Consider the following 57,671-nt stretch of genomic DNA (forward strand, 5'->3'; position numbering starts at 1 on the left):
AAACTCCAGCAGACGCTCATCACGCTCTGCCTCGTGCTCTTCGCCGCCGACCTGCTGGCCGGTCTCGCGGGCGGACACTTCCTGAAGCAATACCTCGAAACGCAGTCACCGTCGGTCAGCTTCGCACCCGGCAGCGGACTCTTCATGCTGCTTCCAGAACCGGTGCTTTTCTGGCTCGCCTCGCTCGGCGTGAAGAAGGACGAAAAAATCGCCACCGCGTACAAGAGGCTCTGACGATGCGCATCGTTTTTTCAACCGGCGACATTCACGGCATCGGCCCTGAAATTATCCTGAAAAGCGTGCTTTCGCGGCCTTCGGGAGAGGATACCTACGTGGCTGCCGGATCGTTTAAAGCCCTCGAATTCTACCGTGACCTGCTCGGTCTGCCGGTGGAGCTGCGCCGGATTGACGGGCCGGACGCCATCGCGAAAATCACGCCTGAGCCAGGTGTGCTGCACGTGCTGAGCGTCGCCGAGCCGGAAACGATCCAGCCCGGCACACTGTCGAGAACCGCCGGAGAGATCGCCATGCGCTCGCTCGAAACCGCCGCCGCGCTCTGCCGCGACGGCCTCTGCGATGCGCTCGTCACCGCGCCGCTGCACAAGGAGGCGATTGCGCTTGCCGGGTACCGCAACACCGGCCACACCGATTTTCTGGCCGATTTCTTCGGTGTCTCGTCGCAGATCATGCTTTTCGTCGATCCCGTCTCCGGCCTCAAAGTCGCGCTCGCCACGATCCACGAGCCGCTCTCGAAGGTTCCGGCGCTGGTGCGCGCGATGGATCTCGACGCATTTTTCACCACGCTCGCCGGATCGATGCGGCGCGATTTCCGCCTCGACGAGCCGAAGATCGCCGTGCTCGGCCTGAACCCGCACGCCTCGGACGGCGGCGTCATGGGCAGCGAGGAGGCGACCGTCATCCGCCCGGCAATCGAGCGCCTCTCGGGCGCAATGCAGATCGACGGACCGTTTCCGGCGGATGGCTTTTTCGGCGCGAAGCGCTACCGGAACTACGACCTCATCGTCGCCATGTACCACGACCAGGGCCTCCTGCCCTTCAAGGTGCTCGCTTTCGACACGGGCATCAACGTCACGCTCGGCCTGCCCATCGTCCGCACCTCGCCCGACCACGGCACCGGCTTCGACAAGGCGGGCAAAGGCACAGCCTCCGAACGCAGTTTTCTCGAAGCCACCAAGCTCGGCGCAACCATCGCAAGGAACAGAACGCAAACCACAGAGTAAGCCATGATCGCCTTCGTCAACGCGGATATCGACATCAGAAAAAAGCCCATTTTCAGGAACCTGAACTTCACCATCCAGCCCGGTGAACTGGTCTACATCGTCGGACGGAGCGGCAGCGGCAAGACAACGCTGCTCAAGTCGCTCTACATGGAGATCAAACCGGTGAAAGGAGAGGTGATCGTCAACGGCTTCAGCTCCCGGAAGATCAGAAAGGGTAAAATCGCCATGCTCCGGCGCAAGCTCGGCATCGTTTTCCAGGATTTCCGGCTGCTCGAAGACCGGAACGTCTACGACAACCTCGCCTTCGTGCTCAAGGTGACCGGTACGAAACAAAAGCTCATCAAGGAGAAGGTGATGACCGCCCTGAAGGAGGTAGGGCTCGAACAGGCCGCGAAGGAGATGCCGCAGAACCTCTCCGGTGGTGAGCAACAGCGCGTGGTGATCGCGCGAGCGCTGGTCGGCGACCCGGTGGCCATCATCGCCGACGAACCGACGGGCAACCTCGATCCCGAGACCTCGATCGAGATTCTCGAATACCTCAAGAAGATCAACGCCAAAGGCATCAGCGTCATCATCGGCACCCACGACTACGAGCTGGTGCGCCACCACCCCTCGCGCACGCTGATGATCAAGGATATGAACCTCGTCGAATGCACCATCGAACCCGCCCCTACAGGCTCCGGCTGGCGCCCCGTGCCGAAGGAGACGGCGATGGCGTCATGAGGTTTACGGCACGGTGCTGAACCGATACTATCTGTAGGGGCAGACCTGAGTGTCTGCCCTTCGCACTCACTCCCCGCTGTACGTAATCCCAAGGTTCCCCAGCCAGTCGATGGCAATAGCCCGCAATGCCTCGTTGCGAAAAGCCGTCCACCCATCGACAACCCCGAACGCATCCACCGTGCTCCGGATGCGCATGGAGGCTCCCCGCCCCTGAAGACTCCTCAGCAACCCGCGCCGTAGTTCGTCATTTTCAACCGTCTGGCAGAACCGCCGCAAGATCGAACAGTCATCGATATCGAACTGATCCGGCAGTTCGCGATAGTCGCCGGAAAGCAGCGCCTCGCCGGCTTCCCGCACCATCGCCTCCTCTCCCGCCCGGACAGCGCTACCCAACTCCACCGCATCCAGCGCATCGCGGCTAAACGTCACAATCCGTCCCGTCCTGATATTCAGAAACGCCCGCCGCTCTTCATCGGTCCGGCCTATCGCATCGACCACATCTTTCAGTCGGATAACAACGCTCATGCTCGTTGAATTCATAAAATGATTGCTGTCTTTAACCAAATACTCGAAGCGTTCTCACCCATTCCCGGCGACCTCTTCATCCCACAGGTCGGGGCGTTTGGCGATGAAGGTGTCCATCATCCATCAGGCTGCGGCATCCGGCGTCATCCAGAAGCGTAACTTCCACGCCGTGCTCGCGCAGAAATCCGGCGTTGCCCTTGAAGTTCCGATCCTCCCCCACGACAACCCGACCGATTCCGAACTGGACGATGGTGCCAGCGCACATCATGCAGGGCGAAAGCATCGTGTAGAGCGTCACGTCGTTTCGGGAAATAGGTGCGATCCTTGAGATTCTGATCGGTGAGACCGCCTTTCGCGGTGGCGTAGTAGCTGCCGTCGGGCATCATGAACCAAACCGTGGCATTGGTCGGCAGATCCTGACTGAAGCGGTCAAGCAACGGCTTGACTTCGTCCCATTTGGCCGACTTCGCCTCTTTTGAAATGGCAATCGTTTTTTCAATGCGCAGAATGCCTGCGAGATGATCCTCAACCAGCCCCATGTAAGCGCCAAGGGCAGCTTCCGGCTCAAGCTTCACCGACGCCACTTTTCCCTCCGCGCGCACCGCCAGCAAACACAGCGTCAGCATGGCGGACATCAGAATTGAAATGAACCTGGATATGCGAGACCTCCTTTCAAGTTATTTGAGAAACACCATGAACTACAAGAGCCCAACACTTCAACAGAACAGGAAGGTGCAGCCTTGCCAGACAAGCCGGACAGCCGATCCATATAGTCTATTCAAAGTTCAGAATATCCGGGGTGAGAAGCAAGAAATGGGAATAAAAAGTAGGACTGCAAGCGCAAAACAATTCGACTCTACTGTGGAGCGATGTTTATTTGACAACTAATTGGATAATTTTATCAAATTGATAAGGCCAAATGAAAGAGAAAGAAGGGTGATTATGAATACGAAGCAATGTCCTTCGTGTGGTCACAGCGGTATGATCAACAAGGCTTTGGAGGAAACGCTCACCTATGAAGGCAAATCGATGACGTTGCATGACATGCGCGGCCAGTTCTGCCCGGAGTGCGGGGAAGGAACTTGGGATGAAGAGAGTTACCGGCGCTACACGGAAGCTCAGGAGAGCTTGGTACGAGCGATCAAAGGCGACCCGGCGGCAGACATCCGGCGCATCCGTAGAAAACTGAAACTGACCCAGGCGCAACTCGCCACATCGTTCGGCGTCGGCAAGGTCGCGTTTTCACGATACGAGCGCGGAGAAACCAGGCCGCCCGCGCCACTGCTCAAATTGCTGAAACTCATCGACCGGCATCCCGATTTGCTTGAGGAGGTTGAAAAGATGGGTTCTTCGCAGAATATCGTGGGTAAGGGCTTCTGCTGTTCCGTCATGATTCGATAGCCCTGTTGAGTTTGCCGCAGTAAAACAAAATCCGGTTGCGATAACTCTCGAAACGGTGGAACCCTCTTGCTGACGCCTTGATGTTCGCGCAGTGCAAGAGCAGCTCGATCGCAAAGCTTTCGAACTGCAGCGTGAAACGGCAATGCCTTACCGCCCACGGTGCCTGAACGGTTTTGAGCCCATCTTCCATGATGCACCGCATACCGGACACGCGACCTGCTTGCCGGTACAGACCAGTCTGATCTCGACCCGCTTGCCGCTCATCGACACATGAACGCTCTCGACCTTCCAGTTTGAGGAAGGAGCTAAAAGTTGGTGGTAATGGCTCGTCAAGCTCTGGGAGTATCAAGGTGTGGTTGGGTAACGCTCAAAATTACTTTATGTTACTTCATACACACCCTTCTTCCCACGATATTCTGCGAAAAGCCAAAAAAAGTAACACTGCCGTCCTGATCCCGAAAACTCAGTTTCAGGACGGCAAAACAATCAAATCATCTCACGAACAACCCGTCGTCATTCCGCAGTCTTCGCACACTTTGCATGTGCCGTTCTGCTTCACTCTAACCGATCCGCAATTTTCGCACTGCTCGCCGGTGTAGCCTTGCACTTTAGCCTGGGCGGCCTGGCTTTTCAGGATACCGTGGTCGTCGGCGTGGTGCTTTGGGGCGTGGACGGCGAGTTCCGGCTCCGAGGCTTTTGCCTTCGCTGCGTGGCCGTTGCCGTTGCCATTGGCCGGTACTTCCGGCACCTCATCGACAGCCTTCACGTGCACGAAATCCTTGCGACCAAGGTAGTCGTAGCCGATGGAGCGGAAAACGTAGTCGAGAATCGAGGTCGAGTTCTTGATGGCGTTGTGGCCCTGCACCGCGCCAGCAGGCTCGAAGCGGGTGAAGGTGAAGCTGTCCACCAGCTCTTCGAGCGGCATTCCGTACTGGAGCGCCTTGGAGGCAAGCACGGCGAAGCAGTTGAGCAGGCCCTTGAACGACGCGCCCTCCTTGTACATGTCGATGAAGATTTCGCCCAGCGAGCCGTCTTCATACTCTCCGGTTCTGAGGAACACCTTGTGGCCGCCGACATACGCCTCGCGGATGTACCCCTTACGGCGCTTCGGCAGCATACGGCGCTCGGAGCGGTGATAGACCCGCTCGACGATGTGCTCCTGCACCTCCTTCGGCCCCTTGGTTTCGTCCAGATCCTCCTCGGTGCCGAGCATGATCACCTCGTCGAGCGGCGAAATGCTGGAAATGTTGAGCGGCTGCGAAAGCTTGGAGCCGTCGCGGTAAATCGTGATCGCCTTGACCATCGACTGCCATGCGGCTTCGTAAACCTCGCCGATTTCAGCGGTGGTGGCGCTGGCGGGCATATTGACCGTCTTGGAGATCGCGCCGGAGATGAAGGGCTGCACGGCGGACATCATGTGCACATGGGCCATGTGGTTGATGTAACGCTTGCCCTTGCGTCCGCAGGTGCTGGCGCAGTCGAAGACCGGCAGGTGCTCCGGCTTGAGGTGCGGCGCGCCCTCGATCATCATAGTGCCGCAGACGTAGTCATTAGCCGCCTCGATGTCCGCCTCACTCGCGCCAAGCTCGCTCAGCATGTCGAACGAGGGTTCGTTGAGCTGCTCTTCGGTGAAGCCGAGGGAGTGGCAGAACTCCTCGCCGATGATCCATTTGTTGAAGGCGAAGCGGATGTCGAAGACGCTTTCGAGCTGCTTTTCGACCGCATCGATCTTTTCGTCGGTAAAGCCGCGGCTCTTGAGCCACTGCTGGTTGATGCCGGGGCATCCGCGCAGGGTACCGTGGCCCTTGCAGTACTTCTCGATCTCCTCGATCTGCTTGTCGGAGTAGCCGAGGCGGGAAAGCGCCTTGTGCACCGACTGGTTGACGATCTTGAAGTAGCCGCCGCCCGCAAGTTTCTTGAACTTGACAATAGCGAACTCCGGCTCGATGCCGGTGGTGTCGCAATCCATAACAAGGCCGATGGTGCCGGTCGGCGCGATGACGCTCACCTGCGCGTTGCGGAAGCCGTGCTTCTTGCCGCGCTTGAGCGCCTCGTCCCACACCTTTCCGGCAGCCTCGAACAGCTCCTTCGGGCAATATTCCGAATCGATTCCGCGAGGTTTGATCACCAGCCCTTCGTAATCGTCCTCCGAGCTGTTGATCGCCGCGCGGCGGTGGTTGCGGATGACGCGCAGCATGTCGTCGCTGTTCTCGCGATAGCGGGCGAACGGGCCGAGGTCTTTGGCCATGTCGGCAGAGGTAACGTAGGCCTGACCGGTCATGAGCGCCGCGATGCCACCCGCAATGGCAAGGCCGCGCGGCGAGTCGTAGGGAATACCGAGCACCATCAGGACGCGCCCGAGGTTGGCGAAACCGAGGCCCAGCGTGCGGAACTCGTAGCTCAGGCGGGCGATCTCCGCCGACGGGAAGTGCGCCATCAGCACCGAGATTTCAAGCACCACCGTCCAGAGCGCCGAAGCGTGCTGAAGTTCGGTGATCTTGACCTTGCCGCTCTCCTCGTCGAGAAAGTGCGCGAGGTTGAGGCTGGCGAGGTTGCAGGCCGTATCGTCGAGGAACATGTACTCCGAGCACGGGTTGCTGGCATTGATGCGGCCGCTCTTCGGGCAGGTGTGCCATTCGTTGATGGTCGAGTCGAACTGCAAGCCCGGATCGGCGCACTTCCAGGCACTCATCACGATCTTCTCCCAGAGGTCCTTGGCACGCACAGCGCGGGCATCCTTGCCGGTGGTGCGCTCGCGGAGCACCCACATTTCGTCGTTCTGCACGGCCTTCATGAACTCGTTGGTCACGCGGACGCTGTTGTTGGAGTTCTGGCCGCCGACGGTCTGGTACGCCTCGGACTCGTAGTGCGTGTCGTACTCCTCGAAATTGAGCGAGGTGTAGCCCTGCTCGACCAGCGCCAGCACACGCAGGATATAGCTCATCGGCACACCGCGATGCAGGGCGTTACGAATGAGCGTGTCGAGCATCTCGTTCTCCTGCCGGTCGGTGCCGCCCTTGAGCGCCTCATCGACAATCGCTTTCAGGAAGCGCGAGCAGATCTTGGAACCAGCAACCATCGCGGCCACCTTGTCCTCCTCTTTCGCCTTCCACTCGATGAACTTTTCAATGTCCGGATGATCGATATCGACGATGACCATCTTGGCCGCGCGGCGCGTGGTGCCGCCGGATTTGATCGCGCCAGCCGCAGAGTCGAAGATTTTCAGGAAGCTCATCAGGCCCGACGAGCTGCCGCCGCCGCTGAGCTTTTCGCCCGATCCACGCAGGTTCGAATAGTTGGTGCCCGAGCCACTGCCAAACTTGAAGACGCGCGCCTCGCGGATGGCGAGGTCGAAAATGCCGCCGTCGTTGACCAGATCGTCCTTGACCGACTGGATGAAACAGGCGTGCGCCTGCGGGCGGGAGTAGGCGTCCTCGGACTCTTTCGTCTCGCCGGTCACCGGATCGACGTAGAAGTGCCCCTGCGCCGGGCCGTTGATGCCGTAGGCGAACTGGAGACCGGTGTTGAACCACTGCGGCGAGTTCGGCGCCGCCATCTGCGCGAGCAGCATGTACACCACCTCGTCATAAAACGCCTGCGCATCCTCCTCGGTGTCGAAGTAATTGTGCTTGCGGCCCCAATCCTGCCAGCAGCCCACCATGCGGTGCGCCACCTGCTTGATGGAGTTCTCGCTGCCGGTCACCGGCTGGCCGTCCGCGCCGATCATGAGGTTCCCCTCAGCGTCGCGCTGCGGCACGCCGGTCTTGCGGAAATATTTCTGCGCGAGAATGTCGGCGGCAACCTGCGACCACGAAACCGGCACTTCGACATCGTTCATCTCAAAGACCTTCGAGCCATCGGGATTGCGAAGCACGGAGGTTCTGAGCGTGTAGTCGAAACGGTCATAGACGTTTTCACCAGGGGAAGTGAACAGGCGGGCGATTTTCATGTGAAGTCTCCAGAATCGATAATTGGTTGTTGATAGGTAAATCCATTTTATTCCAAGACTTACCTTACGTCAGCACACACAGTGAAGCATGGTTGCATCATGACGGGAGATTGCTTTACGCAATATAAACCACCCTGTCAAACTCAGAAAACAGCTTTGGCGAACTGACGAAAAAAGATCGAGGAACAATCAGGTTTCGATCGTTGAACGGGACGCCAAGCTCTGTTCCCGGAGCCACGCGGCGCCAACCATTACGGCAGGTTTCCTGACTTCGATGGCCGCGAAATTACTTCGACGTTTTCCTTCGGGCGACCTTCCCCCGCATTCCCCGTGGTTATCAGAGGTGGGCAGAGTGGATACACCCGAACCGCGGCGGCCATGAGGACAGAGCTGTCAACATCGCCGGGCGGCACACCATCTTACAGTTGCGGGCACAGTGTGCGATTCACACGCAACTTCCCTTTTACCCGAATGTTTTCATCCGGCACCGTAATGCTCAAAGAACTTTCAATGGTAATGATTTTTTGGAAGGCAGACAACGCCGGAAGGTGATTTTCCGGGCGACATGCGACGGACTTAACGGTGCTGAAAACAGGGAAGGCTCACGGTAAAAGCATTTCCGGTCGAAGCCCTGAAAACAACTTTTTTTCCGGCAAGACCGGAGCATTATTTCACCTTCCACTGCGACGGATCGACCGTCAGCAGCCAGTCGAGCGTACGCCGGATACCCTCATCCTGCGGCACGAGGCTTTGCCAGCCAAGCGTCTTGCGGGCTTTCGACACATCAACCTCCGCACGTGAGGTGAGCACATCGACCGCCTGCCGGGTCAGGAGTGGGCGCTTTTCGCTTCCGGCAATCCGCCAGACAAACTCCATCACCCCGGCGACGGCCCGAACCATGCCGAACGGGAGGTGAAGCGACGGCACCGGCGAACCTATCGCCACGGCAACGCGCCGGCACACCTCCTCGAAAGTGATCGCTTCACCGTCGCAAGCCATGAACGCCTCGCCAACGGCTTCCGGACGGGTAGCGGCCAACATCGTCAGATCGGTGAGATTGTCGATATAGATCATGCTGATCGGCGCGTTGCGCGCCCAGAAGAATGCCTGACGCTTGCGGATCGCATCGGCCAGAATCGGAAACAGCGTCCGGTCGCCGGGGCCATAGACCCACACTGGATAGAGAATGCTCGCTGAAAGCCCCCGTTTCATAGCTGCCCAGACCTCGTTTGTGCCACCGATTTTCGTATCGGGATAGGATTGCCTGCGCGTCATGCAGGGCGTCTGTTCATCGATACGGCCAAGCAGGTGGTGCTCGAAGCACTCGAACGAGCTGACATGCACCAGCCGCCCAACGCCGTGCCGAAGCGATGCTTCGCACACGTTGCGCGTACCTCCGACGTTGATGTCGATAAAATCCTGCATCGGCCCCCAGTCGGAAGTCAGCGCGGCGGCATGGATCACCAGATCGCACCCGTGCACCGCAACATCGACCGAATCTGCATCACGCACATCCCCCTCGACCACCTCGACCCCGGAGGCGCGCAGCGACGGAATGCACGCATTCCCCTTCCGCACCAGCGCCTTCACGCGATACCCGTCCCGCAAACATCGCCTCACCAGATGCGACCCGATAAACCCTGAAGCTCCGGTAATAAGGACTGTCTTGGTCATAAGTAAGTTTTGATTTATCCGGAAGCCCCTCGCTCAAACGCTCAAGCGCTGCAATCACTGGAGACCCGGTCGAGGATGGTCAGATACCAGCGGCTGTCAATTTTCGTCATGTAAAACACCAGGTCGTTTCCAGCCGCGTCAACCAGCACGACCCGGATGCTTTTCGCCTCAAGTGCGCGGAACCGGGCAATCATTTCCGGCGAAATCTCCCTCAGCCCGTTCTTTTTCAGGTTGATTGCCGTGGTGCTCAACAAGGCATCCCGGTATTTGGGGTCACAGAACAAACCGGTTTTCGACCAAGCCTCACGCCCGCAATCATACACCGGCAACGCCGCGTACCTGAGAGGTGCTCCGCCCCTGATTTTTGGATAGGGAAAGTATTCGGGAACAGGCTTTTTGAAATCGATCCCCGAAACAGCTCTGAATACATTGAAGACGCCTTCGCGGTAGATGACAATCACCCCTTGTTTCGGATGGACAAAGCGGTTCAGCCGGGCAGCGTCTCCTGACTCGAAGGCACTGACCACACCGGCCACCGCGCCGTCAAGAGGTTGCAAGCGGGACATGGCATTTCCGCAATCCGCAAACAGCAGGATGATCGAGCAGATGAAAAAAACACTCGCGCGGCGTATCGGAACAACTGTCAATCTGCGCATACTGCACCATAGTTTAAAGACAACGAAACCATAACATGCTGCCGTCAGCAAGGCCGCTCTTCATTTCTTCACGCCCGATTCTCAACTCTTCCCTTCCCTCTTTTTCAGAATATCCACCAGTTCGGCGGTGAGGGTGGCCTGGCGCTCGAAGGCTTCAGCGAGGCGCTCCATGTCGCTCCGGCGGCTGCGCTCGGTCTCGGCGTCGAACAGAATCGGTTTCTGGAAGCCTTCGGAGAGACCGAAGAGGCGCAGGCAGATGCGGATAAGGATGATATAGACAACCGGCAGCAGGTATTCGCCAAAAAGGACCGGCATCTGCTGGTAGTGCCGGATGACCGCATCCCAGTCGCCAATGGCGAGGGCGCTCCACTGGACGAAAAAGTAGATGTAGATCAGCGGATGAAAAATGATGAAAATGCGCAGAATTTTGGACTGGCGCTTGCCCAAAGGATCGCTTTCATATTTGGAGAGCAGCCAGGGAAAATGGCCGACCAGCATAGCCGCGCGGCGATCGTTGAGATAGCGCGCACCTTGCAGCGCCGAGTCGATGAACGAGGCCACCTGGCTCAGGAGCGCCGCTGAGAGAATGGTGGCCAGAAAAGCGTAGCTGAAGTCATCGAACTTGAACGATCCGGCCAGGTATGGCAGGGTGATGGTTTTGGGCTTGATGACGATGAAAAGCAAGGCGATCCCGGCGAGAATCACCGAAAAGGTGTGCAGCTTGCGCGCCTGGCGCAGGCTTTCGACAACCGCCTCGGCGTTGGCACCCTGCATGGAGTTACCGGGCGGATCGAGGCGCATCAGGGCCGCAGAGTCGGTCGATGGCGAGTAGAAGCCGTTGACGCCGATCTGGCATCCGGTCACGCCGTCGTAGCGCGTGGAGAGATCGATCGTGCTGCGGCTGAGGTTGACGCCATCGAGCCGCGCACCCGTCAGATCGGCACCGCGAAGGTCGGCTCCACGCAAATCAGCTCCCGAGAGCCTGGTTTTTACCAGAACGGTTCCGGTCAGATCAGCTTCCGAGAGATTTACCCCGTTGAGGTCGATCCCGCCAAGATCGGCCTGGCTGAGATCGGGCCGGACGGCTGGCTGAGCCTGACGCCAGTGGTTCCAGACGGCGACTCCGGTCCTGAGCCTTTCGAGATGGGTTTTGTCAGCCATAAATCAAAAATCATTCCGTTACAGACACGGCCTTGACGGCTGGCGCGGCATACGCCGGCTGCCGTTCGACCCATGAGAGAATGGCGTTGAACAGCGAAGCACTCCGGGCCACCTGGTTGTAGGCTTCATCGACGGTCATGTTGCGATGTTCCCGCCTCATCTTCTGACCGAGCTTGCGGGCCGATTCGGCGACAGCGGCGATCTCCCTTGCCAGGTCATCTTCGTTCCGGATGTAGGGCGCTGTCATGATGCGCTGGATATAGGCGATGTTGTTACGTGCGCTGTTCTCGATGATGCCGTCATTGATGCTGTGGCGCTGCTTGTTGAAGTCGTCGTAGGGGGTATTGTGCAGCGGCATCGAGAGGTCGCCGCAGTAGTGGGCGCAGTAGACCAGCGGATACTTCGCATATTTGCCGCTCTTTTTCATGGCGAAGTAATCCCTGACCGAACCGATGATCGCTCCGTACAGATGCCCTTCGTCGTCATTGGGCTGGTTGTAGCGTTCAACCTGCGCCATGACCATTTCAGGCGTGACCCGCCGGTTGGCGTTGTTGTTGTAGTAGTGATTCGGACTTTCAATCGGCCCGAACATCTCCTTCGACTTGGCCACGTCGGGCGCGGCCGAGCTGTACCAGAGATCGAAACCGGCAGCTTCGGCGACGGCGAGATGGGTTTTGTCGTGCCAGGCGTTGGCTTCGGGCTGGAATGGCTGAGTGCAGAAAAACGCCGTAACCGCAGCGATGCGAAGGATAGCTGAGCGCATGAGAGGCCTCCTGAAAGGGTTGGAAAGCGAAACTGCTCTTATGGGAACAAGATACGCAGAAACGGAGAAGAGCGGCAACAGTTGGATGGAGTGGAGATTTTACTGGGCCGCGACTCTCGTCGAACGAAGTGGCGGCCCGGCGGCACCTCAGGCAGACATTTCGAGCATTCTCCTGATCGACTTCAGCGCGCCTTCGCGCAGGCTCTCATCGACGGTGATCTCGGGCGCGCGGTTCACCATGCAGAGGTAGAGCTTGTCGAGCGTGTTCTGCTTCATCTGCTTGCAGACGCTGCGCGGATTGGCCGGGTCTTTTGGTGCCGAAATGAAGGTCTTGCCCGGCGAGCGCTTCTCCATTTCGTAGAGAATACCCGGCTCAGTCGCTACGATGAAGCTTTTGCACGGACTCTTTTCGGTGTACTCGAGCAGCGCCGAAGTCGAGCCGACGAACGAGGCGTGACGAAGCACCTCCTCGCGGCACTCGGGATGAGCGATCAGCTCCGCATCGGGGTACATCGCCTTGGCCTGAATCATGTAGACTTCAGAGTAAGCCTCGTGCACGTAGCAGAAGCCCTGCCAGAGCAGCATGTCACGGCCCGTGCGCTTCATCACCCACGCGCCGAGGTTGCGGTCGGGGCCGAAGATGATCTTCTTCTCCGGCGGAATCTGGCGAACGATGTGCTCGGCGTTCGACGAAGTGCAGATGATATCCGAAAGCTTCTTGATCGCCGCCGACGAATTGACGTAGGTGATGGCGATGGCGTCGGGGTGCGCCTCGCGGAAGGCGCGGAACTCATCCTCGGGGCAACTGTCGGCCAAGGGACAGCCCGCGCCCGGGTCGGGCATGAGCACCATCTTGCCGGGATTGAGAATCTTGGCGGTCTCGGCCATGAAGTACACCCCGGCAAAGACAATCACGTCAGCCGAAGTCTTTTCCGCCGCACGCGCGAGCGCGAGGCTGTCGCCCACGATGTCCGCCGCCTGCTGGATTTCCGGCAGGGTATAGTAGTGGGCAAGGACGATGGCGTTCATCTCCTTCTTGAGAGCCTGCACCCTCCGGATCAGCTCTTCGGTCGAAAGGCCCGCCGCCTCTTTCTGCATATCGGTTGCTGTGGTCATATCGATCTGTCGAAATAATGAAATAAAAAAACTCCTCGACGGTTGAAGAGGAGCGTAGTCCGGAGTGAAAGCCGAAAACAAATCCGGCTCCCTCCGGCGATTCAACTCAGATAGTCTTCCAGGTCATCGTCTTCCCTGATCAGCAAAAGAATGGCTGAATTGGGCACGATCAGATAGCGCTCCTCTTCGTACTCGATCTCCCAGGCGCTGTTCTGGACGAAGATGGCCAGATCGCCGGTTTTGGCCTGAAGCGGAATGTACTGGGGACTTTCAGCCCGCTCTTTCCAGGGTTCGTCGGTATCATTTGGCGGGCCGACCGGATAGCCCGGCCCTGTTTTGAGAACGTAACCGCTCTGGATTTTAGCTTTTTCCTGAACGCCCGGAGGGAGGTAGATGCCGGATTTGGTTGTCTCGTCAAGGGATTTCGGCTTGATGAGTACCCGGTCTCCGACAACGATGAATTTATCCGTAGCGTTTCTGCGTTTGTCAAATAACATGCGCTATTGCAATATCTTGGCAAGAGTTCCCGTATGCCGGGCTGATGCGCCGGAGAGGAAGAAACTCGCCGCCATCTGGCGTCAACGCTTCCGCGACCGGCGGTCGAGAAGTTCAAAATCGTCATTTCAGCCCAAAAAGCAAAAAAAACGGTTATCCATCCCGCTGGCTCGAAACAAGTGAGTGCCGGAAAAATTCATCGAAGAAAAGATTGCATATCTGTTATATTTTCTATTCGCAACCTCTGCTTTCCGGCCCATGCCCCGGATCGAGGCTATCGAATCGAGACTATAGCAAACAAGATCGCCCTGACAGCTCCTGTTTCCGGGCTCCCACCGGAAAAACAGGCGGCAGGGGGTGCGCCAATGTGTTAACCAGGAAGACAACGGACGTGTCGAGCTTTTTCCGTTTTATCGCCAAGCATACCGCATATCTCTATTTTCTGCTGTATTGCGCTCTCTCCATCATGCTCATGCAGCTTCAGCGCAAAGAGACGCTTGATGCAATCCGCGAGCGCGGGCTGGTCATTAACGCAGCCATTGAAAAACAGTTCACCGAAGCCACGGCCATTTTTACACAGGAACGTGACAACCAGCACCTGTTCCTGCAAAATGCGCGGCTGTTTGCCCAGCTTCTGCGCCAGCAGGCGGCGCTCCGGGACGCCGGCGAACTGCACGCCATAGAGGCAAATGCACCGCAATGGGCCGGCCAGTTCAAGGTCGCGCGGGTGGTTGACCGCCGGTTCAGTGCTACCGACAATATGCTCATTCTCGATGCCGGTTCCCGCCAGGGCATCGCCCCCGACATGGCCGTGCTGACGCCTGACGGGCTTGTGGGACGAGTGATCGACGTCTCCGCCAACTACTCGAAGGTGATGCCGGTCATCAACCGAAACTTTATGGTGAGCGTGGTTTCCGACAGCACCCGCACCAACGGCCTGCTCTCCTGGCGGAACGGCAACGAACACCTAGCCATGCTGGATCACGTGCCAGTCAGCAGCAAGCTGCTCGTAGGCGAAGGGGTTGCGACCTCCGGTTACAGTACCTTTGCCAGCCGAGGCATTCCGGTCGGCCAGATCATCCGCATATCGAAAGACAAGCTCTTCTACAACGTCGATGTGCGCCTTGCAGTCGATTTTTCATCACTCTCCTGGGTGCTCGTCTCCCTGGCAAAGCCGTCGATGGAGAAAATCGAGCTGATGCAGTCACCGGACAGCCCGGGAAAAGGAGAGTGAACAAGGCATCGATAACATGGCAATCACCGGTTACAAACGACAATCCACCCTGATTTGAACAAGTATCTTCTTTATACCATCGCCGTGATCATTCTGGCTTTCGTGCAGCGCTTTCTCGTTTCAAAGCTGCTCATTCTACACGTATCCCCCGACATTCTGGCCATCTTCATCGCGTTCATCTCCATGTCCACCGGCCAGAGAACCGGCACGAACTTCGGCTTCGGAGCCGGCCTCGTCGCCGGGGTTCTCTCGGGCGACTTAGGCTTGTCGGCCCTTCTGGGCACTGCTCAGGGATTTGTGGCAGGCTTCTTCCATGTACCCCAGGAGAGCCATGCGACCTCGGTCAAGAAAAAGCGTATGTTCTATGCTGCGTCCGCAACCGCGCTGATAGCCGGGAACCTGCTTCAGTCGCTTCTTTCTGACCCGCTCTCGCTCCCCCTCTATGTCAGAATACCGGAGACAGTCATCCTCGGCACCCTCATGAGCATGATGCTGACCGTGCTGCTCTATCACTTCGCCCTGAAGAAACTGCTGAAGGATTGAGCCATGGACGATTTTCTGCGCGGAATCAAGCTGACCATACTCCTCATCGCAGCCGTCTTCCTGTTTTTCACAGCTCGTCTCGCCTGGCTCCAGATTGTCCAGCATGACGACATCGGTTCGAGATCGGGAAGCATCCGGAGAATACGGGAACAGGCTCCGAGAGGCCATTTCATCGACCGGAACGGCGAAACCGTTCTCGAAAACCAGGCACTCTACACCCTCAAGATCATCCCCAACGAGCTGCGGGCATCGAGCATTCCGTACCTGGCCTACCTGCTTGAAATTCCGGTAGATGAGCTGAACGAGAAGGTCGCCGAAGCGAAAGATTACAGTCCGTTTGCTGTTTCGACCGTCTACCGCGACCTGAACGAGTTCGTCGTGGCACGCATCAGCGAGAACCTCTGGCGATTGCCCGGCGTGATCATCGAGATCGAGGACAAGCGAAAATACAGCGATCTGTTCCGGGGAACCCACATGTTCGGTTATCTCCGCAGCGTAAACAAGACACAGCTCGACACGCTGGCCGAAAAGGGGTACACGCCGGATGACAAGATCGGTTTTTCCGGTCTCGAACGCTTCTACGAAGAGGAGTTGCGGGGCGAAAAGGGCACTCGTTACGAACTGGTCAATCCGCTCGGGATGCTCGTGGGAAAATACAATGAGGGCCAAAGCGACATCCCGTCCGTCAAGGGTAACGATCTCTATCTCACCATCGACGCTCACCTGCAGCAGCTTGCCGAAAATCTGCTCCGGGCGACAGGCAGACAGGGAGCAATCGTGGCTATCGATCCCTCGACCGGCGGCGTGCTGGCGCTGTGCAGCGAACCTGATTTCGACCTCGACATCCTCAATGGCAAAACCAGAAAAAAAGAGTGGGCCGAAATCGCCCTTTCACCTGAAAAGCCGCTTTTCAACCGCGCCATCCAGGCCGTCTATCCACCCGGTTCAACCTACAAAATGGTGCTCGCGATAGCCGGACTCGAAGAGGGGGTCATCAAACCGGAAAATACCATTCTCTGCACCGGAAGCTGGAACTTTGGCGGACGCGTTTTCCACTGCCACGGCGGCCATGCTCACGGCATCGTTAACCTTAAAAAAGCGATCATCGAGTCCTGCAACATCTACTTCTACCAGCTCATGCTCAAGGTTGGACTCGACACGTGGGATAAATACGGTAAAATGTTCGGATTCGGCCAGCAGGAAGGCATCGACCTCCCCGGTGAACGCAAGGGTTTCTTGCCTACAACCGATTACTACAACAAGCGTTACGGTGAGGGACGCTGGACCAGAGGCTACCTGGTCAGCCTCGGCATCGGCCAGGGAGAGCTTGGCGTCACTCCCCTGCAACTGGCCAACTACGCAGCGACCATCGCCAACAACGGCACCTGGCACGAACCGCACATTGTCAGGGGCTACCGCGACACGCGCACCGGCATCTATGTGCCGATCGATCACGCATCGCGAACCCTGCCGGTTTCGAAACAGACCTTCGGAATCATCAAGGAGGCAATGCAGGGCGTGGTGACGCAGGGGACTGGCACGCTGGCGCAGATACCGGGTGTAACGGTCGCGGGCAAAACCGGCACCGCGCAGAACCCGCACGGCAAGGATCACGCCTGGTTCATCTGCTTCGCTCCGGTCGAAAACCCGAAAATCGCCATCGCGGTGCTGGTCGAAAATGCCGGTTTCGGCGGCAGCATCTCCGCGCCGATCGCCCGGGAGATGATGAACTATTACCTTGTCGAAAAGAACAAGCCAAAAACGAAAACTGCCGACAGCACCGCGGTCGCCAAAGTCAAAAAGCTGAACAATTCACTGAATACCAAACAGGCCGCCGCGAAAGCAGCAATCGACTCTACCGGCACTGCGCCGCAGAGCGATCTGGAGAGTGGAGACTGATGAACTTTAAAAATGAACCGGCGGCCATTGCGGGCTTTCTCGAAGACACGAGCAACCTGAAAAACGGCTGGACGCCCGGCGTCTTCTTCCCCGAAACGCTGGAGGAGGTCGCGGCGCTCCTGCGCAATGCGCACGCCGACGGGCGGCGCTACACCATCGCAGGCAACGGCACCGGCACGACTGGTGCGCGGATTCCGTTCGGGGATCACGTCATCGCCATGCAGAAGCTCGACAGCATCGGCGAGGTGGAGCGGACCGGCGACGGGCGGGCGCTGCTTCGCGTCGAGGGTGGCGCACTGTTGCAGAATGTGCAGTCCAAAGCGGCGGCGGCAGGCTGGATCTACCCGCCCGATCCGACCGAAAAAACCTGCTTTATCGGCAGCACCATCTCCAACAACTCCACCGGCTCGCGCTCGCTGAAGTACGGCCCGACACGAAACCACGTGCAGGCGCTGAAGGTAGCGCTGCCGCAAGGCGACATTCTCGACATCGAGCGTGGGCAGTATATCGCCGATGCGGAGGAACGTTTCCACCTCGATCTTCCGATTGCCGGTCGTGTAGCGTTCCGGATTCCGGACTACCAGATTCCAGCCACCTCGAAGCACAACGCGGGCTACTGGTCAAAACCGGGTATGGATCTGATCGACCTCTTCATCGGCTCGGAGGGCACACTCGGCGTCATCCTCGAAGCCACGCTGCTGCTACAACCCGCGCCGGAGCGGGTAATCGCCTGCCTCGCCTGGTTCCAGAGCGAGGAGGAACTGCTCGACTTTGTCGGCAAGGCGCGCGCCGGAAACGGAGGCGTGAGTCCGCGAGCGCTCGAACTCTTCGACCGTCGCGCCCTCGAATTCCTCCGCCAGAGCTATCCGGAGATTGCGAAGGAGACGGCAGGAGCAATCTATTTCGAAGAGGAGACAACCGCCGAACATGAGGATACCTGCCTCGAAGCGTGGCTGGAACTGATGGAACAGTGCGGCTCGCCGGTCGAACAGAGCTGGGCTGCACTCGATGCGGAGGGACTGCAGAAGCTCCGCGACTTCCGCCACCAGTTGCCGGTGCTGGTCAACGAGTGGCTCAGCCGCCAGTCGGAGAGCAAGGTGAGCACCGACATGGCGCTGCCGGACGAGCGCTTCGCCGACCTCTTCCGGCTCTACCGCGACACCTGCGACCGTGAAGGCTTCACCTACATCATCTTCGGCCACATCGGCAACGCCCACCTGCACCTGAACATTCTGCCACGCAACCACGAAGAGTTCGTCCGCGCAAAAACGCTCTACCGCCAGCTCGTCTCGGAAGTGCTCGCGATGGGCGGCACGCTGTCGGCGGAACACGGTATCGGCAAACTCAAGAGCGAATATCTGGTACAGATGTACGGTCGCAAAGGCATCATGGAAATGGTGCGTGTAAAAAAAGCATTCGACCCTTATCTTGTGCTCAACATCGGAAACATGATTCCGGTAGAATACTACGAATCCGAAACCTGAGAGAGAACAAGGTGTCCAAAAAACAAGGCAAGCCGGAGTACGTCACGGCGATCAGCAACCGCAAGGCACGGTTCGAGTTCGAGATTCTCGACACCATCGAGGCGGGCGTCGAACTGCTCGGCAGCGAGGTGAAGTCGGTGCGACTCGGCAAGGCGAGCCTGAGCGAGAGCTACGCCATGATTCACCACGGCCAGGTGTGGCTCGAAAACATGCAAATCACCCCATACGAACACAACACGCTCGACACGCTCGAACCCAAACGCAGCCGCCGCCTGCTTTTGCACAAGGCGGAGATCATGCGCCTGCAATCGAAAATCAGCGAAAAGGGACTGACCCTCATTCCGCTCAAGGCCTACTTCAACAAGCGTGGTGTGCTGAAGATCGAACTCGGCCTCGCTCGAGGCAAAAAGCTCTACGACAAACGCGAGACGATCAAGAATCGAGACGCCGAGCGTCAGCTGCAGCAACTCAAGAAACAGTATTAACCAGACGACATTTCAATTTGCCATGATCTTTCCATCCGTCAGGGAACAGCTCGATATCATCGTCAACAACACCGTCGAGGTCATCAGCACCGATGAGCTTGAAAAGAAGCTCCAGAAATCGATCAAAAGCGGCAAGCCGCTAAAGATCAAGCTCGGCGCTGACCCGTCGCGCCCTGATCTGCACCTCGGCCACTCGGTGGTGCTCCGCAAGTTGCGTGAATTTCAGGATTTGGGACACGAGGCGATTCTCATCATCGGCGACTTCACGGCCATGATCGGCGACCCGTCGGGCAAGAGCAAAACCCGCCCGCAGCTCACCGCCGAGGAGGCGAGGGAGAACGGCAAAAGCTACTTCGAGCAGGCATCAAAAATCCTCGATCCGGAAAAAACCACCATTTGCTACAACGCCGACTGGCTGGGCCAGATGCACTTCGCCGACGTCATCCGCCTGTCGAGCCACTACACGGTGGCGCGAATGCTGGAGCGCGATGATTTCGAAAAGCGCTACCGTTCGCAGACGCCGATCTCGATCCACGAATTTCTCTACCCGCTCGCACAGGGCATGGACTCGGTGCATCTGAAAAACGACGTAGAGCTTGGCGGCACCGACCAGAAGTTCAACCTGCTCGTCGGACGCGACCTCCAGCGCGAGTACGGCATCGAGCCGCAAGTCTGCATCACCATGCCGCTGCTCGTCGGCACCGACGGCAGCGAAAAGATGTCCAAGTCACTCGGCAACGCCATCTGCTTCAACGACACGCCAGAGGATATGTACGGCCGCACGCTCTCGATTCCCGACACGCTGATCGAGACCTACTGGAACCTGCTGGTACCGCACCATAGCGGGAGCGGCGCGCCTATCGCCGAACGGATCGCCGCCGATCCTCGCGAAACGAAGCGCGAACTGGCCCGCGAGGTGGTGGCGCAATACTATTCGGCGGACGATGCTGCAAAAGCGCAGGAGCACTTCGACCGGGTGATCGTCAACAAACAGGCTCCAGCGGATCTGCCAACCATGGAGTTCGAGGAGACCTCGATGCCAGTGGTCGAGCTGCTCATGGCGCTCGAGGCGTTCCCGTCGAAAAACGAGGCCCGGCGCATGATCCAGCAGGGCGCGGTGCAGGCTGGCGACATGAAGATCACTGACACCAACGCTGTGATCGGACTCGGTCCAGAACCTTTGATCATCCGCGCAGGCAAGCGGAAATTTTTCAAGGTGGCGCTCGCAAAAAAATCGTTTTGAATGCGTTTGCTTTTTCCTATAATTGCACCAACTGACGATTTTCTCTAACCTCTATCCGGAGCTACCACCTTGTCATTCGTCCCGACAAAAGTATTCTTCACCAAGGGTGTCGGAAGACACAAAGAGTATCTCTCTTCGTTCGAGCTCGCACTGCGCGATGCCAAAATCGAAAAGTGCAACCTGGTGACGGTTTCCAGTATCTTTCCTCCCAAATGCGAGCGCATCAGCGTCGAAGAGGGACTGAAGTACCTCAAGCCGGGGCAGATCACCTTTGCGGTCATGGCACGTAACTCGACCAACGAAAACAACCGCCTCATCTCCGCTTCGGTTGGCGTAGCGCTTCCGGCTGACGACAGCCAGTACGGCTACCTCTCCGAGCACCATCCGTATGGCGAAACTGCCGAGCAGTCGGGCGAATACGCCGAGGATCTGGCCGCCACGATGCTGGCAACCACGCTCGGTATCGAATTTGATCCCAACAAGGACTGGGACGAACGCGAGGGCATCTACAAAATGAGCGGCAAGATCGTCAACTCCTTCAACATCACCGAGTCTGCCGAAGGCGAAACCGGCATGTGGACGACCGTCATCTCCTGCGCGGTGCTGCTGCCGTAAGGGCGACAGAACAACGAGACATTCTTTTTGAAACCGGGAATCGGTGACGCGACTGATTCCCGGTTCTTTTTTCCGGCAACATGCAACAAGAAAAGGGCTTGCGCCCTCGCCACTGCCGGAAGTTGATTCCTGACTGCGTATATTACGCCTCGCCGTTGTCGCTCAGAGGAAACGGCGGTAAGCAGTCTGCGGCTCGCTCTATCCGCAACTCATCAATCACGCCACCAGAGAGATATGACACAGGAAGTGAAAACCGACGTGCTGGTTATCGGCAGCGGCATCGGAGGGTTGTATTTCGCCATCAATATGGCTGACCACGCCACGGTCACGATCATCACCAAAAAAGAGAGTTCCACCTCCAATACCAACTGGGCACAGGGCGGCATCGCCGCGACCATCGCGCCGAACGACAGCGCGGAGCTGCACATCGCCGACACGCTCGATGCGGGCGCGGGTCTGTGCGACGAAGCAATGGTGAGCATTCTGGTGCACGAAGGTCCAGCGCATATCCGGCGACTCATCGAACTCGGCGTGGAGTTCACGACCAATCCCGACCACACGCTCGACCTCGGCAAGGAAGGGGGCCACTCGCGCAATCGCATCGTACATGCCAAAGATCTGACGGGCCGCGAAGTGGAAACAGCGCTGCTCGCTCGCGTCAACGCGCACCCCAACATCACGCTGCTCGAACACCACTACGCGCTCGAACTCATCACCGAGCACCACCTCGGCATCAAGACCAACGACATCACCTGCTACGGCGCGTACGCGCTCGATACGCTCAACCACAAGCCGAAGAAGATTCTGGCGAAGGTGACGATGGTCGCCTCGGGCGGGCTGGGCCACGTCTATCTGCATACGACGAACCCGGATATCGCCACGGGCGACGGCATCGCGATGGCCTATCGCGCCGGGGCGGAAATTGCCAACATGGAGTTCATCCAGTTTCACCCGACCTCACTCTTCCACCCGAAAGCCAAGTCGTTTTTGATCTCCGAAGCAGTACGCGGTTTCGGCGGAATCCTGCGCAACAAGGAGGGCGAGGCCTTCATGCACCGCTACGACAAGCGCGAAAATCTCGCACCGAGGGACATCGTGGCAAGAGCGATCGACTCGGAGATGAAAAAAAGCGGCGACGAGTATGTGTTCCTCGACGTGACACACCTCGATGCGGAGCGGGTGAAGGAGCACTTCCCGCACATTTACGAGACATGCCTTGAATTCAGCATCGACATGACAAAAGAGATGATTCCGGTGGTTCCGGCAGCGCACTACTCCTGTGGAGGAATCAGAACAGACAGCCGGGGACGCAGCACCATCAACCGCCTCTACGCCTGCGGCGAGACGAGCTGCACGGGCGTGCACGGTGCAAACCGGCTGGCGAGCAACTCCCTGCTCGAAGCGCTGGTCTTCGCCTGGCGCTCCAGCGAGGATATCCGTGCGGAGCTGAACTCGATCCATTTCGAGCACGAATTCCCCGACTGGGACGACTCGGGCACATCAAGCCCGGAAGAGTGGATTCTGGTGGCTCACAACAAAAAGGAGACGCAGGCGATCATGAACGACTACGTCGGCATCGTAAGGAGCGACCTGCGGCTCGATCGTGCACGCCGACGTATCGATTTCCTGAAAGAGGAGACTGAGGCGTACTACAAAAAACGAAAATCACGCCACAGATCATCGAACTGCGCAACATCATCAAGGTGGCAAGCCTCATCATCCAGGGCGCGATCAAACGCCGAGAATCCCGCGGCCTGCACTACACCACCGACTTCCCGCAGAAAGACGACAAGCACTATCTGGCGGATACGGTGCTCAGGTCGTTTTAGCATCTTTTTCTTCAGATCAGTCTGATCCGACTGATCTGATAACCTACCTAACCTCCTGCCAGTCGCGGGCGTAGCGGAAATCAATACCCGGCGTGCGGCTGGAGAGTTTGGCGATAACGGGCATCATGCGCTTGTACTGGTTCCGCACCACCATGCTGCGCACTCGCTGGTAGAAGGCGGGGTCGATGCCTTCGGCGAGAATGGCGTCGCGATCCATGCGCTCTTCGAGCATCATGTACAAGAGCTGATCGACCTCCTCATAGCTGAAACCGAGATCAGCTTCGTCGCTCTGCCCTTCCCAGAGGTCGGCGGAAGGCTTTTTGTCGATCAATTCCGCAGGAACGCTGAGGTGACGGGCCAGACCCCAGAGCTGGGTTTTGTAGAGGTCGCCGATCGGGTTGACCGCCGAAGCCATGTCGCCGAACATCGTGCCGTAGCCGAGCATCAGCTCGGTCTTGTTGCTCGTGCCGAGCACCAGGCAACCGTCACGCGCCGAAACGTCATACAGGCAGAGCATCCTCGACCGCGCCATCACATTGCCGCGCCGCAAGCGGCTGGCATCCGGGCGGGTCTCGAAAAAGGCGTCCACCACGTCGGTCACAGGCATCGTCTCGGCCCTTATGCCGAGACGGTCAACCATGAGCTGCGCGTGATCAAGGCTCGCCTGGCTGCTCGTTTTGTAGGGCATCATCAGCGCCAGCACATTCTCCGGGCCAAGTGCACGGACGGCGAGTTCGCACACCACCGCCGAATCGATACCTCCCGACAATCCGAGTACCACCGAGCGGAAGCCGAACTTCCTGATTTCGTTGCGAATGAAAGGAATCAGGATGGCTTCAACCAGGCCGTAATTGAGATGGAGGTCTTGCGGTTTCATGGATTTTCAGTCAGATAGAGGTAAAAAACGGATAAGACCGTTCTGGAGCAGAAATGAGATCATCGCGATCGCGCCCACAAGGAAAGCCGCTTTTCCGGAAAACGCCTCCACGCCCGGTTCGCTGCTGCCGAGCATTGCCTGTAACCCGGTGCGTGAAATGAACACGGTATAGGCAAGCGCCGCCGCCATGAACAGCCAGCGCCATGTTCCCGCAAAGCCAAACGGCTCGGCGAGCCAGATCGGGGTCAGCGAAAAGCTCAGCGCCGTCATGATCTCATGCTGGGCAGGTGCGGAGCGCTCAGTTTCAGCCGCCGAGACCATCACCCCGGTCAGAACGTAGAGCACGGCAACATCGATCGTGAAACTGATGATCGCCAGCAGCATGGCCATCCTCGGCACATGGATGAACGGAAGCTTGGCGAACTGGACAATTGCAATGACCGGAGCAGCGTAATCCTTCATCGCATTGACTTCCCGAAAGCGCTCGCGGGCATCACTCCAGAAAGTCTCCGGATGAAACAGAACAGAAAAAATTGCCGAAAACAGCCATTTCAATCCCATGATTCTCCCCCTTTTATCTGAGCCATTTCTGGGGATTCTGCTTGACCTTGCCTTTCCAGACCTCGAAATGCACCGTCGATCCACCTTCGGGCATGGGCGCCGAAGAGCCGAGCAACTGGCGCGAGCGGATAATCTCCCCCTTGGCCACCGACACGCGGTCAAGATTGGCATACACGGTAAGATACGATTTCGGATGGCGGACGATGACCACATTCCCGAAAGTTGGCAGGTAAGCGACCTGTACCACCTTGCCGCCGGAGACCGACTTGACCGGCGTGCCAACCGGTACGGAAATGTCGATACCGTTGCTGACAGTCACGATGTTCAGCTCTTTGTCAAGCGAAGAACCAAAGCGGCGTACCACGACGCCATTGTTGACCGGCCACGGCAGTGATCCGCCCTGGTCGAAATCAACCGAAACGCGGTCAATTTCCAACTCGGTCTGGTCAACGACAGCCATCGGCTCCTCTTTCGGCGGCGGTGCCTGCGGTACTTCGCGAGTTGGAGGAAGCGAACGGAGCGGGCGTTGCGGCGGAATCTCTTCAGTACGGGTGGATGACTTTCTCTGGCTCTCTGCGGCTGCTTTTTCTCGGGCAATTCTCTCTTTTTCCGCAGCAATCCGGCGGCGCTCGGCAGCCCGTTGCGCTGCGAGACGCTCCCGGCGCTGCTGGGCAGCCAGTCGTGCACGCTCCTCTTGCTGGCGGATCAGCTCCTGCTGTGCCATGATCAGCGCCTCGATCTTCGCCTGCATCGCACGTTGCTTTTTGCGCACCTCGATGATCCGGGCGGCGTAAGCTTTCTTGTCCTTCTGAATGCTGGTGAGCACCTCCTCCTTCTCCTTCTTTTTCGAGGAATAGCTCTGCAACTGCTCCTGCTGGTTTTTCATCGCCAGCTCCTTCTCGTGGAAGGTCCGCTGAAGCTGCTCCCGGCTGCTCTCCATCTGCTGAGCGCTCGACTGCAAAGCATTCACCTTCGACCTGACCGACCCTGAAAGAAATCCCATATACCTGGCTCTCACAATCGCACCATTGACCGACCCCGAAGAGAGCACCAGCTCGGCGTCGCGGTCTCCGCCATGCTTGTAGGCCGCAATAACCACCTGTCGAAAATCGGATGACACATGCTGATAGGTTTTCCGATTCTCCTGAAGCTGGCTCTGAAGCTGGTCGATCTGATTGTCGAGATTGTTCAGAAGCGACTGGTTTTCGACAATGAGACGTTCATAGACCTTGATCTGCTTGCGGATGTTGTTCAGGTCGGTTAGTGAACGGCGCTCGTTCTTTTTGGTGCTGTTGAGCTTTGACTGATACTCCGAGAGCTGCTTTTTGAGATCTTCCAGCGTGCTTTCGACCTTGCTGCGTTCACGAGTGATACGGTTCAGTTCAGGACTCGCCGCACTGCCCGTCGCGGGCAAAAAGGTTGCGGTGAGGAAAAAGAGAAGACTGGCGCATAGAAGCTTTATGACGAAAACAGGGAAAAAACAGCTGCCGGAAAACATTCGCATGGTATCGGATCGGTTGGCGCTCACGGTTGCAATCAACAAACCGGCACGATGGACGAGCCAGCTTGCAGGTTCAGATAAAAAGTGGTTTTAAAATAAAATTTGTTTTTCTGAGCCTGAAATAATTAAATAGGTCTTTTTGCATGTAACCCTTGAATCGAATGGACAAGCTTGTCATCCGGGGCGGAAAAAAGATTTGCGGCACCATCGCCGCCTCAGGATCGAAAAATTCCGCGCTGCCGGTCATCGCGGCAACACTGTTGACGCCCGATGGCACCTTCGCCATCGATCGCATTCCGGATCTCAAGGATGTCCGGACCTTCATCCAGCTCCTCGACTATCTCGGCGCGGAAACGTCGTTCGAGAATAACCTTCTGAAGGTCTCAACCGGCCAGCTGAAGAGCATCGAGGCTCCGTACGAGCTGGTTAAAAAGATGCGCGCCTCGATCTACGTGCTTGGTCCGCTGCTCGCCCGCTTCGGCCACACCCGCGTGTCGCTGCCCGGCGGCTGCGCTTTCGGCCCGCGTCCGGTCGATCTGCACATTATGGTGATGGAGAAGCTCGGCGCGACCGTTACCATCGAGAACGGGTTCATCGACGCCAGGGTCAACGGATCGGGACTGCGCGGTGCGCACATCGACTTCCCGATCTCGTCGGTCGGCGCAACCGGCAACGCCCTGATGGCCGCAGTCATGGCTAAAGGCACCTCCGTTCTCGACAACGCCGCCCTCGAACCGGAGATCGAATGCCTGTGCAACTTCCTCGTAAAAATGGGCGCAAAGATCGACGGCATCGGCACCACAACGCTCGTCATTGACGGAGTCGATCAGCTCAAGGCGGTTGAGTTCGAAAACATCTTCGACCGCATCGAAGCGGGCACACTCCTCTGCGCCGCCGCGATCACCGGAGGCAGTGTGACGCTCACCGGCGTCATGCCGGAACAGCTCACCTCGGTGCTTGATTCCTTCCGGCAGTCCGGCTGCACGATTGCGGCAAACGGTGATGCCATTTCGCTCACCACCCCGGAAAAGCTGCTGCCGGTCGATATTACCGCACAGCCCTACCCTGAGTTTCCGACCGACATGCAGGCACAGTGGATGGCGCTCATGACTCAGGCTCATGGCGACAGCACCATCATTGACCGAATCTACCTCGAACGCTTCAACCACATTCCGGAGCTGAACCGCCTCGGAGCGCATATCGAAATCAGGGACAACTGGGCACTGGTTCATGGCCCGCAGGAACTGACTGGCACCAAAGTCATGTCCACCGACCTTCGCGCATCAGCCTGCCTGGTGCTTGCCGGGCTGGTCGCAAAGGACACCACCGAAGTGCTGAGAGTCTATCACCTCGACCGCGGATACGAGGCTATCGAGAAGAAACTGACGGCCCTCGGCGCCGACATCGAACGACAAAAATACCAGGAATTTTCCTGAAAAAAGAGTCAAATATCGTTTGCAATTTTAATCACATACCTTATATTAGACCACTCTGAAGAAAAAACAGGCTTGCGAGGGCCCTTAGCTCAGTTGGTCAGAGCAAGCGACTCATAATCGCTGGGTCGTAGGTTCAAGTCCTACAGGGCCCACCAGCTGGTTCAGAAACAAGTTATATGGCGTGTTCGTCTAGTGGCCCAGGACATCGCCCTCTCAAGGCGAAGATCACGGGTTCGAATCCCGTACACGCTACCAAGTATAAATCCCGGCACAAGTCAGGATTTATACACTATGCACCCGTAGCTCAACTGGATAGAGCATCTGACTACGGATCAGAAGGTTAGGGGTTCGAATCCTCTCGGGTGTACCATAAAGCAGAATGACTTGCGGGTTTCGACTTGCAGGTCTTTTTTTGGCTCTTCGCAGAATATCGTGGGAAGAAGGGTGTGTATGAGGTAACATAGAGTAATTTTGAGCGTTACCCAACCGCACCTTGATACTCCCAGAGCTTGACGAGCCATTACCACCAACTTTTAGCTCCTTCCTCAAACTGGAAGGTCGAGAACGTTCATGTGTCGATGAGCGGCAAGCGGGTCGAGATCAGACTGGTCTGTACCGGCAAGCAGGTCGCGTGTCCGGTATGCGGTGCATCATGGAACATGAGCTCAAAACCGTTCAGGCGCCGTGGGCGGTAAGGCATTGCCGTTTCACGCTGCAGTTCGAAAGCTTTGCGATCGAGCTGCTCTTGCACTGCGCGAACATCAAGGCGTCAGCAAGAGGGTTCCACCGTTTCGAGAGTTATCGCAACCGGATTTTGTTTTACTGCGGCAAACTCAACAGGGCTATCGAATCATGACGGAACAGCAGAAGCCCTTACCCACGATATTCTGCGAAGAACCAAAAATTAATTTTTTTCAGACGTAATTTTACTGCTCTTAACAGCTTTAACCTGCATATCCTTTAAACAAAAAAGTAAAACCAAAAAAACATAAAATTCAAGCGTATCGCTATTGCTACAGTAGCCGGGCTGGGCCTAACGCTGCCTCTTCACCGCGCATCAGCAGCAACGGCATCAGGTTCCACAACCCTGTCGGTGACCGTTCCGCCTTTTGTGATCTTGTACTATCCAAGTAATATTTCTATAACCCTTAAGGATCGATGGACTGGTGCAACTGCAGGAGGTACCGGTACCACTACTACATTTACTGATGTTGTTGATGGCGACACACTCGATGCGACAATCGATCCGGGCACAGCTCCCAGCACAACCATAGCGATTACCATCAGCAATGCATGGGCTGTCAGAGGGCTTTCTGCCGCCGGTACAGCAACGGTATCTATCAAACCGAAGAATACCCCGGCTGGTTCAACCATAACCCTCACCGGTGATGCTAGCGCTGGTTCACTTGCTATCAACTCGCTTACCGCTACGTCAGGAGGGAGTGCAACATTTGGCCTGACAGGCATGACTCCCGTATATGGCGATGTCGGCATGACCATTGACATGGCTAACGCCAATAAGTCGGGGACATTTGCCGGCGGAGATGGCTACACAATCACCGTTGTCACCAATTAATCTCATGCCGGTAACAGGAATCGGGCACAGCACAGCTTGGCGAAAGTGTTCTGCACTCGTTGCTTGTCGCATCATCGCCATCACTTCGGTGGCGATGATGTTTGTTTTTGCTGCAACCGCGCAGCGCCTCCAGGCTGCAATAACCGGTCAATTCAGATCCTCTTACAGTATTACTTTCACTATTACAGATCTTGGTCTTTCAGCATCTGGCATGGCTATTCCGGAGGGAGGCATCACTTCGATCCAGCAGTCCGATGGCAGCATGGTCAATACACCGTCAACGATCACCATTCCGGTCATTGTCACGGTGTACTCGAAGCCCGTCGGTACCTCATACACCGACTACTTCTGGCGTCTGAAAATGAACAACACGGATCACACCAACTGGGTCAACAATAATCGCACCGTGTCACCGGCATATACTATCAGAAGCACCACCGATTCGGTGGCCAACAGGTTATCAAAAACAACCAGCCCGCTCACCGCAACGATTCCGGTATCGATTACCACCTCGCCGACGCAGGTTTTTACTCAATCAGGAACCAGTTGGTATCTGTATCAACAATCAACACTGTCGATCGATCTGAGCAATGTCAGCTACAGCGGCACCTATTCGGGAACTGTCACCACCACCCTCACTTACTGATATGAAACCGCTGCTCTCCAGAGTCCTGCTGTTTTTTTTGCTGTTCTTCCCCCGGCTTGCTGTTGCCGAGCAACTTCCGCCACCTCAATTAGCCGTAGTGCCCTCCATGTTTGAGATGGAGATCGGAAACGCACCGGTCAACGACAGCGTCACGATCACCAACTACAAGAAACGTCCGGCAACCTTCAGAATCGAGCTCTATGCATGGACGCTGAACGAGCACCACGAATTCAAAATCATTCCTTCCTCTCCCGCGTCACTCGACCAGTGGATGGTAGTCAATCCACTCAGGTTTACCATACCGCCGGGCGGTCAGCAAACCGTCAGGTTTTCAATACGGCCGCGGCTCAAACCGGCGCCCGGAGAACATCGCGCCATCATGTTCCTTGTCGAGGAACCGACTCCCGGAGCACCAGCAACCGGAACCCCGGTGTTTATGAAGTTCGGTATCAGCATTTACGGTTATGTCAAGCCGGTTATCCACTCGGCCTGCTTGCAGGAGCTTTCCTTCAACCAGTCCACAGGAGTCATTTCGGCGCACGTCATCAATTCAGGAAACGTGCATACGCGATTGAGGGGCAAATATGCCGTCTGGAAAAAGGGGCAGTTTCCCGGTCTGGAGGCAACAAAACAGGTGCTTGAGACTCTGAAGCCAGGCAAGGAACCGGCAGGGTATGTTACCTCTGGCATCATTCCGGGCAATCCCGTTCTGGCAGGTGGCGAGAGGCACTATTCCCTGAAAACCTCCTTGCCCAAACAGAGCAGAGACCCTTATGTCGTGGCTATTATCGGTGAATTTGACGGCAAACCGCTCGAAAAAGTTCTGGAGTAAGGAGGAGCATCTGAAGCGGCCAATTCTTTATTCCTGTTTTTTGTTGCCGGTAACGCTGCTTTTCATCAATTCTGATGCTGCGCATGCTGATTTCCTCTCCACTCCCCAGCTTGCCTCATTAGATATAGCAGCAACCGAACTTGCCAGAAACACAGGATCGGGTTCACAAAACCATCTTTTCCTGGTCGGAGTGTATCTCAATGGCCGTGAACGCGGAGCCATGAACGTCCTGCTCGATAACGGAGAAATCTGGATTCCGTGGAACGATTTTCTTGAGCTGACCGGTCTTCAGGTGTCCGAAGAGCAGAACGACACTGTGGTGCTCCGTACCACTATCGGGGATATTCGCTTGGCGACGACAACCCTGCGTCTTTTTGGTGGCAATCCCTATATCTCCTTCAAAATACTTGAAGAGAAGTTTCGGATATTTCCGTCTTTCGATCAGTCGCTCTTCGCCATCAAGTTGCAAATCACCTGGTCTCCCGCGAAGTCAACTCCGTCTGCCCGCGCTGTGCTCAAAGCCGATGTTACTGGCCCGGATACATCGCTTGCGTTCATCCACGGAGCGTATCAATACAACGGCAATCTGCAGAATACGGCAAGCCAGCAATTGGAGATACTCGCAGGCGGAAGAGTCCTGGACGGCATCTGGAACATCGATATGCAGGGAGACCCGAGCCGGAATATCGACCTTACCGCTTACCACTGGACTTCGATCAACCCCCATACGGCGTTTCGCCTGGGCACGGGACAAACCGATTTTCCGACACAGCTCTCGACAGGTACGTTTACCGGTGCTCAGTTTGGCTGGAGCAATTCGGATATCACTCCATATTTCGATCAGCCGCTGTCGTCATCGCTGAACGCATTCATGATCTTTAACACCTCCCAACTGAGAAACATTGATGGCAGCGGGCCAGCGGGAGGCATTGCCGAATTAAGGTTTAATGGCAAGGCGGTTGCCCGGCAGCTCATTCGACTCGACGGCCGGTTTTCTTTTCCAAATGTGCAAATGGGCCTCGATTTTCGAAAAACGGAAGTGTATGTATATACCCGTTCGATCCTCGAAAAGCCATCAGCCATTCTGGATTACAGCCAGGCCATAGCCCACCGCGCCCTTGAATCAGGCAAGATTCTGGCCAGCGGTGGGATCGGAATAGATGGGAATCCGTTACTTCAGCAGAACACTGCCGAACTCGACCGCCCAACGGCGTATGGCCATGTTCAGTACGGCATCAACCATTGGCTGACTGCGGAAACCGCCATTCAGAAAAGGGGTAATGGCCACGGACCTGACGGCTTGGCTGGTGCTGTTGTTTCTTTAGGTTCGTCATGGAATGCATCCGTGTATGCGGCAAGCTCAAATGCACACCTGGGAACCGAGTTGAGTCTGGAGCATCGTGGAGAACGATCATCGCTGTTGCTGAGCAGTTCCAAATACGAGCAGAATTTCCTGTCTGACGAGCAACCGTCGATAAACCGTCAGTTATTGAATTTTTCCTGGAGTCCACTCAACAACATGAACCTCTCGCTTCTCGGACGCCGTGAAGAGAGCGGGGAAAACAAGAGCTCGTTTCTTCGCCCCGGAGGATCAATTTTCTTGCGAAACGGCTTAAGGTTTTCGGTCACGCCGGAATATGATGCCTTTCCGGAGTACCAATACGAAATAGATTATTACGCCACGACATTCTGGTGGACTGCGATGTACAACACCGAAACCATTGATACAACCGTTTCGTGGCAGTTTTCAGACCGAACGAATTTCCGCCTTTTCAATCAGTATAGCGTGGGCAACCATGCAAATGCAACCAGCGCGTATCTTGACTGGTACACCACCAGCGCCAGGCGTTCCCTCATCCAGTTTGTTGCGACCTATACTGGTAATCGAACCGGCTTTTCACTGGCCTATCACCGCGCTGCTGACGCCGGCCTGGATTTTTCGCTCGCATATCTGTACCAGATGAACAACACCCTTATGCTCGATATCGATCAGGCCGTGCAGGAGAATCCGGTGAGCAAGCATCTGTTCATGTGCACATTATCGTTTGATTTCGGCTGGTCCGGCAAGCGCTTGCAGCCGGTCAACCGGTGGACTATTTCGCCAATGCGTGGTGGAATTGCCGGATCGCTGGCCGCAGATGAGAATAGCGGGCTGCAAAAAAACCAGATTCAGGATGTTGGTATTCTGGTTAATGGATACCAGATGCCACAGAATCAGCAGGACGGAAATTATTTTGTAGGGAACCTCAAACCGGGATTATATAAAATATCGATCGATCCAGCCAAGCTGCCCATACAGTTCGTCCCTGACAAGGAAGCGAGCATTGTCGAGGTGAAAGGCTCCGGCATAACCAATGTCAATATTCCGGTCCATGCAGAATACGGCATTGCAGGCCAGCTTCTCGATCTTTCAGGCAAAGGCGTCGCCAACGGAATACTGGTACTGACCGACTCGAAAAACAACACAGTAGCCACAGTTTCGACCAACGAGTTCGGCTATTACCGTGCAGACGGACTGCGCTGCGGAGAATACATGCTCAAGCCGGTTTCCGTGACAGGACAGCCCATAGAAAATGCTGATCCAAAGACAGTTATCATCAAGGATGATTATCTGTTCGATGTCAATGTTACCGTAAACCTCCCGGCACAGCCACAGAAAGCAGCCGAACCGCCGGCAGAAAAAAGCGGCAACTAAAACAGTATGCAATGATACCCCAATAACGGCAAGCCAAGCCTGCACAGCATCCTCAAACGGATTGTCTTCTTCAAGAACTTCGCCTCGCATCCCGATCGAATTCACAGACCCGCTTTCACCTTCGCCCCCGCGTCATTTTGCCAGCCACCACCAAGCGCGACGTACATTGCGGCGGTGTCCTGCATCTGCTGGGCCCGGGCTTGCAGGTAACCGATTTTCGCTTGCCGGTACTGAATGTCCGCCAGAATCACCTGCACGTAGTTGACCATGCCCGCCTTGTAATTGGCCTGGATAAGGTCGAGTGAGAGTTTCGCGCTATCGACAGCCTGCCTTTCGGCTTCGGCCTGCTCGGCGTCGTGCTCAAGCGCTCGGATAAGGTCGGCAACCTGGGCAAAGGCGGCGAGCACGGCCTGGCGGTACAACGCAAGAGTCTGGTTCCGCGAGGCGATGGCGGCGCGGCGCTTGGCGCGAAGCGAGCCGCCGTTGAAGATCGGCGCGGCGATGTTGCCGCCGATTGACCAGAAGCGGTTGAGCGGATCGGAAAGCTCGTGCGGCTGGCTGGCTGTGCGACCGTAACTGCCGGTGAGCGTGAAGCTCGGGAAGAGCGCTGCCGTGGCGACGCCGATTTCAGCGTTGGCTGCGTGCAGCTGTGCTTCGGCGGCGAGGATGTCCGGGCGCTGGCGTACCAGCTCCGAGGGCAGAGAGAGCGGCACGCGCTCCGGCAGCACAATGCCGGAGAGGCGCAGATCGGGCGTTGCCCACTCCGCCGGAGTCTTTCCGGCAAGCGTTGCAAGCAGGTGCTCAGCCTGGCTGAGCTTCTGCCTGACCGGCGGCACGACGGCCTCCAGCGAGGCAATCTGGCTCCGTAACGCCAGCACGGAGCTGTAGGGTGCTATACCTGCCTGGTACTGCTTTGTGGCAATCGAGAGCTGATCCTTTTCGATGGCGATGAGCTGCTCGTACTCGTCGAGTTCATCGCGATAAGCGGCGATGGCGATGCTCGTATTGACAATATTTCCTGTGAGCGTCATGTACACGCCAAGAGTCTGCGCGCGCTGCACGTCCACTTGCGCACCGAGCGCCTCTACACTGCGCCGCTGCCCACCGAAGAGATCGAGTGCATAGCTGACCGATGCAGAGAAAGTCGAAAGATTGAGGATGCTGCCGGTGCTGACGCCCCCTGAAGCCGCTGGCGATGCTGCTTGCCTTGTCTGCGAAAAGGTTGCGCTGACCTGCGGATAAAAAATTCCGGCCCCGGCACGGAGATTCTCCCGGCTCGCCTTCAGGCTCGCCTCGGCGGCTTGCAGGCCCGGGTTGTCCGCAAGTCCTTGCGCAACGACCGCGTCCAGCTGGCTGGAGCCGAACGACCTCCACCAGCAGGCCGCAGGCCCGACGCCCTCGTCGAAGCGCTGCCCGCCACTCTCCGGCTTCGGAAGCGGCTGCCGGTCATACGATTTCACCGCCGGAGCCTCAGGCTTTACGAAATCCGGCCCCATAGCGCATCCAGACAGCAGAAGCGCGGAAAAAGCGAGCGACACGACGCCGCGCCGGGCGATGCTTTTCGACATGACTGCCACCAGATTATTTGTTGTTCGCTGCCTGTTCACCGATGTAAATATCGACCAGTTGACCGGGATAGAGCGTTACGTTTTTGGGCTTCACAAAGCTGAAGATGACCGGCAGCACCCGGACGTCCACCCGCTCGGTGCGCTGGCTCGACAGCTCGATTTTTGGCGTCACGTCCGGCTGGAAGCGCTCGAATTTCAGAGGAATCTTGAGTGTGGTGCCGCGGATTGACATGCTGGCACTCATCCGGACCGGATCTGGAAGCCGCTGGATCAGGATTTCGTCAACGTAACAACGCACCTGCAAACTGTTGTCCGAATTGCCCATAACGATGACCGGCACGTAGCCGCCAGTGTAGGAATTGTACCCGCCCTGGCTCGAAATGTAGCTGCCAACCGAGGTGTTGATCGCCAGAACCGTGCCGTCTTCGCGCGCCGTGAGGGTGTATTTGCCGAGCAGTGCTCGGGCCGCATCGTACTGTTTGCGAGCAAGTTCGAGGTTCGCTTTGGCTGAGCGGACGGCGTTGGCGGCGGTATCGAGCGCATCCTTGCTCACTGAGCGCGGATCGAGATTCCACGAAGCCTTCAGTTTTGCGTACTGCGCCTGCACGTTTGCCACGCTCGCCTCGGCCACCGCGATGCTCGCTTTCGCCGATTCAGCCGTCGAGCGCTGCACCGCGTCGTCGAGCATGAGCAGCGGCTCGCCCGCCTTGACCTGCTGACCCTCATGGGCGAGAATCTTCAGCACCGTGCCGGATACTTCAGGGTAGATGTTGACGTTCGAGCCGTTTTTCTGAGCGCTTTCGATGATGCCGTTGGCGTAAATTCCACTACGGTAAGGGTTCGACGCCGGTTTGAAGGCGGGCGGCTCCGATTTCGGGCGCAGCTTCATGAAAAATGCGCTTCCCACGCCAAGCAGAATGCCGAAGACCGCGATGCCGATCAGGATTTTATTTCTCATGCTGTTGACTGTTTTCGTAACCAGATTCGTAACCGACGATTTTGCCATCCTCCATCTTCATGATCCGGTCAGCATATTCGTAAATACGGCTATCGTGCGTCACGATGATGATAGCCCGTTTTTCGTTCAGGATATGTGTTTTCACGAACTCCACGATCTTCCGGCCGGTATCGCCATCGAGCGAGGCGGTCGGTTCGTCGAAGATGAGGATGTCTGGCTGGCCCGCGATAGCCCGCGCGATGGCCACGCGCTGCTGTTCGCCGCCGCTCAGCTTCACCGGCTGAAGGTCGGCGCGATCTTTCAGGCCGACAATGTCGAGATAGTCGCGGGCGAGCTTCATGGTCGCGTTCCACTCCATTTTCTTCAGAATCAGCGGAATAGCTACGTTCTCGGCCGTGGTCAGGCGCGGGAAAAGGTGGTAGTCCTGAAAGACGAAGCCGATCTTGTTCAGGCGCAGGTCGGCCAGATCGTCATCCTTCATTGTCCAGATATCCTGATCTTCAACAACAACGCTCCCCTCGTTGGGCCTCAGAATGCCCGAAATCATGCTGAGCAACGTCGTCTTGCCGCTTCCCGACGGGCCGACGATGAAGAGCATCTCGCCGTATTGAGCCTCGAAGGAAACTCCTTTCACCGCCACAGTCTTGGCCTCGCCCTCGCCGAACCACTTGACCAGATTGCTGGCACTGATAATCACCGATCCGCTCATATCAGCCCCGGAAAATATCGAATGGCTGAATCTGCAACACCTTGCGCACGCCGATATAGCTCGAAAAGCCTGCAATAATCATCACCATGACGAGCGCCAGGCCGAGCGTCTGGTAGGTGAGCTGCGCGGCGTAATCGGGCACGCGCCACTTGGCGATAATCATGAAGGTCGAGGCCGCCCCGACGCCAAGTCCGTAACCGATCAGCGAGGTGACAACCGCCTGCACGAGAATCATGGAAACCAGTTCATTACCTTTCGCGCCGATGGCTTTCATAGCGCCAAACTTGCCGATGTTTTCGAGAATGAAGGTGTAGAAGGTCTGGCCGGAGATGGAGAGGCCGACAACGAAACTGATGGCAGTCATCATCATGATGTTCATGCCGACGCCGGTTTTGTAGGTGTAGAAGTTGGAAACCTTTTTGACGAACTGCTCGCGGGTGAGCGCCTCGTAGCCGAGTTGGGCGATAGCCTTCTGGATGCCGGGAATGTCTGCATCACTCTTCGGCTCGATCAGCACATAGGATGTGGTGAAGCGCGCCGAGGGGATGTACGTTATTGCGCGGCTGTAAGTTGTGTAGAGCGTCGGGATGCCGAAAAGCCCCGATGAGGCGACTTTGGCGAGGCCGACCACTGTCCCCCGGTTATCGTTGATCTCGAACTGGGTGCCGATTTTCGGGCTTTCGAGCTTGGCGTATTCGGCATCCTTGACCACCACGAAGGCATTCTCGGCGAAAACATCCTCGATCCTGCCCTCGAGCATCTCGGGCCGTCCGAAAAGCGTGGCGTCATCGAGTCCAACGACCGTCGCTGCCTGATAGGTGCCGTCCTTGAGCTTGATCAGGGCACTACCGAAATAGAGCGGCACGGCGTACTTCACACCCGGAATGCTCCGCGACGCCGAAAGGATGTAATCGGGCATCGGAATGCTGCTGTTGGTGTTGTTCACCGCCGGATCCATCACCCAGATTTTCGCACCGATGTTATAGACCGGAGCGCACGAGCGGGCCAGAATGCCGGAAAACATCGACATCATCATCACCATGAGAAATACGGCGAAGGTAATGCCGACCAGAAGGGCCGTGAATTTGCTCTTGTCGTTCATCAAGAGCTTGAGCGCCACCCTGTAGATACCGAAGACAGGTTTCATTTCGACAATGGATCGGATTACCACCTACGCATCAATGAGAAACCGGAACAGGAAATTTCCATAAAATAAAAAAATTCGCTTTTTTCAAAAAACCTGCTCACGCCAAAACCGCCAGAGAAATTTGCCCGAAAAGAGAATGACTGCACGTGTAATCACAGGCAAAAGCTTTTCGGAATTTTCCTTCTCCGCGCATTCTCGATCTGAATGCCGCCCTGAACGCTCCCGGAACGAGCTGAGCACAGTATCGGTCAGTATGACAAGCCGACAAGATCACCCCTGCAAGGCAATACTCAAAAATTCTTATCCCCATTTACAGAGGTCTGACAAAGTACCGAAACAAAAATGATGATAGGAGTTACGAGAATAAATTTTATACGTTATAATCACGAATTCAATGTACCTTTCACCAAGAGATTTCCCGTCGAAGTTGCACCAGATGCTTGTCAACCTCTGCACAAACGCCTGGCAGGCAATCGACAAAAGCAATGGCATCGTCACTGGCAACAATGGACAAATTATTACAGAAAGCCGGCAGGAAGAATACACTGTTTTTCGTGTCTATTTTCCAGTCATCGAGCTTTTCAGGCAGAATCCCAAGCGATTCGATCTGGTGATCACCGATCTCTGACCATGCCCGAACTCAGCGGACTTGAGCTGTCAGGCGAACTGACAAAAACCAACCCCCAAATACCGATTATGCTGATGACCGGCTTTGGCAAGGACATCGATGATGCGCGCAGTGTGAACAAGCTCGGCATCTGCAAAATCCTGAAAAAACCGGTCAGACTTGCCGACCTGGTTTCGATGATCAACGAGATACTCACCGGAACCGGATGAAAATCAACCGACAACAAACGTCAAGCCATATCCTGCTCAGGCTCGATCATTTTTTTACAAAAAGATTAAAAAATCTGCTGAATTCCCATTTTTTTGTTATATTGAGACTCACTATTGAGGAGTGGCCAAATTGGTAAGGCTCCTGACTCTGGATCAGGCAATTCCAGGTTCGAGTCCTGGCTCCTCAGCACTATAAAGCCTTGTAGCAGAGAATGTTACAAGGCTTTTTGCATCTTGTAAAGGGACAGCTATTCTTTGATCTATTAAGCTTAAACCGCCCCTATAATCTCGTCAAAGTTGACCCCTGTGGTACTTATAGAGTAAGTGGCAAACAGCTCATCATCAAGAATTTTCGTCTCCCCTCCTGTCTTTTTTTCAAGTGGCGCTCTGCCAAGAGGGCTTTTGGCCCGCACAACCGCACGTCTCTCCGAAAAGTTTTGGCGCATCATCCGGGTTCCATGGCATAGTGTGCAACACCGACCACCAGTCAAGCACAAAGTAGCGCTTTTGACCGATGAACGCCATCGGAAACATGAGATGATAGCAGCACTGTACCCGCTTGACGTTGATCTTCAACTCTCCTTCGATTTTCGTACTTTTCAAGCATAGCATGTTGATCTAACTTGTGTTACAAGAAGATGAAAATCGGTATTTCCTGTCATCATACGTACGGCGGAAGCGGGGCTGTGGCTACCGAGTTGGGAAAGGCGCTGGCGATGAAGGGCCATACAGTGCACTTTTTCAGCCAGGCGGCGCCATTCAGGCTTGGGCTTTATTCGCGGAACATCCATTGCCACGAGATCGAAGCGATGAACTATCCGCTTTTCGAAACGCCGTACCACTCGCTGGCGCTGGCATCGAAAATTGCCGAGGTGGCGTTTTATGAAAAGCTCGACGTCGTGCACGCCCACTACGCCATTCCCCACGCCATCAGCGCCATGCTGGCCCGGCAGATGCTCGAAGAGAAGTGCCCCGCATCGGAGTGTTTCCGCATCGTCACCACGCTGCACGGCACCGACATCACCATCGTTGGCGCTGACCGGAGCATGAGCGACGCCGTACGGCTCGCCATCAACAAGTCGGATGGGGTGACGGCGGTGTCGGGCTACCTGCGCGACGAGACCATCCGCATGTTCACACCGCGCAAGAAGATCGAGGTGATTCACAACTTTGTCGATACCGCCGTGTTCAAGCGCCTGCCCGGCCGCCGGGATTTGCTTGGACTGGATGGTGGCAAGGTAGTGATTCACATCTCGAACTTCCGCCCGGTCAAGCGCATCATGGATGTGCTGGCGGTGTTCGAGAGCATCCAGAGCGAGATTCCGGCCACCCTGCTGCTGGTGGGTGACGGGCCGGATCGCAGCGAGGCGGAGACCTGGGTGCGGCAACACGGTATCAGCGGCAAAGTGCGCTTTCTCGGCAAGCTCGATGACATCGTGCCGTTGCTGTCTATTGCCGACCTGATGCTGATGCCGAGCAATGTTGAATCGTTCGGCCTCGCGGCGCTCGAAGCGATGGCCTGCGGCGTGCCGGTTGTGGTGACCGATGCTGGCGGATTTCCGGAATTCGTACGGCAGGGAGTGGACGGCTTCCGCCATCCGCATGGCGACATCGAGGGAATGAGCCGGAGTGCGCTCTCGATGCTGCGGGACGACGAAGTCTGGCAGCGCTTTTCGGAGGCTGCCGCAAACCAGGCAGGGCGGTTCGAGACCGCCCTGAAGGTTGCAGAATATGAAGCGTTTTACCGCAGACTCATCGACGAAGCCCGCGAAAGCAAGGCTCAGTAGCGCTTGGTCGAGAGCAGTACCGAGCGGTACTTCTCCAGATCTTCGAGTACTGCGCCGGTACCGCGCGCGACGGCGGTGAGCGGGTCTTCGCTGATGTGCACCATCAGTTTGGTTTCCTCGTTGATCTTCTTGTCGAGTCCCTTGATCAAGGCTCCACCTCCAGCGAGAAAGAGACCGCGGTCGAGGATGTCCGCCGACAGCTCCGGCTTGGTGACTTCGAGGCTCTTTTTGACCGAGGTGATGATCTGGCTGATCGGGGTGGCAATCGCCTCGCGGATGGTCGCGGAGTTGATTTCGCGCTCCTCCGGCAGGGCGGTGACGAGGTTGCGGCCACGGACGTTCATGGTCAACTCCTTGTCGAGCTTGTAGGCCGAGGCGATCCTGATCTTGACCTCTTCGGCGGTGCGTTCACCGATGGCAAGGTTGTAGGCCTTGCGGAAGTGGCGAATGATGGCGTTGGTGATGTCCGTACCCGCCACGCGCAGCGATTCGCCGGAAGCGATGCCGCCGAGCGAGATTACCGCGATTTCGGTGGTGCCGCCGCCGATATCGACGATCATGTTGCCCATCGGCTCCTTGACGTCGATGCCGATGCCGATTGCCGCGGCCATCGGTTCAGCCACGAGGTACACCTCCTTGGCGCCGACGTGCTCCGCCGAGTCGCGCACGGCCCGTTTTTCCACCTCGGTGATGCCCGACGGAATGCCGATCACCATGCGGCGGATGCCGAGCGAAAACTGCTTCTTGGTTTTATTGATGAGACCGCGGATCAGCTCTTCGGTTGCCTCGTAGTCGGCGATAACGCCGTTGGCAAGCGGCTTGATGGTGACGATGCCGGGGTGTGTCTTTTCGTGCATCAGGAGGGCGTCGTGGCCGATAGCTACCACCTTGCCGGTATTGCGGTCGCGGGCGACGATGGATGGTTCGTTAAGCACGACGCCCTTGTTGCGGATAAAAATGAGGGTGTTGGCTGTTCCGAGATCAATGGCAATGTCTCTGAACAGGTCACTGAAAATGCCCATGGTGAGTAAGTATCTTGGTATGGTACATAGTGGCTTGGAAGTAGCAAAATCAGGCCCGATTCCAAGGTTTTGAATGAAGCCTAAAAGTACTTAATGGAACCTTTATTTCAAATGAAATCGTAGGCGGGAATGCCCCCTTTTTGAGCTGTCTGGCAAGCATTCTTCCAAAAGGCGGAGTTTCGTTTCAAAGCGCCAATGCTTACATTACGCAACGAGGTTCAAAACCCGGCACATCGAAGCCACTATTATTATAAAACAGAGAAGCGCAGTGCTAACGATCTACCATTTCCCCCAGGACGAAGCAGCCCTCAGAGAACAGCTCAACCGGACGGTGTCGTTTGATCCCGATGCCCAGCGGACGGTCGATGACATCCTGCATCGCGTCAGAACGGAGGGCGATGCCGCCGTGCTCGACTATACCGAGCGCTTCCAGGGGGTACGACTCTATGACATGCGGGTACCGGAGGCGGAGATCGAGACGGCGTACGCAGAGGCCGATCCCGAGTTTATCGCCATTCTCAAAGAGGCGTTCGCGAACATCACAGCATTCCACCGCAACGAGGCGGAAAAGAGCTTTTTCTACGAGCAAAAGGGTGGCGTGATTCTCGGTCAACGCGTGACGCCGATGGAGAAGGCGCTGCTCTACGTGCCCGGCGGCAAGGCGGCCTACCCCTCGTCGGTGCTGATGAACGCCGCGCCCGCGCAGGTGGCTGGCGTCGATGAAATCTACATGACCACCCCGTGCGACGCTGAGGGCAAGGTCAATCCGCACATCCTCGCAGCAGCGAAAGTTGCCGGCATCACCAGCGTCTATCGCCTCGGCGGAGCGCAGGCCGTGGCGGCGTTCGCCTATGGCACGGCGACCATTCCAAAGGTTGACATCATCACCGGCCCCGGCAATAAATATGTCGCACTGGCCAAGAAGCAGGTGTTCGGCCACGTTTCCATCGACAGTATCGCCGGGCCGTCGGAAGTGGTGGTAATCGCCGACGCAGGCGCGGAACCGGAATTCATCGTGATGGACATGTTCGCGCAGGCCGAGCACGATCCCGACGCATCGGCGGTGCTCATCACACCATCCGCCGAGCTGGCCGCCACCGTGCAGGAGACCGCTGCTCGCCTCGCGGGCACGATGCTGCGTGGCGAAGTGATTACTCGTGCGCTCACGGATAACAGCGCGATTGTCGTGACCGGCTCGATGCAGGAAGCGTGCAAGGTGTCTGACATGATCGCTCCCGAGCATCTCGAGCTGCACGTGGACAATCCATGGGAGATTCTTCCTGACCTGCGTCACGCCGGAGCGATCTTCATGGGACCGTGGTCGTGCGAAACGGTCGGCGATTACTTCGCCGGGCCGAACCACACGCTGCCGACCAACGGCACGGCGCGATTCTTCTCGCCACTCTCGGTGCGCGACTTCGTCAAGCACACCTCGATCATTGCCTGGTCAAAGAGTGAGCTGGGCCGGGCCGGGGAGCAGATCGCCCGCTTTGCCGACCACGAAGGGCTTCAGGCTCACGCCGAGGCGGTTCGCGTCAGACTGAAGCACCTGTGACGATGAAGGTCAGCGATTTCGATTACACCCTTCCCGAAGAGCGCATCGCCTGTTATCCTCCCGCCGAACGCGGTTCGACGAGGCTGATTGTGCTCAATCGGGCAATCGGATCGATCACCCATTCAGCCTACGCTGCTTTGCACGAAGAGCTTCGGCCCGGCGATCTCCTGGTGCTGAACAACAGCAGGGTGATCCAGGCGCGGCTCATCGCCCACAAGCCGACCGGCGCCCGCATCGAACTGATGCTGCTCGAAAAGCACGAGGGAGTGCAGAACCTCGCGCTTTATCGCGGGCGCCTTCGCGTTGGCGACCGATTGCTGGCGTATGGCGCGGAACTTACAGTCGAAGCGCTGCCCAGCGACGGCATCGCGCGCCTCTCCTGCGCCACCGGAAACCTCACCGATCTTTTCGAAGCGCACGGCTCCGTGCCGATTCCGCCCTACCTCAAGCGCGATGCCGAGGAGCTTGACCGCGAGCGATATCAAACCGTCTTTGCCGAACTGCCCGGTTCGGTAGCCGCGCCGACAGCATCACTTAATCTCACCGATGACTTGCTCGACAAGATCAATGCAAATGGCGTCGGCATTGCCCATGTTACGCTGCACGTCGGCCTCGGCACCTTCCTGCCAATCCGCTCGAAGAGCTTCGAAGAGCACGTCATGCACCAGGAATTCTACAACATCCCGCAACCGACCGCTCGAAAGATTGGCGAAACCAAAGCCTCTGGCGGGCGCGTAGTCGCTGTCGGCACCACCGTAACCCGCGCGCTCGAACACGCCGCGCCGAAGCTCATCGGCAGCGGGTTCGCACAGGAGGTCAGTGGCGAAGCGGATATCTTTATCTATCCGGGCTATACTTTCAAAATCATCGACGCCCTGCTTACCAACTTCCACGCCCCCCGCTCTACGGTACTCATGCTCACCGCCGCTTTCGCCGGAAAAGAGCTGCTCATGCGAGCCTACCGCGAAGCCCTCGACAACGACGGCTACCGCTTCCTCAGCTATGGCGACAGTATGTTTATCAGTTGATAAGTTGATAATTGCCCACAGGAACAGGTCCCTGTGGCTCCCCTGAGTTCTTATCAAATCATCGCCTTACCATACATTCCGTTTTCAATCTGCACAATATTTTTTTCCTGCTTGTTCGCTAATCCCATCTATTTCTCAAATTCTTAGCCCCTGTCGTCACAATACCTGAAAAAGTACGGTGCTGGCGGGCGTGGCGACTCCGGCGATTTTGCATTTCATTTGTTACAAACTTATTTTGATGTTTTGCTTTTTTCAGGGCAAAAACCATTCCGGTTGTTACCGTTCGCTGTAATCACCATAGAATAATCATTCATAATCATTTCTCTGGAGATCATTATATGAGTCTCATCAGCCAGTATCGCGCCCATACCGCAGAGCGCGCTCAACTTGGTATTCCGCCGCTTCCGCTGACCGCCGCGCAGGCCGTCGAGCTGATCGCGCTGCTCAAGCAGAATCCGGTGCAGGAGCAGGAGTATCTTCTCGATCTGTTCGTGAACCACATCAGCCCCGGCGTGGATGACGCCGCGCTTGAAAAGGCGGCTTTTCTCGATGCCATCATTCGCGGCGAAGCTTCGTGCGCGGTGATCACACCTGTCGAGGCGGTGCGGATTCTCGGCACGATGCTCGGCGGCTACAACGTCAAGCCGATGATCGATGCGCTCTCCAGCGCCGACAGCGCCGTTGCTGAAGCTGCCGCCCTGGCCCTGAAAAAGACTCTGCTCGTCTATGATTCATTTGACACGGTCGTCGAGCTGGCCAAAACCAACAGCTACGCCAAAGAGGTGCTCGAATCGTGGGCTAACGGCGAGTGGTTCACCTCGAAGCCACCCCTTGCCGAAAAGATGACCCTCACGGTCTTCAAGGTTCCGGGCGAAACCAACACCGACGACCTTTCGCCTGCAAGCGAAGCCTTCACCCGCAGCGATATTCCGATGCACGCGCTGAGTATGCTCCGCTCGAAGATGGACGACCCGATCGCGACCATCGCCAAGCTCAAAGAGAAGGGCCATCCGCTCGCATACGTCGGCGACGTGGTCGGCACAGGCTCAAGCCGCAAGTCGGGCATCAACTCCGTGCAGTGGCACCTCGGTGAGGATATTCCCGCCGTACCAAACAAGCGCACCGCTGGCGTGGTGATTGGCGGCATCATCGCTCCGATCTTTTTCAACACCGCCGAAGACTCCGGCGCGCTGCCGATCCAGGCAGATGTGACCTCGATGGAGATGGGCGACGTGATCGAGGTCTATCCATTCAAGGGTGTGATCGAGAAGAATGGCGAAGTAATCGCAAACTTCTCGCTCGAACCAAATACACTCGCTGACGAAGTTCGCGCTGGCGGCCGTATTCCGCTCATCATCGGCCGGAACCTCACCCGCAAGGCCCGCAGGGTGCTCGGCCTCGGTGAAGAGACGATCTTCAGCCGCCCCGAACAGCCTGCCGACACCGGCAAGGGCTACACCCTCGCACAGAAGATAGTCGGCAAGGCTTGCGGCCTCGCTGGCGTTCGCCCCGGCATGTACGTCGAAGTCGAGACCCTCACCGTCGGCTCGCAGGATACCACCGGCCCGATGACCCGCGACGAAATCAAGGAGCTTGCCGCCCTGAGCTTCAGCGCCGATCTCTTCATGCAGAGCTTCTGCCACACGGCGGCCTACCCGAAACCGTCCGACGTGCAGATGCACCGAAGCCTGCCCTATTTCATCATGAGCCGCGGCGGCGTGGCGCTCAAACCGGGCGACGGCGTCATCCACACCTGGCTGAACCGCATGGTGCTGCCCGACACGCTCGGCACCGGCGGCGACTCGCACACCCGCTTCCCGATTGGCTGCTCCTTCCCGGCAGGCTCTGGCCTCGTCGCCTTTGCGGGCGTCACTGGCACCATGCCGCTCAACATGCCCGAATCGGTGCTCGTACGTTTTACGGGTGAACTCCAGCCCGGCATCACGCTCCGTGATCTGGTCAACGCCATTCCTTACGTCGCCATCAAGAAAGGCTTGCTGACCGTCGAAAAGAAGGGCAAGAAGAACATCTTCGCCGGCAAGGTATTGGAAATCGAGGGCTTGCCGCAGCTCAAGGTCGAACAGGCGTTCGAGCTTTCCGACGCCTCCGCCGAGCGCAGCGCCGCAGCCTGCACGGTGCGACTCGACAAGGAACCGGTGATCGAGTACCTCCAGTCCAACGTCAAGCTGCTTGGCCAGATGATCGAAGAGGGCTACGGCGATGCCAACACCATCCAGCGCCGCATCGGCAAGATGGAAGAGTGGCTCGCCAATCCGCAGCTCCTCGAACCGGATGCTGACGCCGAGTACGCGGCAGTGATCGAGATCAACATGAGCGAAATCACCGAGCCGATCCTCGCCTGCCCGAACGATCCCGACGACGTGGCCACGCTCAGCGAGATTCTCTCCGACGAGAAGCGTCCGAAGAACATCGACGAGGTGTTCGTTGGAAGCTGCATGACCAACATCGGTCACTTCCGTGCGCTTGGCGAAGTGCTTCGTGGCAAGGGTCAGGCCAAAACCAAGCTCTGGGTGGTGCCACCGACCAAGATGGACATGAAAAAGCTGATCGAAGAGGGATACTACTCGGTTTTCGGCACTGCTGGCGCACGCACCGAGGTACCCGGCTGCTCGCTCTGCATGGGCAACCAGGCACGCGTGGCGGACAATGCCGTGGTCTTTTCGACCAGCACCCGCAACTTCGACGACCGCATGGGCAAGGGTGCGAAGGTCTATCTCGGTTCCGCTGAACTGGCCGCCGTCTGCGCGTTGCTCGGTCATCTGCCAGGCAAGGATGAGTATATGGAGATCGCTGGTTCGCTGTCGCAGAACGGTGACAGGGTTTACCGTTACCTCAACTTCCATGAGGTAACCTCTCAGGAACTGCAAATGCTTGTCGATTAACCGATTACAAGATTTCACCTCCCCTCTGCTTTTGTACAGGAGAGGAGGTGGAGACGCTTCTGTCGTATGCCTTTTGCCGCTGATCTTTGTTTTTGAATGCCTGATGTCACTGTGAGAAAAGAAGTATAATAGCTGTAAAATACACCAATTAAAAAGTACCTGCGTTTTGAGAGTGTTTTTTTGAAAAATCGGTGATTTTGATTATTATTCGTGAGCTGAACAAGCTGTAACATTTTTTATTTGAAAACAAAACTGCATTCGAATCATGAAAAAACTTTTTGCTTTCCTGTTCCTCCTGAGCTCTGTTTCTTTCGTTGGCTGCGCTCAGAAAGCTGCTGAGACTCCGGCTGCTGCACCTGCCGAGGCTCCGGCTGCTGCACCTGCCGAGGCTCCGGCTGCTGCACCTGCACCTGCCGAGCAGGCCGCACCTGCTGACCAGGCTGCTCCGGCTGCCGACCAGGCTGCTCCGGCTGCACCTGCCGAAGAGAAAAATAAGTTCCTGCACAAGGACTTAAGCAAAAAAGAGACAGAGGCAACCCTGTCTCTTTTTTGTACCATGTTTTATGAAATTACGTAAAATACTGGCCCAAAGCTTTAAGAACGCTAACCATTACAGGCCCTGATAGTAAACTGAATCGAATGTAGTTCCTTACTTGCCGGGTATATATCCAGACACCTTACCTCATTGGCCTTGATATCTTGACATACGCAAAGAACCCCCTTGATAAACAAGTTTTTTTACTTAAATTGAAGTAGTATTTATTTATTACAGCTCCCTCGATGCAGTGGTTTGAGATCAGACCCCTTTCTTTTCTTTTACCTTCGGGGGAGCTCTTTTTTTTCTGCTGTTTTAGCCCCACCCCCCAGAACATTTACGATCTTCATACAAAGTCGCATGGCTTAAGGCGAATCCATTACCAGGCACTGGCGACATGACTCCACTTTCTCGACCCTTACCTCCACCCCTGAAACCCTTTTTTACAATCTGCTGTTGATAACGTATTATTCAGTACACGTACCACTCTCTGAAGCTGGTGCGGCTTTTGCACCTAACCCAAATCCATGGAAATCCTTTTTTCTTTCTTCTTCTCATTCTGATCAACGGCCTCTTCGCCATGTCGGAGATGGCCCTGATTACTGCGAAACGTTCGCGCCTTGCCAAGCTTGCCGAAGATGGCGACAAGGCGGCGGCGGCTGCCATCAAGCTCGGCCATGAACCAACGCGATTTCTTTCAACCGTACAGATCGGCCTGACGGTCATCGGTGTGCTCAACGGTTTCATCGGCGAATCATCATTCACGCCGCCTCTGGCGGCCGCGCTCGAATTATTCGGCGGCTTGGAGCCGAAAACGAGCCATATTATCGCCACCGTGCTGGTGGTCATCGTGATTACGTATATCACCATCGTCATCGGCGAACTGGTGCCCAAACGGCTCGGCCAGACCGACCCGGAAGGCATCGCCCGCAACGTCGCGCGTCCGATGCAAATCCTCGCCACCGCAACCCGCCCATTCGTGCGCCTGCTCTCGGCATCAACTGACGCCATCCTGCGCATCATGGGCAAGCATGAACAAACCCAGCCCAGCGTCACCGAGGAGGAGATTCACGCCATGCTCGAAGAGGGCTCCGTCGCGGGCATTATCGAGCAGCAGGAGCACGAGATGGTGCGCAACGTCTTCCGCCTCGACGACCGGCAGCTCGGTTCCCTCATGGTGCCGCGCGCAGATATCATCTATCTCGACACCGCCCTGCCGCTCGAAGAGAACATGAAGCGAGTCAGCGAGTCGGAGCACTCTCGCTTCCCCGTCTGCCACAACGGCTTGCAATCGCTGCTCGGCGTGGTCAATGCCAAGCAGTTGCTCGCCCAGACGATCAAGGGCGGCGTCACCAACCTGGCTGAACATCTTCAGCCCTGCGTCTACGTCCCCGAAACGCTGACCGGCATGGAGCTGCTCGACCATTTCAGAACCTCCGGCACGCAGATGGTATTCGTGGTGGACGAGTACGGCGAAATCCAGGGCCTCGTGACGTTACAGGACATGCTTGAAGCGGTCACGGGCGAGTTCGTACCGCTCAACCTCGAAGACTCGTGGGCCGTGCAGCGAGAGGATGGCTCGTGGCTGCTCGATGGCCTTATTCCCGTGCCGGAGCTGAAAGACACGCTCGACCTGCGCGCCGTACCGGAGGAGGAGAAAGGGGTCTATCACACCCTGAGCGGCATGATCATGTGGCTGCTCGGACGCCTGCCGCAAACCGGCGACATCACCTTCTGGGAGAACTGGCGGCTTGAAGTGATCGACATGGACAGCAAACGCATCGACAAGGTGCTCGCTACCAAAATCGATGATCAGTCTGCTGAAGACCCAAAACCGGTCGCCTGACCAGCGGACGCCTCTGGGTTGCCATACACAATTGTTATCGGTACATTTTGTACAGAGAAACAACTTTTATCGAGCAACCGCCTGATTGCGCGGTTCAAGGAGACCAGCCGGCATGAGCATCCCGAGAAACATCACTGTTGAACGGAGCAATACCATTCTGATGGACCAGCAACCGTTCGAGCTGGTTGAACGCAAGGGCATCGGGCACCCCGATACGATTTGCGATTCGATCATGGAGGCGGTCTGCATCGACCTGTGCCGCGAGTACCTCGACAGGTTCGGCCACATCTGCCACCACAACATCGACAAGGGACTGCTCGTGGCGGGCCGGAGCCTGCCGAAAACCGGCGGCGGCATGATTCTCGAGCCGATGAAGCTGATTTTCGGCGACCGCGCCACCTATACCTGCAACGGCCAGCTCGTGCCCGTAGGTGAAATCGCCGAAACCGCCGCAAAGCGCTGGATTCGGAAAAACTTGCGGTTTGTGGATCCCGACCAGCACCTCATCTTCCAGAACGAAATCAAGCCCGGCTCTCCGGAGCTGACCGACGCCTTCGCCCGAAAGGTGATCGGCGCGAACGACACCTCGGTCGGCGTCGGCTATGCACCTTTCAGCGAAACCGAACGCATTGTACTTGCCGCCGAGCGGTTCCTCAACTCCCCCGCACTGAAAGAACGATTTCCGGAAGCTGGTGAAGATGTCAAAATCATGGGCTGCCGCAACGGAAGGAATTTACAACTGACCGTGGCCGTAGCTTTCGTTGATCGCTTTATCCCGAATGCAAATCACTATTTCGAGCGGAAAGCCGCCCTGCACCAGGAGCTGCTGACCTTCGTCGAAAACCAGAACTGCAACTTCGATTCAGTCGCGATCGACATCAACAATCTTGACGATCCGTCGCGAGGCGAGAAGGGAGTTTACTTCACGGTGCTCGGCACCTCGGCAGAGGGCGGCGACGGCGGACAGGTAGGCCGCGGCAACCGGGTCAACGGCCTCATTGCGTTCAACCGCAACCAGACGATGGAGGCAGCCGCCGGCAAGAACCCGGTCAACCATGTCGGCAAAATATACAATGTCCTGAGCCATGAACTTGCCCATCGCATCCACCGCGAAATCGAAGGAGTCGTGTCGGTGACAGTGTTCCTTTGCAGCCAGATCGGCAAACCGGTTGACCGGCCGCTTATGGCCTCGACACATCTGCTCACCTCACCCGGCTCTGATTTCGGTCTTCAGCAGCGAGAAGCCGCAGCCATCATCGAGGAGGAACTCGCCGGAATCAGCCAGCTCTGCGATCGGCTTGCACGCGGCAACTACCCGATCTGTTGACATTCATCCAGGCACAGCACAAAAAACGTGATGCATATTTGCGCACAAGCAAGAACACATAAAACACACAAAACACAATAAATGCCGCCACTATTATTATTCAGAGATAGAATAAATCAGCGCGGAGAGCGAAAAGAGGATTTTGTATAACATCACCATTCAGGAAAATCACGCATCGTTTCATAATGAGCATGCTTGGAAAAAGGCAGAAAAACACGCACTATACACATAAACTGCACTGCGCAACCACAAAAAAATCGATCAAATAAGTAATTATATTTCAATTATTTAAATATCGCCTACCAATAAACGATGCCAAAAAAGAAGAGTTTCACGGGAGATCTGTTCGCTACTGACGACGAACTTTTCGGCGATGCCGAAGAGAGCCATGAGGTGAATTCGGAACAGAACGATCCGCCTGCTCCGTCAGACCAGACAGACCTGACAGTGCAGGCAGATCAAACAGACACAGAAGAAACACGGCAAGAAGATAATACTGACAATACATTTAATACAGATAAATTAATACTAATCCAGGAAACACACCCAGCTGAACCTACAGTTAACCCGCCACCTGCCAAAAAACGGGAAGAGACCAAAAGCAAGCGCCTGAATCTGCTTATCCGGCCCGGTATCTTGAAAGAGTTTGCCAAAATTGCCTACATGCAACAGACCAGCGTCAATGACCTGATCAACCAGTTGATCACCGAGCATGTCGAGAAAAAACCGGAAACGATCCAGGAGTATGACCGTCTCTTCAAGGATAAAAATGCGCGCTGAACGCTCTTCCTGCACAGGATAGAAAAGTTATTTTCAGCAATTGCCTCCAGATATTTTTCATGAAGTAACCTCCCGGAGTTACAGCCGGTCACCATATTCATACCCATGAGCAACCACGAAGAGAAAAAGCAGAGTATCGCCCTCAGTTCGGTCATAGCAAGCCTGCTTCTGACCGCCATGAAACTCGTGGTCGGCCTCATGACCGGCAGTATCGGTATCCTTTCAGAGGCCGCTCACTCGACGATGGATTTCGGCGCGGCGGCGCTCACCTGGTTCGCGGTCAGAATCAGCGACAAACCGGCGGACGAAAAGCACCATTATGGCCACACCAAAATCGAGAGCGTCAGCGCCCTCATCGAAACCGGCCTGCTGATACTCACCTCTGTCTGGATCATCTATGAAGCCGTGACGCGACTCATTTCCGGCACAACGGAGATCGAGGTCACCTGGTACGCCATCGCCGTTATCATTATTTCGATCATTGTGGATATATCGAGAGCTTCCGCCTTGAAGAAAGTGGCCAAAGAGACCAAAAGCCAGGCCCTCGAAGCCGACGCGCTGCACTTCACCTCCGACATCGTCTCCTCGGCGGTAGTGCTCGTGGGACTGGGATTCGTCGCGCTTGGCATTCACTGGGCGGATGCCATGGCCGGTATTTTTGTGGCGGTGCTGGTCGGCAAGGCTGCATGGGAGCTAGGGCGAAAAACCATCGACGTTCTGGTTGACGCAGCTCCCGAGGGACTCTCCGAGCAGATCGAACAGATCGTCCTCAATGCGCCGGGCATCATCGGCATCAACAAAATGCGAATCAAGCCTGCCGGACCGTTTGTCTTCATCGACCTCACCATCTCGGTCAGCCGCACCCTGCCGCAGGAAAAAGTTGTGGCTATCTGCGCCGGAGTCGAACAGCGGCTGAAAGCGGAGCTTCCCGGCAGCGACATCACGGTCAACGCGCGCCCGGTTGTGCTCGACAGCGAAACCGTCACCGAGCGGATTCACACCGTCGGCCTCAACCACGGCCTGCACGCGCACAACATCCTCACCTCGCTTTTGGGCGAGCACAAGCAGATCACCTTCGACGTCGAGGTTGACAGCCACCTGACCATCAGGCAGGCGCACGACGCCGTAACGGAGCTTGAAAATGAGCTGCACCGGGAATTCAACGGGCAGATCGACCTCTGCATTCATCTCGATCCGCTCAACAGCGAGGAGCGCAACACACGCCCCGCCGACCCCGAAACCGAAGCGCGGCTCACCACCATCATCCGCCAGGCCGCCAGCACGATCTCCGGCATCCGCGACGTGCACGCCGTCAACATCCTCGTCTCCGCGTACAACAAACTCTACATCACGCTACATTGCGGCTTCGACGACAACACCGTCCTCGCCGACGTCCATCCCCTCACCAGCCGCCTCGAAAGCCTGATCTATCGGGATATTCCCGAAACATCCAGAATCATCGTCCACGCCGAACCGGTGAATGCCGTGGATTGAATTACAACAAAAGGCAACGACCCTATTGCCAAATCGTTGCGGCTGAAGGATGCGTGACCTACATTGAAAGAAAGGCGTCGCAACCAAACCTGTTCAGCAATGACACTTTCTCCGGAAAAACGCGCGCGGGTCTTGCAGGGCGAGATTCTCATTGATCTCGACTGGCTGCCGGATGGGGTGATCGGGGCGAAAGGCTGCGTGTTCGTCGAAGCTGAGCCGCCGGTTGTGTGGAGGATGCTGGCCGATTACAACCATCTTCACGAAACAATGCCCAAGGTGGTATCGAGCCGGTTGCTGGAGACGAACAATCACACTCGGATCATCGCGCAGTCGGGCAAGTCAGGCATTTTCATTTTCGAGAAGACGGTGAACTTTACCCTCAAAGTCGAGGAGGTTTTTCCCGAGCACCTCTACTTTTCGCAGATCGGCGGAGATTTTCAGGTGTATGAGGGTGAGTGGCAACTCGAAGCGGTCGATGGCAAGAACGGCACCGGTACACTCTTAACCTACAAAGCGGAGATCAAGCCGGACTTCTTCGCACCGCAGTTCGTGGTGAGCTTCGTGCAAAGCCAGGATTTGCCGACCATCCTCAAAGCAATCCGCAGCTACTGCGAAGCGCGAGCCAAGGGCTAATCTGAAGGACGCAGCAAAAAGATTGACAGCGGCGCATTGCGAAAAAGATCCTGATCGCCGACAATTCTTGCTCGCTGAATTTTTCGCCGCTGCCGAAGCGTTTCCGGCAATCTCCGCAGCACATCGATGAAGGCCCGCGCCACCTGCGTGGCTCGCGCCATGCCCGCTTTCCCGCCCGCAAGATAATACAGCATCGCTGCTGCTTCAAGCACGAGGCGCAGCGGCAGGAGCGCGACGAGCGGCGCGGCGCTCCGGTTGCGCAGCAGCGTGAAGAGGGCGTTGCGGTGGTTGTAATACACCTTCATCGGCGACCCCTCCGCGAGCGACGCGCCGCCCTCGTGCCAGACCACCGATTGCGGCACGGAGCGCACCCGGTAGCCTGCCAGCAACATGCGCCAGCAGAGGTCGATCTCCTCCATGTGCATGAAAAATCCCGCCTCGAAGCCACCAAGCTTTTCGACCACCTCGCGGCGCGCGAAGAGCGCCACACCCGACGCCCAGAAAATGTCCCGCGGCTCGTCATACTGCCCTGCATCCACCTCCCGCCCACCGAAGCTCCGACCGAGGCAATAGGGAAATCCGAGCCAGTCTATCAGACCACCGGCAGCTCCGGCATAGTCGAACACGCGCCTGCCACACCGCCGCTCAGGCAACGAGAGAATCTTCGGCTGCAACGCGCCGACTTTCGGATCGCGTTCCGCCGCCTCGACGAGACAACCCAGCCATTCCGGGTCGACGATGGTATCGTCATTCAGAAAAATGACATACGGCGAGTTCGCATACTTGAGACCCTCGTTGCACCCACCGGCATATCCGGCGTTTTCGGGCAAGTGAAGGACGAAGATTTCGGGATAATCGGATTCGAGACCGGCGAGATCAGAGGCGTCGCCGCCGTTATCGACGATGATGACAGAAAAGTCACGGAAGATGGTTTTGCGGAGAGCGTCGAGGCACAAATTGAGCATCGGGCGATTCCTGAGATGCGGAATGACGACCGTCACCGCCGGAGCGGCTTTGCTCGATGCTTGCATGGTCAGGCGATTGGAATGGAAAGATGCGGGATTATCTCAAATGGGTTTTACCAATTGGTTCCCCTCTCATGAGTTTTGTCCTGCCATTCTGAACGGAGCAGAGCACAGTGAAGAATCCAGCCGGAGCACCTCAATACTCCCCGAAAACCACGAGAGTCTTCGCTGCGCTCAGAATGACAAGAAAAAAAACGGCACCCTGCCACATGATTCACCGCAACGACTTCCAGAAACCGGCGGCCATCTTCGCAGTCTCTTCGGGAGTTTTCGCTATGGCGACGTGTTGCAGCAGCGCCGATCCGACCACCGCGCCATCGGCCAGCTCCCACATTTTGCGCACGCGTTCGCGATCCTTGATGCCGAAGCCGACGACAAACTTCTTCTTCGTGTGCTCGCGCACCCGGCGCAGGTACTCGGCGATCTTCTCGTCCATGCCCGCGCTGTCGAGCTTGCCGGTGCCGGTGGTGGCGTTGACCGCGAGGCAGTACGAAAAGTCGGTGGACATGCTGTCGATCAGCTCGATCCGCTCCGGCGGCGTGACCGGCGAAATGAGGTAGATCACTGAAAGACCGAAGTTTTTGGCGCGTTCGAGGAAATCCTCCGACTCCTCCGGCGGCAGGTCGGGAATCAGCAACCCATCCACGCCCGCCTTGACCGCGTCGTCCATGAAGCAGTCGCCGCCGTACGCGATGAGCGGATTGCAGTAGCCCATAAGCAGAATCGGTGTGGTGATCTTCTTGCACCCCTCGCCGTTACGCGCTTTTCTGACCAGCTCGAAGATACTGCCGACATGCACGCCATGACTGATCGCCTTGTGCGCCGCGTCCTGGATCACCGGTCCGTCGCCGATGGGATCGGAGTAGGGCATTCCAAGCTCGATGAGGTCGGCCCCGCTCTCCTGCAACGCTTCGAGCACGGGCAAAGTCGCGCCCGGCACGGGAAATTCAGGCATATAGTAGGCGATGAGCAGCTTCTTGTCCTGCTTCACCAGCCGGGTGATTCTGTTCTCTTTCATAGATGAAATAATGAGGGCACCAGATTGGGGATGACAAAAATATCGAGCACCATCGAAAACATGGTAATCATATGTACCAGCACGCTTCCCCACACATTTTTCGATTTGAGCACAATATAACCGCCAAGAATGCCAATCGGAAAAGCCATCATCGCCATCAGCCCGCGCTCGTACATGCCGACCGGCGCGACGGCGTAGTGGTTCAGCACATAGCACATCGCGGTGACGAACACGCTCAGGTGCGGATTGACTCCCTTCTCGACCATCGATGAAAGCATCAGGCCGCGCCACAGGAACTCCTCGGCGAGCACGAGAATCGGAAAAAGAAAGAGAAAATTCTTGTTGACGAGAATGCCGAGCATGTCGGTCATCGGCGGCGCGCCCTTCGAGTAGTAGATCACCGTGTTGACGATGTCCATCACGAAAAGGATTCCGCCCGCGATACCACCCCATTTCAGGGATTTTTTCAGATTGCCACCCGCCAGATACATCCCGGCCCACTCGCTCTTGCTCACGCCGCGCCACACAACGACGCCGATGCCGCCGATCACGTAAAGCGCCAGCGCGGGCCACTCTTGCAGCGGCGTGAAGTGACCGACAAGGCCGGTGATCCAGATGAGCGCCGTCAGCCCGAACGCGAGTTTGAAACGCTCGTTCAGTGAAGCGGAACCGGAATCAATCGCCTTTTCCCTTTCCATAATGTGTCAGGAATTACTTGGTTTCGATGATTACTGCAAATAGTTGGGCCGGACTTCGTATTCCACGGGATCCTCTATTCCAGCTGACGCGAAGGCCCGCAAGCGCCGAGCGCAACTGTCGCACACGCCGCACGCTTTGCCCTCGCTCTTGTAGCACGACCAGCTGAAGTGGAACGGCGCATCGAGTTCCAGCCCGCGCTGGACGATCTCAGCCTTGTTCATGGCGATGAGCGGCGTCACGATTTCGATGCGCGTCTCGGGCCGTGTGCCGTGCTCAATCACCCGGTTGAAGGCGTCGTAAAAGATTTTGCGGCAGTCGGGATAACCGGACGAATCCTCCTCGACCGCGCCGATGTAGATGCGGCTTGCACCAATCACCTCCGACCAGCTCACGGCCATCGAGAGGAAATTGGCATTGCGAAAGGGCACGTAACTGGTGGGAATATCGGTACCTGCGAGATCGGCAGGGCCGACGGGAATCGCCGAGTCGGTCAGCGACGAGCCGCCGATGGTGCTGAGGAACATGGCATCGACCTCCAGCCGGTCGGCGATGCCGTAATGGTCGCAAATCTGCCGGAAGCATTGAAGCTCCTTCGTCCACGTCCGCTGCCCGTAATTGACATGCACGGCCGCCAGCTCAAATCCCTCACGATGGGCCAGCGCGGTAGCCACCAGGCTATCCATCCCGCCGCTGAGCAAAAGTACTGCTCTCATAGGTTCAGGTTCGGCAATAACGAAAAAATTGTTTTTAATTGTAATCAATCCATAACACAAATAAAAAAGGCAGATTGGGATCCGAACGAAACTCCGTGAAAAGTTAAAATTGATATAGAACTATACATTTATCAAAAAAAATAGGTATTATTCTTTAATAAATGGTTCTGCAGCCAGCGTTGGCGTTATCAACCCCCTTTTTTGCAAAAAAAGTATCCCTTGCCATGCCTGATCCCAGTATTGATAAGAGAGACGAACAGCAGGCCCCATCACCGCAACCCGATGGTATGTCCGCAGTTGAAACACCCCAAGGCAATGATTTTTTCAAGAATATTTTTGAGAACCATTCTGCTGTAATGATGCTTATCGATGCTGAATCAGGCAGCATCGTCGATGCCAACCGGGCAGCAGCCAAGTTTTACGGGTGGACCGTCAATCAGCTCCGCTCGATGAAAATCCATGAGATTGATGCACCATCGTGGGCACATGAACAACCCTGGCTGAAAAAGCTGTCGGAAGAGAAAGAGGAGCGATTCTTCTCGATGCACCGGAAAGCCGACGGAACGCTCTCTCTCGTTGAGCTGAACTTTGGCACAATCACGCTGGAAAACAAAACGCTGATCCTGGCCATCATACAAGACAATATCGAACGCTACCATTTCGCAGCGCTGACCGAATTCAGGCGCCATCTTCTCGAAATGGCCGATAACGCTTCGACCGAGGATTTACTCACCTATACGCTTGATGAGGCTGAACGGCTGACCGGCAGCACACTCGGATTTTTCAATCTGATCTCGGATGATCAGTCAATTATGAGATACGCCTGTTCGAGCAACGCAAAAAAAGACAACTGCGGCCATGCAAAACATCCCTCGGTGATCGACTTCAAAGTGCAGGCTGACGTCATACAGGAAAAGAGAGCAGTAA

53 protein-coding genes, 4 tRNA genes, 1 pseudogene and 1 riboswitch (2 of these 59 only partly in view) are annotated in these 57,671 nt (G+C 56.6%); of the genes and pseudogenes, 35 read left to right on the forward strand and 23 right to left on the reverse strand.

The features are described from left to right. The 3 genes in view from NY406_RS07365 to NY406_RS07375 are tightly spaced (at most 3 nt apart) and all read left to right on the forward strand, a layout consistent with a single transcriptional unit that may run on beyond the window. Nucleotides 1–234, forward strand: partial view of a DUF4293 domain-containing protein gene (locus tag NY406_RS07365; RefSeq protein WP_260533457.1) — the 3' portion only. Its footprint begins 231 nt before the window's first position; only the last 234 of its 465 coding nucleotides appear in the window; its start codon lies beyond the left edge, outside the window; its stop codon occupies nt 232–234. Nucleotides 235–236: 2 nt separating this feature from the next. Continuing rightward, entirely contained in the window at nt 237–1,241 is a 1,005-nt protein-coding gene (gene pdxA / locus NY406_RS07370) for a 4-hydroxythreonine-4-phosphate dehydrogenase PdxA (RefSeq protein WP_260533458.1), read from the forward strand. A 3-nt stretch (nt 1,242–1,244) separates the two neighbouring features. Continuing rightward, nucleotides 1,245–1,964 carry a cell division ATP-binding protein FtsE gene (locus tag NY406_RS07375; RefSeq protein ID WP_260533459.1) on the forward strand — a complete coding sequence of 240 codons (720 nt, stop codon included), beginning with the start codon at nt 1,245–1,247 and terminating at the stop codon, nt 1,962–1,964. Between the two features lie 66 nt (nt 1,965–2,030). Here the strand turns inward: NY406_RS07375 and NY406_RS07380 are convergent, their stop codons facing one another. Both NY406_RS07380 and NY406_RS07385 read right to left on the reverse strand, forming a co-directional pair. Continuing rightward, nucleotides 2,031–2,489, reverse strand: coding sequence for a UPF0158 family protein (locus NY406_RS07380; RefSeq protein ID WP_260533460.1), 459 nt, complete (start codon nt 2,487–2,489; stop codon nt 2,031–2,033). A 76-nt stretch (nt 2,490–2,565) separates the two neighbouring features. After that, complete coding sequence (locus tag NY406_RS07385) at nt 2,566–2,772, reverse strand: hypothetical protein (protein ID WP_317618678.1); 207 nt, start codon at nt 2,770–2,772, stop codon at nt 2,566–2,568. Nucleotides 2,773–3,431: 659 nt separating this feature from the next. On the opposite strand from NY406_RS07385, the gene NY406_RS07390 reads away from it, so the two are divergent. After that, the gene (locus NY406_RS07390) at nt 3,432–3,890 is read left to right on the forward strand and encodes a type II toxin-antitoxin system MqsA family antitoxin (RefSeq protein WP_260533461.1); all 459 of its coding nucleotides are present in this window, start codon (nt 3,432–3,434) and stop codon (nt 3,888–3,890) included. On the opposite strand, the gene NY406_RS07395 is transcribed toward NY406_RS07390, so the two are convergent. The 8 genes from NY406_RS07395 to NY406_RS07430 form a co-directional block, all read right to left on the reverse strand. Further along, nucleotides 3,877–4,080 (reverse strand): transposase family protein, encoded by a 204-nt coding sequence (locus tag NY406_RS07395; protein WP_260533462.1) that lies wholly within the window; start codon nt 4,078–4,080, stop codon nt 3,877–3,879. The two genes, NY406_RS07390 and NY406_RS07395, sit on opposite strands and share 14 nt — an antisense overlap. A gap of 306 nt (nt 4,081–4,386) precedes the next feature. Continuing rightward, a complete protein-coding gene (locus NY406_RS07400) occupies nt 4,387–7,839 on the reverse strand; it encodes a vitamin B12-dependent ribonucleotide reductase (RefSeq protein ID WP_260533463.1) in 3,453 nt (1,150 codons plus the stop codon). Nucleotides 7,840–8,076: 237 nt separating this feature from the next. Then, nucleotides 8,077–8,346, reverse strand: a riboswitch (cobalamin riboswitch). A 159-nt stretch (nt 8,347–8,505) separates the two neighbouring features. Then, complete coding sequence (locus tag NY406_RS07405) at nt 8,506–9,513, reverse strand: NAD-dependent epimerase/dehydratase family protein (protein WP_260533464.1); 1,008 nt, start codon at nt 9,511–9,513, stop codon at nt 8,506–8,508. A 41-nt stretch (nt 9,514–9,554) separates the two neighbouring features. Continuing rightward, on the reverse strand, nt 9,555–10,169 hold the full coding sequence (locus NY406_RS07410; RefSeq protein ID WP_260533465.1) for a hypothetical protein: 615 nt from the start codon (nt 10,167–10,169) through the stop codon (nt 9,555–9,557). Nucleotides 10,170–10,250: 81 nt separating this feature from the next. After that, nucleotides 10,251–11,330: a pentapeptide repeat-containing protein gene (locus NY406_RS07415; RefSeq protein WP_260533466.1), complete on the reverse strand. Its 1,080-nt coding sequence runs from the start codon at nt 11,328–11,330 to the stop codon at nt 10,251–10,253. 10 nt (nt 11,331–11,340) lie between these two features. After that, a complete protein-coding gene (locus NY406_RS07420; protein WP_260533467.1) occupies nt 11,341–12,093 on the reverse strand; it encodes a hypothetical protein in 753 nt (250 codons plus the stop codon). A gap of 147 nt (nt 12,094–12,240) precedes the next feature. Continuing rightward, nucleotides 12,241–13,209, reverse strand: a complete 969-nt coding sequence (gene nadA / locus NY406_RS07425; protein ID WP_260533468.1) for a quinolinate synthase NadA — start codon at nt 13,207–13,209, stop codon at nt 12,241–12,243. A 101-nt stretch (nt 13,210–13,310) separates the two neighbouring features. Next, nucleotides 13,311–13,706 carry a co-chaperone GroES family protein gene (locus NY406_RS07430; RefSeq protein WP_260533469.1) on the reverse strand — a complete coding sequence of 132 codons (396 nt, stop codon included), beginning with the start codon at nt 13,704–13,706 and terminating at the stop codon, nt 13,311–13,313. A 389-nt stretch (nt 13,707–14,095) separates the two neighbouring features. Between NY406_RS07430 and mreC the strand changes: the two genes are divergently transcribed. The 8 genes and pseudogenes from mreC to nadB all read left to right on the forward strand — a co-directional run bounded on the left by mreC (nt 14,096) and on the right by nadB (nt 23,036). Then, entirely contained in the window at nt 14,096–14,938 is an 843-nt protein-coding gene (mreC, locus tag NY406_RS07435) for a rod shape-determining protein MreC (protein WP_260533470.1), read from the forward strand. A gap of 54 nt (nt 14,939–14,992) precedes the next feature. Further along, nucleotides 14,993–15,481, forward strand: coding sequence for a rod shape-determining protein MreD (gene mreD, locus NY406_RS07440; RefSeq protein ID WP_260533471.1), 489 nt, complete (start codon nt 14,993–14,995; stop codon nt 15,479–15,481). Between the two features lie 3 nt (nt 15,482–15,484). Then, entirely contained in the window at nt 15,485–17,380 is a 1,896-nt protein-coding gene (gene mrdA / locus NY406_RS07445) for a penicillin-binding protein 2 (protein ID WP_260533472.1), read from the forward strand. Beyond that, on the forward strand, nt 17,380–18,864 hold the full coding sequence (locus NY406_RS07450; RefSeq protein ID WP_260533473.1) for an FAD-binding oxidoreductase: 1,485 nt from the start codon (nt 17,380–17,382) through the stop codon (nt 18,862–18,864). The genes mrdA and NY406_RS07450 overlap by 1 nt, the downstream gene beginning before the upstream one ends. Before the next feature lie 11 nt (nt 18,865–18,875). Beyond that, nucleotides 18,876–19,349, forward strand: coding sequence for an SsrA-binding protein (gene smpB / locus NY406_RS07455; protein WP_260533474.1), 474 nt, complete (start codon nt 18,876–18,878; stop codon nt 19,347–19,349). 22 nt (nt 19,350–19,371) lie between these two features. Next, nucleotides 19,372–20,592 (forward strand): tyrosine--tRNA ligase, encoded by a 1,221-nt coding sequence (gene tyrS, locus NY406_RS07460; RefSeq protein ID WP_260533475.1) that lies wholly within the window; start codon nt 19,372–19,374, stop codon nt 20,590–20,592. A 69-nt stretch (nt 20,593–20,661) separates the two neighbouring features. Continuing rightward, nucleotides 20,662–21,207: a pyruvoyl-dependent arginine decarboxylase gene (locus NY406_RS07465; protein ID WP_260533476.1), complete on the forward strand. Its 546-nt coding sequence runs from the start codon at nt 20,662–20,664 to the stop codon at nt 21,205–21,207. A gap of 234 nt (nt 21,208–21,441) precedes the next feature. Continuing rightward, a pseudogene (gene nadB, locus NY406_RS07470) lies at nt 21,442–23,036 on the forward strand (L-aspartate oxidase). A gap of 43 nt (nt 23,037–23,079) precedes the next feature. Here nadB and NY406_RS07475 read toward each other — a convergent pair. From NY406_RS07475 to NY406_RS07485, 3 genes are read right to left on the reverse strand one after another with little or no spacing between them, the layout of a single operon-like run. Next, nucleotides 23,080–23,913, reverse strand: a complete 834-nt coding sequence (locus NY406_RS07475) for an NAD+ synthase (RefSeq protein WP_260533477.1) — start codon at nt 23,911–23,913, stop codon at nt 23,080–23,082. 6 nt (nt 23,914–23,919) lie between these two features. Then, the gene (locus tag NY406_RS07480; protein ID WP_260533478.1) at nt 23,920–24,474 is read right to left on the reverse strand and encodes a hypothetical protein; all 555 of its coding nucleotides are present in this window, start codon (nt 24,472–24,474) and stop codon (nt 23,920–23,922) included. Between the two features lie 13 nt (nt 24,475–24,487). Continuing rightward, nucleotides 24,488–25,978 carry a murein hydrolase activator EnvC family protein gene (locus NY406_RS07485; protein ID WP_260533479.1) on the reverse strand — a complete coding sequence of 497 codons (1,491 nt, stop codon included), beginning with the start codon at nt 25,976–25,978 and terminating at the stop codon, nt 24,488–24,490. Between the two features lie 158 nt (nt 25,979–26,136). Between NY406_RS07485 and murA the strand changes: the two genes are divergently transcribed. The 9 genes from murA (at nt 26,137) to NY406_RS07530 (ending at nt 33,160) form a co-directional block, all read left to right on the forward strand. Beyond that, the gene (gene murA, locus NY406_RS07490; protein ID WP_260533480.1) at nt 26,137–27,411 is read left to right on the forward strand and encodes a UDP-N-acetylglucosamine 1-carboxyvinyltransferase; all 1,275 of its coding nucleotides are present in this window, start codon (nt 26,137–26,139) and stop codon (nt 27,409–27,411) included. Nucleotides 27,412–27,489: 78 nt separating this feature from the next. Continuing rightward, nucleotides 27,490–27,566 (forward strand) — tRNA-Ile (locus NY406_RS07495). Nucleotides 27,567–27,589: 23 nt separating this feature from the next. Beyond that, nucleotides 27,590–27,666: transfer RNA gene (locus tag NY406_RS07500), tRNA-Glu, on the forward strand. Between the two features lie 38 nt (nt 27,667–27,704). Then, a tRNA-Arg gene (locus tag NY406_RS07505) sits at nt 27,705–27,781 on the forward strand. Between the two features lie 282 nt (nt 27,782–28,063). Beyond that, complete coding sequence (locus tag NY406_RS07510) at nt 28,064–28,267, forward strand: transposase family protein (RefSeq protein WP_260533481.1); 204 nt, start codon at nt 28,064–28,066, stop codon at nt 28,265–28,267. A gap of 237 nt (nt 28,268–28,504) precedes the next feature. After that, nucleotides 28,505–28,987 (forward strand): hypothetical protein, encoded by a 483-nt coding sequence (locus NY406_RS07515; RefSeq protein WP_260533482.1) that lies wholly within the window; start codon nt 28,505–28,507, stop codon nt 28,985–28,987. A gap of 211 nt (nt 28,988–29,198) precedes the next feature. Then, nucleotides 29,199–29,633, forward strand: a complete 435-nt coding sequence (locus tag NY406_RS07520; RefSeq protein WP_260533483.1) for a hypothetical protein — start codon at nt 29,199–29,201, stop codon at nt 29,631–29,633. A 115-nt stretch (nt 29,634–29,748) separates the two neighbouring features. Further along, entirely contained in the window at nt 29,749–30,465 is a 717-nt protein-coding gene (locus NY406_RS07525; protein WP_260533484.1) for a molecular chaperone, read from the forward strand. After that, the gene (locus tag NY406_RS07530) at nt 30,407–33,160 is read left to right on the forward strand and encodes a collagen binding domain-containing protein (protein WP_260533485.1); all 2,754 of its coding nucleotides are present in this window, start codon (nt 30,407–30,409) and stop codon (nt 33,158–33,160) included. The genes NY406_RS07525 and NY406_RS07530 overlap by 59 nt, the downstream gene beginning before the upstream one ends. 101 nt (nt 33,161–33,261) lie before the next feature. On the opposite strand, the gene NY406_RS07535 is transcribed toward NY406_RS07530, so the two are convergent. Genes NY406_RS07535 through NY406_RS07550 form a run of 4 tightly spaced genes read right to left on the reverse strand, consistent with a single transcriptional unit; the run spans nt 33,262 to nt 37,542 of the window. Next, complete coding sequence (locus NY406_RS07535; RefSeq protein WP_260633772.1) at nt 33,262–34,728, reverse strand: AdeC/AdeK/OprM family multidrug efflux complex outer membrane factor; 1,467 nt, start codon at nt 34,726–34,728, stop codon at nt 33,262–33,264. Between the two features lie 13 nt (nt 34,729–34,741). Continuing rightward, nucleotides 34,742–35,686 (reverse strand): efflux RND transporter periplasmic adaptor subunit, encoded by a 945-nt coding sequence (locus NY406_RS07540; protein ID WP_260533486.1) that lies wholly within the window; start codon nt 35,684–35,686, stop codon nt 34,742–34,744. Continuing rightward, nucleotides 35,676–36,395: an ABC transporter ATP-binding protein gene (locus tag NY406_RS07545; protein WP_260533487.1), complete on the reverse strand. Its 720-nt coding sequence runs from the start codon at nt 36,393–36,395 to the stop codon at nt 35,676–35,678. Before NY406_RS07545 ends, NY406_RS07540 begins: the two co-directional genes overlap by 11 nt. A gap of 1 nt (nt 36,396) precedes the next feature. Continuing rightward, nucleotides 36,397–37,542 carry an ABC transporter permease gene (locus tag NY406_RS07550; protein ID WP_260533488.1) on the reverse strand — a complete coding sequence of 382 codons (1,146 nt, stop codon included), beginning with the start codon at nt 37,540–37,542 and terminating at the stop codon, nt 36,397–36,399. A gap of 436 nt (nt 37,543–37,978) precedes the next feature. Between NY406_RS07550 and NY406_RS07555 the strand changes: the two genes are divergently transcribed. The 3 genes from NY406_RS07555 to NY406_RS07565 all read left to right on the forward strand — a co-directional run bounded on the left by NY406_RS07555 (nt 37,979) and on the right by NY406_RS07565 (nt 38,567). Further along, nucleotides 37,979–38,170 (forward strand): hypothetical protein, encoded by a 192-nt coding sequence (locus tag NY406_RS07555; RefSeq protein ID WP_260533489.1) that lies wholly within the window; start codon nt 37,979–37,981, stop codon nt 38,168–38,170. Between the two features lie 2 nt (nt 38,171–38,172). Beyond that, on the forward strand, nt 38,173–38,379 hold the full coding sequence (locus NY406_RS07560) for a response regulator (RefSeq protein WP_260533490.1): 207 nt from the start codon (nt 38,173–38,175) through the stop codon (nt 38,377–38,379). 115 nt (nt 38,380–38,494) lie between these two features. After that, nucleotides 38,495–38,567: transfer RNA gene (locus NY406_RS07565), tRNA-Gln, on the forward strand. A 187-nt stretch (nt 38,568–38,754) separates the two neighbouring features. On the opposite strand, the gene NY406_RS07570 is transcribed toward NY406_RS07565, so the two are convergent. Next, nucleotides 38,755–38,982: a hypothetical protein gene (locus NY406_RS07570; protein ID WP_260533491.1), complete on the reverse strand. Its 228-nt coding sequence runs from the start codon at nt 38,980–38,982 to the stop codon at nt 38,755–38,757. A gap of 35 nt (nt 38,983–39,017) precedes the next feature. On the opposite strand from NY406_RS07570, the gene bshA reads away from it, so the two are divergent. Then, complete coding sequence (gene bshA, locus NY406_RS07575; RefSeq protein ID WP_260533492.1) at nt 39,018–40,166, forward strand: N-acetyl-alpha-D-glucosaminyl L-malate synthase BshA; 1,149 nt, start codon at nt 39,018–39,020, stop codon at nt 40,164–40,166. On the opposite strand, the gene NY406_RS07580 is transcribed toward bshA, so the two are convergent. Next, entirely contained in the window at nt 40,160–41,188 is a 1,029-nt protein-coding gene (locus NY406_RS07580; protein WP_260533493.1) for a rod shape-determining protein, read from the reverse strand. The genes bshA and NY406_RS07580 overlap by 7 nt on opposite strands. Before the next feature lie 268 nt (nt 41,189–41,456). On the opposite strand from NY406_RS07580, the gene hisD reads away from it, so the two are divergent. The 9 genes from hisD (at nt 41,457) to NY406_RS07625 (ending at nt 53,289) form a co-directional block, all read left to right on the forward strand. Further along, nucleotides 41,457–42,743 (forward strand): histidinol dehydrogenase, encoded by a 1,287-nt coding sequence (gene hisD, locus NY406_RS07585; RefSeq protein WP_260533494.1) that lies wholly within the window; start codon nt 41,457–41,459, stop codon nt 42,741–42,743. A 2-nt stretch (nt 42,744–42,745) separates the two neighbouring features. Continuing rightward, nucleotides 42,746–43,771 carry a tRNA preQ1(34) S-adenosylmethionine ribosyltransferase-isomerase QueA gene (queA, locus tag NY406_RS07590; RefSeq protein WP_260533495.1) on the forward strand — a complete coding sequence of 342 codons (1,026 nt, stop codon included), beginning with the start codon at nt 42,746–42,748 and terminating at the stop codon, nt 43,769–43,771. Nucleotides 43,772–44,109: 338 nt separating this feature from the next. Beyond that, nucleotides 44,110–46,674 (forward strand): bifunctional aconitate hydratase 2/2-methylisocitrate dehydratase, encoded by a 2,565-nt coding sequence (acnB, locus tag NY406_RS07595; protein ID WP_260533496.1) that lies wholly within the window; start codon nt 44,110–44,112, stop codon nt 46,672–46,674. 265 nt (nt 46,675–46,939) lie between these two features. Further along, entirely contained in the window at nt 46,940–47,251 is a 312-nt protein-coding gene (locus NY406_RS07600) for a hypothetical protein (protein WP_260533497.1), read from the forward strand. Nucleotides 47,252–47,789: 538 nt separating this feature from the next. Continuing rightward, nucleotides 47,790–49,055: a hemolysin family protein gene (locus NY406_RS07605; protein ID WP_260533498.1), complete on the forward strand. Its 1,266-nt coding sequence runs from the start codon at nt 47,790–47,792 to the stop codon at nt 49,053–49,055. A 112-nt stretch (nt 49,056–49,167) separates the two neighbouring features. Then, nucleotides 49,168–50,382, forward strand: coding sequence for a methionine adenosyltransferase (locus NY406_RS07610; RefSeq protein WP_260533499.1), 1,215 nt, complete (start codon nt 49,168–49,170; stop codon nt 50,380–50,382). Between the two features lie 312 nt (nt 50,383–50,694). Continuing rightward, nucleotides 50,695–51,162 carry a hypothetical protein gene (locus NY406_RS07615; protein ID WP_260533500.1) on the forward strand — a complete coding sequence of 156 codons (468 nt, stop codon included), beginning with the start codon at nt 50,695–50,697 and terminating at the stop codon, nt 51,160–51,162. A gap of 105 nt (nt 51,163–51,267) precedes the next feature. Beyond that, on the forward strand, nt 51,268–52,656 hold the full coding sequence (locus tag NY406_RS07620) for a cation-efflux pump (protein ID WP_260533501.1): 1,389 nt from the start codon (nt 51,268–51,270) through the stop codon (nt 52,654–52,656). A gap of 99 nt (nt 52,657–52,755) precedes the next feature. Next, a complete protein-coding gene (locus NY406_RS07625) occupies nt 52,756–53,289 on the forward strand; it encodes an SRPBCC family protein (RefSeq protein WP_260533502.1) in 534 nt (177 codons plus the stop codon). On the opposite strand, the gene NY406_RS07630 is transcribed toward NY406_RS07625, so the two are convergent. The 4 genes from NY406_RS07630 to queC all read right to left on the reverse strand — a co-directional run bounded on the left by NY406_RS07630 (nt 53,286) and on the right by queC (nt 56,744). Continuing rightward, nucleotides 53,286–54,320, reverse strand: a complete 1,035-nt coding sequence (locus tag NY406_RS07630) for a glycosyltransferase family 2 protein (RefSeq protein WP_260533503.1) — start codon at nt 54,318–54,320, stop codon at nt 53,286–53,288. The genes NY406_RS07625 and NY406_RS07630 overlap by 4 nt on opposite strands. 208 nt (nt 54,321–54,528) lie before the next feature. Beyond that, complete coding sequence (trpA, locus tag NY406_RS07635) at nt 54,529–55,332, reverse strand: tryptophan synthase subunit alpha (protein WP_260533504.1); 804 nt, start codon at nt 55,330–55,332, stop codon at nt 54,529–54,531. After that, entirely contained in the window at nt 55,329–56,030 is a 702-nt protein-coding gene (locus tag NY406_RS07640; RefSeq protein WP_260533505.1) for a CPBP family intramembrane glutamic endopeptidase, read from the reverse strand. The genes trpA and NY406_RS07640 overlap by 4 nt, the downstream gene beginning before the upstream one ends. 30 nt (nt 56,031–56,060) lie before the next feature. Continuing rightward, nucleotides 56,061–56,744 (reverse strand): 7-cyano-7-deazaguanine synthase QueC, encoded by a 684-nt coding sequence (gene queC, locus NY406_RS07645; RefSeq protein WP_260533506.1) that lies wholly within the window; start codon nt 56,742–56,744, stop codon nt 56,061–56,063. Nucleotides 56,745–56,905: 161 nt separating this feature from the next. On the opposite strand from queC, the gene NY406_RS07650 reads away from it, so the two are divergent. Further along, nucleotides 56,906–57,671, forward strand: partial view of a GAF domain-containing protein gene (locus NY406_RS07650; RefSeq protein WP_260533507.1) — the 5' end (the start) only. Its footprint extends 1,427 nt past the window's final position; 766 of the gene's 2,193 nt are visible here — the first part of the coding sequence; it begins with the start codon at nt 56,906–56,908; its stop codon lies off the right edge, out of view.

Source organism: Chlorobaculum sp. MV4-Y (assembly GCF_025244685.1).
GTDB lineage: Bacteria > Bacteroidota > Chlorobiia > Chlorobiales > Chlorobiaceae > Chlorobaculum.

Excerpts from the sequence above, each read along its gene's own strand:
- NY406_RS07550 (WP_260533488.1), bottom strand. The coding sequence starts at position 37,542 with ATGAAACCTGTCTTCGGTATCTACAGGGTGGCGCTCAAGCTCTTGATG.
- NY406_RS07430 (WP_260533469.1), bottom strand. The coding sequence starts at position 13,706 with ATGTTATTTGACAAACGCAGAAACGCTACGGATAAATTCATCGTTGTC.
- NY406_RS07560 (WP_260533490.1), top strand. The coding sequence starts at position 38,173 with ATGCCCGAACTCAGCGGACTTGAGCTGTCAGGCGAACTGACAAAAACC.
- NY406_RS07630 (WP_260533503.1), bottom strand. The coding sequence starts at position 54,320 with ATGCAAGCATCGAGCAAAGCCGCTCCGGCGGTGACGGTCGTCATTCCG.
- NY406_RS07390 (WP_260533461.1), top strand. The coding sequence starts at position 3,432 with ATGAATACGAAGCAATGTCCTTCGTGTGGTCACAGCGGTATGATCAAC.
- NY406_RS07485 (WP_260533479.1), bottom strand. The coding sequence starts at position 25,978 with ATGCGAATGTTTTCCGGCAGCTGTTTTTTCCCTGTTTTCGTCATAAAG.
- NY406_RS07600 (WP_260533497.1), top strand. The coding sequence starts at position 46,940 with ATGAAAAAACTTTTTGCTTTCCTGTTCCTCCTGAGCTCTGTTTCTTTC.
- NY406_RS07475 (WP_260533477.1), bottom strand. The coding sequence starts at position 23,913 with ATGAAACCGCAAGACCTCCATCTCAATTACGGCCTGGTTGAAGCCATC.
- pdxA (WP_260533458.1), top strand. The coding sequence starts at position 237 with ATGCGCATCGTTTTTTCAACCGGCGACATTCACGGCATCGGCCCTGAA.
- NY406_RS07400 (WP_260533463.1), bottom strand. The coding sequence starts at position 7,839 with ATGAAAATCGCCCGCCTGTTCACTTCCCCTGGTGAAAACGTCTATGAC.
- NY406_RS07410 (WP_260533465.1), bottom strand. The coding sequence starts at position 10,169 with ATGCGCAGATTGACAGTTGTTCCGATACGCCGCGCGAGTGTTTTTTTC.
- NY406_RS07640 (WP_260533505.1), bottom strand. The coding sequence starts at position 56,030 with ATGGAAAGGGAAAAGGCGATTGATTCCGGTTCCGCTTCACTGAACGAG.
- NY406_RS07385 (WP_317618678.1), bottom strand. The coding sequence starts at position 2,772 with ATGCTTTCGCCCTGCATGATGTGCGCTGGCACCATCGTCCAGTTCGGA.
- NY406_RS07395 (WP_260533462.1), bottom strand. The coding sequence starts at position 4,080 with ATGGAAGATGGGCTCAAAACCGTTCAGGCACCGTGGGCGGTAAGGCAT.
- murA (WP_260533480.1), top strand. The coding sequence starts at position 26,137 with ATGGACAAGCTTGTCATCCGGGGCGGAAAAAAGATTTGCGGCACCATC.
- NY406_RS07380 (WP_260533460.1), bottom strand. The coding sequence starts at position 2,489 with ATGAGCGTTGTTATCCGACTGAAAGATGTGGTCGATGCGATAGGCCGG.
- NY406_RS07450 (WP_260533473.1), top strand. The coding sequence starts at position 17,380 with ATGAACTTTAAAAATGAACCGGCGGCCATTGCGGGCTTTCTCGAAGAC.
- acnB (WP_260533496.1), top strand. The coding sequence starts at position 44,110 with ATGAGTCTCATCAGCCAGTATCGCGCCCATACCGCAGAGCGCGCTCAA.
- NY406_RS07405 (WP_260533464.1), bottom strand. The coding sequence starts at position 9,513 with ATGACCAAGACAGTCCTTATTACCGGAGCTTCAGGGTTTATCGGGTCG.
- NY406_RS07375 (WP_260533459.1), top strand. The coding sequence starts at position 1,245 with ATGATCGCCTTCGTCAACGCGGATATCGACATCAGAAAAAAGCCCATT.
- NY406_RS07510 (WP_260533481.1), top strand. The coding sequence starts at position 28,064 with ATGGAACATGAGCTCAAAACCGTTCAGGCGCCGTGGGCGGTAAGGCAT.
- bshA (WP_260533492.1), top strand. The coding sequence starts at position 39,018 with ATGAAAATCGGTATTTCCTGTCATCATACGTACGGCGGAAGCGGGGCT.
- NY406_RS07580 (WP_260533493.1), bottom strand. The coding sequence starts at position 41,188 with ATGGGCATTTTCAGTGACCTGTTCAGAGACATTGCCATTGATCTCGGA.
- trpA (WP_260533504.1), bottom strand. The coding sequence starts at position 55,332 with ATGAAAGAGAACAGAATCACCCGGCTGGTGAAGCAGGACAAGAAGCTG.
- NY406_RS07520 (WP_260533483.1), top strand. The coding sequence starts at position 29,199 with ATGGCTATTCCGGAGGGAGGCATCACTTCGATCCAGCAGTCCGATGGC.
- NY406_RS07625 (WP_260533502.1), top strand. The coding sequence starts at position 52,756 with ATGACACTTTCTCCGGAAAAACGCGCGCGGGTCTTGCAGGGCGAGATT.
- NY406_RS07480 (WP_260533478.1), bottom strand. The coding sequence starts at position 24,474 with ATGGGATTGAAATGGCTGTTTTCGGCAATTTTTTCTGTTCTGTTTCAT.
- nadA (WP_260533468.1), bottom strand. The coding sequence starts at position 13,209 with ATGACCACAGCAACCGATATGCAGAAAGAGGCGGCGGGCCTTTCGACC.
- mrdA (WP_260533472.1), top strand. The coding sequence starts at position 15,485 with ATGGACGATTTTCTGCGCGGAATCAAGCTGACCATACTCCTCATCGCA.
- NY406_RS07415 (WP_260533466.1), bottom strand. The coding sequence starts at position 11,330 with ATGGCTGACAAAACCCATCTCGAAAGGCTCAGGACCGGAGTCGCCGTC.
- NY406_RS07535 (WP_260633772.1), bottom strand. The coding sequence starts at position 34,728 with ATGTCGAAAAGCATCGCCCGGCGCGGCGTCGTGTCGCTCGCTTTTTCC.
- NY406_RS07545 (WP_260533487.1), bottom strand. The coding sequence starts at position 36,395 with ATGAGCGGATCGGTGATTATCAGTGCCAGCAATCTGGTCAAGTGGTTC.
- NY406_RS07610 (WP_260533499.1), top strand. The coding sequence starts at position 49,168 with ATGAGCATCCCGAGAAACATCACTGTTGAACGGAGCAATACCATTCTG.
- NY406_RS07620 (WP_260533501.1), top strand. The coding sequence starts at position 51,268 with ATGAGCAACCACGAAGAGAAAAAGCAGAGTATCGCCCTCAGTTCGGTC.
- NY406_RS07605 (WP_260533498.1), top strand. The coding sequence starts at position 47,790 with ATGTCGGAGATGGCCCTGATTACTGCGAAACGTTCGCGCCTTGCCAAG.
- NY406_RS07555 (WP_260533489.1), top strand. The coding sequence starts at position 37,979 with ATGCTTGTCAACCTCTGCACAAACGCCTGGCAGGCAATCGACAAAAGC.
- tyrS (WP_260533475.1), top strand. The coding sequence starts at position 19,372 with ATGATCTTTCCATCCGTCAGGGAACAGCTCGATATCATCGTCAACAAC.
- queC (WP_260533506.1), bottom strand. The coding sequence starts at position 56,744 with ATGAGAGCAGTACTTTTGCTCAGCGGCGGGATGGATAGCCTGGTGGCT.
- NY406_RS07530 (WP_260533485.1), top strand. The coding sequence starts at position 30,407 with ATGTCGTGGCTATTATCGGTGAATTTGACGGCAAACCGCTCGAAAAAG.
- NY406_RS07540 (WP_260533486.1), bottom strand. The coding sequence starts at position 35,686 with ATGAGAAATAAAATCCTGATCGGCATCGCGGTCTTCGGCATTCTGCTT.
- NY406_RS07420 (WP_260533467.1), bottom strand. The coding sequence starts at position 12,093 with ATGCGCTCAGCTATCCTTCGCATCGCTGCGGTTACGGCGTTTTTCTGC.
- NY406_RS07525 (WP_260533484.1), top strand. The coding sequence starts at position 29,749 with ATGGAGATCGGAAACGCACCGGTCAACGACAGCGTCACGATCACCAAC.
- NY406_RS07615 (WP_260533500.1), top strand. The coding sequence starts at position 50,695 with ATGCCAAAAAAGAAGAGTTTCACGGGAGATCTGTTCGCTACTGACGAC.
- queA (WP_260533495.1), top strand. The coding sequence starts at position 42,746 with ATGAAGGTCAGCGATTTCGATTACACCCTTCCCGAAGAGCGCATCGCC.